This is a genomic window from Haloactinospora alba (genome assembly GCF_006717075.1).
Taxonomy (GTDB): domain Bacteria; phylum Actinomycetota; class Actinomycetes; order Streptosporangiales; family Streptosporangiaceae; genus Haloactinospora; species Haloactinospora alba.
Window position 1 is genome coordinate 3,068,383 of record NZ_VFQC01000001.1, and the last position, 57,671, is coordinate 3,126,053.

General features: G+C 67.5%; 52 protein-coding genes (1 of these 52 running past the window's edge). 20 read left to right on the forward strand and 32 right to left on the reverse strand.

Annotated features, from left to right (window positions below; all coding sequences use genetic code 11):
* Nucleotides 1–25: 25 nt before the first annotated feature.
* The 4 genes from FHX37_RS13775 to FHX37_RS13790 form a co-directional block, all read right to left on the reverse strand.
* Nucleotides 26–427, reverse strand: coding sequence for a hypothetical protein (locus tag FHX37_RS13775; RefSeq protein WP_141924281.1), 402 nt, complete (start codon nt 425–427; stop codon nt 26–28).
* 372 nt (nt 428–799) lie between these two features.
* Complete coding sequence (locus tag FHX37_RS13780) at nt 800–1,132, reverse strand: hypothetical protein (protein WP_141924282.1); 333 nt, start codon at nt 1,130–1,132, stop codon at nt 800–802.
* A 100-nt stretch (nt 1,133–1,232) separates the two neighbouring features.
* Nucleotides 1,233–1,772, reverse strand: coding sequence for a hypothetical protein (locus FHX37_RS13785; RefSeq protein ID WP_141924283.1), 540 nt, complete (start codon nt 1,770–1,772; stop codon nt 1,233–1,235).
* Nucleotides 1,773–2,238: 466 nt separating this feature from the next.
* Complete coding sequence (locus FHX37_RS13790; RefSeq protein WP_141924284.1) at nt 2,239–2,514, reverse strand: DUF7683 domain-containing protein; 276 nt, start codon at nt 2,512–2,514, stop codon at nt 2,239–2,241.
* 1,118 nt (nt 2,515–3,632) lie between these two features.
* On the opposite strand from FHX37_RS13790, the gene FHX37_RS13795 reads away from it, so the two are divergent.
* The 4 genes from FHX37_RS13795 (at nt 3,633) to FHX37_RS13810 (ending at nt 10,134) form a co-directional block, all read left to right on the forward strand.
* Nucleotides 3,633–4,514, forward strand: a complete 882-nt coding sequence (locus FHX37_RS13795; RefSeq protein ID WP_246062400.1) for a diacylglycerol/lipid kinase family protein — start codon at nt 3,633–3,635, stop codon at nt 4,512–4,514.
* Nucleotides 4,515–4,971: 457 nt separating this feature from the next.
* A complete protein-coding gene (locus FHX37_RS13800; protein WP_141924286.1) occupies nt 4,972–7,230 on the forward strand; it encodes a tetratricopeptide repeat protein in 2,259 nt (752 codons plus the stop codon).
* 228 nt (nt 7,231–7,458) lie between these two features.
* Nucleotides 7,459–7,740 carry a tetratricopeptide repeat protein gene (locus tag FHX37_RS13805; protein WP_170181585.1) on the forward strand — a complete coding sequence of 94 codons (282 nt, stop codon included), beginning with the start codon at nt 7,459–7,461 and terminating at the stop codon, nt 7,738–7,740.
* Nucleotides 7,741–7,983: 243 nt separating this feature from the next.
* A complete protein-coding gene (locus FHX37_RS13810; RefSeq protein ID WP_141924288.1) occupies nt 7,984–10,134 on the forward strand; it encodes a tetratricopeptide repeat protein in 2,151 nt (716 codons plus the stop codon).
* Nucleotides 10,135–10,147: 13 nt separating this feature from the next.
* On the opposite strand, the gene FHX37_RS13815 is transcribed toward FHX37_RS13810, so the two are convergent.
* Entirely contained in the window at nt 10,148–10,672 is a 525-nt protein-coding gene (locus FHX37_RS13815; protein WP_141924289.1) for a hypothetical protein, read from the reverse strand.
* A 137-nt stretch (nt 10,673–10,809) separates the two neighbouring features.
* Nucleotides 10,810–11,178 (reverse strand): hypothetical protein, encoded by a 369-nt coding sequence (locus tag FHX37_RS13820; protein WP_141924290.1) that lies wholly within the window; start codon nt 11,176–11,178, stop codon nt 10,810–10,812.
* Nucleotides 11,179–11,347: 169 nt separating this feature from the next.
* Between FHX37_RS13820 and FHX37_RS13825 the strand changes: the two genes are divergently transcribed.
* Both FHX37_RS13825 and FHX37_RS13830 read left to right on the forward strand, forming a co-directional pair.
* Complete coding sequence (locus FHX37_RS13825) at nt 11,348–12,205, forward strand: helix-turn-helix domain-containing protein (RefSeq protein ID WP_141924291.1); 858 nt, start codon at nt 11,348–11,350, stop codon at nt 12,203–12,205.
* Nucleotides 12,206–12,212: 7 nt separating this feature from the next.
* Nucleotides 12,213–12,395 (forward strand): DUF397 domain-containing protein, encoded by a 183-nt coding sequence (locus tag FHX37_RS13830; RefSeq protein WP_141924292.1) that lies wholly within the window; start codon nt 12,213–12,215, stop codon nt 12,393–12,395.
* Here the strand turns inward: FHX37_RS13830 and FHX37_RS13835 are convergent.
* The 12 genes from FHX37_RS13835 to FHX37_RS13895 all read right to left on the reverse strand — a co-directional run bounded on the left by FHX37_RS13835 (nt 12,392) and on the right by FHX37_RS13895 (nt 30,013).
* The gene (locus FHX37_RS13835) at nt 12,392–13,147 is read right to left on the reverse strand and encodes a hypothetical protein (RefSeq protein ID WP_141924293.1); all 756 of its coding nucleotides are present in this window, start codon (nt 13,145–13,147) and stop codon (nt 12,392–12,394) included. The two genes, FHX37_RS13830 and FHX37_RS13835, sit on opposite strands and share 4 nt — an antisense overlap.
* A gap of 61 nt (nt 13,148–13,208) precedes the next feature.
* Complete coding sequence (locus FHX37_RS13840) at nt 13,209–14,369, reverse strand: C40 family peptidase (protein ID WP_141924294.1); 1,161 nt, start codon at nt 14,367–14,369, stop codon at nt 13,209–13,211.
* A gap of 59 nt (nt 14,370–14,428) precedes the next feature.
* Nucleotides 14,429–15,094 carry a hypothetical protein gene (locus tag FHX37_RS13845; protein WP_141924295.1) on the reverse strand — a complete coding sequence of 222 codons (666 nt, stop codon included), beginning with the start codon at nt 15,092–15,094 and terminating at the stop codon, nt 14,429–14,431.
* Nucleotides 15,095–15,201: 107 nt separating this feature from the next.
* Nucleotides 15,202–16,293 carry a hypothetical protein gene (locus tag FHX37_RS23985; RefSeq protein WP_342777615.1) on the reverse strand — a complete coding sequence of 364 codons (1,092 nt, stop codon included), beginning with the start codon at nt 16,291–16,293 and terminating at the stop codon, nt 15,202–15,204.
* 1,454 nt (nt 16,294–17,747) lie between these two features.
* Nucleotides 17,748–20,297: an ATP-binding protein gene (locus tag FHX37_RS13860; protein ID WP_141924296.1), complete on the reverse strand. Its 2,550-nt coding sequence runs from the start codon at nt 20,295–20,297 to the stop codon at nt 17,748–17,750.
* 216 nt (nt 20,298–20,513) lie between these two features.
* Nucleotides 20,514–24,065, reverse strand: coding sequence for a conjugal transfer protein (locus tag FHX37_RS13865; protein WP_141924297.1), 3,552 nt, complete (start codon nt 24,063–24,065; stop codon nt 20,514–20,516).
* Nucleotides 24,066–24,077: 12 nt separating this feature from the next.
* The gene (locus FHX37_RS13870; protein ID WP_141924298.1) at nt 24,078–24,380 is read right to left on the reverse strand and encodes a hypothetical protein; all 303 of its coding nucleotides are present in this window, start codon (nt 24,378–24,380) and stop codon (nt 24,078–24,080) included.
* A 94-nt stretch (nt 24,381–24,474) separates the two neighbouring features.
* Entirely contained in the window at nt 24,475–25,425 is a 951-nt protein-coding gene (locus FHX37_RS13875; RefSeq protein ID WP_141924299.1) for a conjugal transfer protein, read from the reverse strand.
* Between the two features lie 458 nt (nt 25,426–25,883).
* A complete protein-coding gene (locus FHX37_RS13880) occupies nt 25,884–27,089 on the reverse strand; it encodes a hypothetical protein (protein ID WP_141924300.1) in 1,206 nt (401 codons plus the stop codon).
* A gap of 503 nt (nt 27,090–27,592) precedes the next feature.
* Nucleotides 27,593–27,841, reverse strand: coding sequence for a hypothetical protein (locus FHX37_RS23255; RefSeq protein ID WP_211351828.1), 249 nt, complete (start codon nt 27,839–27,841; stop codon nt 27,593–27,595).
* A gap of 457 nt (nt 27,842–28,298) precedes the next feature.
* Complete coding sequence (locus tag FHX37_RS13890; protein WP_211351829.1) at nt 28,299–29,180, reverse strand: alpha/beta hydrolase fold domain-containing protein; 882 nt, start codon at nt 29,178–29,180, stop codon at nt 28,299–28,301.
* Nucleotides 29,181–29,419: 239 nt separating this feature from the next.
* The gene (locus FHX37_RS13895; RefSeq protein WP_141924302.1) at nt 29,420–30,013 is read right to left on the reverse strand and encodes a TetR/AcrR family transcriptional regulator; all 594 of its coding nucleotides are present in this window, start codon (nt 30,011–30,013) and stop codon (nt 29,420–29,422) included.
* 179 nt (nt 30,014–30,192) lie between these two features.
* On the opposite strand from FHX37_RS13895, the gene FHX37_RS13900 reads away from it, so the two are divergent.
* The gene (locus FHX37_RS13900) at nt 30,193–31,047 is read left to right on the forward strand and encodes an NAD(P)H-binding protein (RefSeq protein WP_141924303.1); all 855 of its coding nucleotides are present in this window, start codon (nt 30,193–30,195) and stop codon (nt 31,045–31,047) included.
* Between the two features lie 114 nt (nt 31,048–31,161).
* Here the strand turns inward: FHX37_RS13900 and ychF are convergent, their stop codons facing one another.
* A complete protein-coding gene (ychF, locus tag FHX37_RS13905; protein ID WP_141924304.1) occupies nt 31,162–32,256 on the reverse strand; it encodes a redox-regulated ATPase YchF in 1,095 nt (364 codons plus the stop codon).
* Between the two features lie 359 nt (nt 32,257–32,615).
* Between ychF and FHX37_RS13910 the strand changes: the two genes are divergently transcribed.
* Nucleotides 32,616–33,575, forward strand: a complete 960-nt coding sequence (locus FHX37_RS13910; protein ID WP_141924305.1) for an FkbM family methyltransferase — start codon at nt 32,616–32,618, stop codon at nt 33,573–33,575.
* Nucleotides 33,576–33,797: 222 nt separating this feature from the next.
* Here FHX37_RS13910 and FHX37_RS13915 read toward each other — a convergent pair whose 3' ends face one another.
* The gene (locus FHX37_RS13915) at nt 33,798–34,193 is read right to left on the reverse strand and encodes a DUF6221 family protein (RefSeq protein WP_141924306.1); all 396 of its coding nucleotides are present in this window, start codon (nt 34,191–34,193) and stop codon (nt 33,798–33,800) included.
* A 334-nt stretch (nt 34,194–34,527) separates the two neighbouring features.
* Here FHX37_RS13915 and FHX37_RS13920 point away from each other — a divergent pair, with 334 nt between their 5' ends.
* The 4 genes from FHX37_RS13920 to FHX37_RS13935 all read left to right on the forward strand — a co-directional run bounded on the left by FHX37_RS13920 (nt 34,528) and on the right by FHX37_RS13935 (nt 37,774).
* Nucleotides 34,528–36,099 carry a Hint domain-containing protein gene (locus tag FHX37_RS13920; RefSeq protein ID WP_141924307.1) on the forward strand — a complete coding sequence of 524 codons (1,572 nt, stop codon included), beginning with the start codon at nt 34,528–34,530 and terminating at the stop codon, nt 36,097–36,099.
* Nucleotides 36,080–36,550, forward strand: coding sequence for a hypothetical protein (locus FHX37_RS13925; RefSeq protein WP_141924308.1), 471 nt, complete (start codon nt 36,080–36,082; stop codon nt 36,548–36,550). Before FHX37_RS13920 ends, FHX37_RS13925 begins: the two co-directional genes overlap by 20 nt.
* Before the next feature lie 225 nt (nt 36,551–36,775).
* The gene (locus FHX37_RS13930; protein WP_141924309.1) at nt 36,776–37,255 is read left to right on the forward strand and encodes a hypothetical protein; all 480 of its coding nucleotides are present in this window, start codon (nt 36,776–36,778) and stop codon (nt 37,253–37,255) included.
* A gap of 117 nt (nt 37,256–37,372) precedes the next feature.
* Complete coding sequence (locus tag FHX37_RS13935; RefSeq protein ID WP_141924310.1) at nt 37,373–37,774, forward strand: hypothetical protein; 402 nt, start codon at nt 37,373–37,375, stop codon at nt 37,772–37,774.
* A 428-nt stretch (nt 37,775–38,202) separates the two neighbouring features.
* On the opposite strand, the gene FHX37_RS13940 is transcribed toward FHX37_RS13935, so the two are convergent.
* Nucleotides 38,203–38,721 (reverse strand): DinB family protein, encoded by a 519-nt coding sequence (locus tag FHX37_RS13940; protein ID WP_141924311.1) that lies wholly within the window; start codon nt 38,719–38,721, stop codon nt 38,203–38,205.
* 147 nt (nt 38,722–38,868) lie between these two features.
* Between FHX37_RS13940 and FHX37_RS13945 the strand changes: the two genes are divergently transcribed.
* Entirely contained in the window at nt 38,869–40,191 is a 1,323-nt protein-coding gene (locus FHX37_RS13945) for a DNA recombination protein RmuC (RefSeq protein WP_141924312.1), read from the forward strand.
* A gap of 44 nt (nt 40,192–40,235) precedes the next feature.
* Nucleotides 40,236–40,760: a DUF6542 domain-containing protein gene (locus FHX37_RS13950; protein ID WP_141924313.1), complete on the forward strand. Its 525-nt coding sequence runs from the start codon at nt 40,236–40,238 to the stop codon at nt 40,758–40,760.
* A 7-nt stretch (nt 40,761–40,767) separates the two neighbouring features.
* On the opposite strand, the gene FHX37_RS23890 is transcribed toward FHX37_RS13950, so the two are convergent.
* The 4 genes from FHX37_RS23890 to FHX37_RS13970 all read right to left on the reverse strand — a co-directional run bounded on the left by FHX37_RS23890 (nt 40,768) and on the right by FHX37_RS13970 (nt 43,498).
* Nucleotides 40,768–41,097 carry an exodeoxyribonuclease VII small subunit gene (locus FHX37_RS23890; protein WP_141924314.1) on the reverse strand — a complete coding sequence of 110 codons (330 nt, stop codon included), beginning with the start codon at nt 41,095–41,097 and terminating at the stop codon, nt 40,768–40,770.
* The gene (gene xseA, locus FHX37_RS13960; RefSeq protein ID WP_141924315.1) at nt 41,084–42,349 is read right to left on the reverse strand and encodes an exodeoxyribonuclease VII large subunit; all 1,266 of its coding nucleotides are present in this window, start codon (nt 42,347–42,349) and stop codon (nt 41,084–41,086) included. Before xseA ends, FHX37_RS23890 begins: the two co-directional genes overlap by 14 nt.
* A 92-nt stretch (nt 42,350–42,441) precedes the next feature.
* Nucleotides 42,442–42,567 (reverse strand): hypothetical protein, encoded by a 126-nt coding sequence (locus FHX37_RS23895; protein ID WP_281288298.1) that lies wholly within the window; start codon nt 42,565–42,567, stop codon nt 42,442–42,444.
* 211 nt (nt 42,568–42,778) lie between these two features.
* Nucleotides 42,779–43,498, reverse strand: a complete 720-nt coding sequence (locus FHX37_RS13970) for a hypothetical protein (protein WP_141924316.1) — start codon at nt 43,496–43,498, stop codon at nt 42,779–42,781.
* A gap of 309 nt (nt 43,499–43,807) precedes the next feature.
* Between FHX37_RS13970 and FHX37_RS13975 the strand changes: the two genes are divergently transcribed.
* Complete coding sequence (locus tag FHX37_RS13975; RefSeq protein WP_141924317.1) at nt 43,808–44,782, forward strand: 4-hydroxy-3-methylbut-2-enyl diphosphate reductase; 975 nt, start codon at nt 43,808–43,810, stop codon at nt 44,780–44,782.
* A 39-nt stretch (nt 44,783–44,821) separates the two neighbouring features.
* Here FHX37_RS13975 and FHX37_RS13980 read toward each other — a convergent pair whose 3' ends face one another.
* Nucleotides 44,822–45,460, reverse strand: coding sequence for a TetR/AcrR family transcriptional regulator (locus tag FHX37_RS13980; protein WP_246062285.1), 639 nt, complete (start codon nt 45,458–45,460; stop codon nt 44,822–44,824).
* Between the two features lie 170 nt (nt 45,461–45,630).
* Here FHX37_RS13980 and glpX point away from each other — a divergent pair, with 170 nt between their 5' ends.
* Both glpX and FHX37_RS13990 read left to right on the forward strand, forming a co-directional pair.
* Nucleotides 45,631–46,656, forward strand: coding sequence for a class II fructose-bisphosphatase (glpX, locus tag FHX37_RS13985; RefSeq protein ID WP_141924318.1), 1,026 nt, complete (start codon nt 45,631–45,633; stop codon nt 46,654–46,656).
* A gap of 349 nt (nt 46,657–47,005) precedes the next feature.
* Complete coding sequence (locus tag FHX37_RS13990) at nt 47,006–48,550, forward strand: DUF3352 domain-containing protein (RefSeq protein ID WP_141924319.1); 1,545 nt, start codon at nt 47,006–47,008, stop codon at nt 48,548–48,550.
* Between the two features lie 78 nt (nt 48,551–48,628).
* Here FHX37_RS13990 and FHX37_RS13995 read toward each other — a convergent pair whose 3' ends face one another.
* Nucleotides 48,629–49,462, reverse strand: coding sequence for an ABC transporter permease (locus FHX37_RS13995; protein WP_141924320.1), 834 nt, complete (start codon nt 49,460–49,462; stop codon nt 48,629–48,631).
* Nucleotides 49,459–50,394, reverse strand: coding sequence for an ABC transporter ATP-binding protein (locus tag FHX37_RS14000; RefSeq protein ID WP_211351832.1), 936 nt, complete (start codon nt 50,392–50,394; stop codon nt 49,459–49,461). The genes FHX37_RS13995 and FHX37_RS14000 overlap by 4 nt, the downstream gene beginning before the upstream one ends.
* A 307-nt stretch (nt 50,395–50,701) precedes the next feature.
* On the opposite strand from FHX37_RS14000, the gene FHX37_RS14005 reads away from it, so the two are divergent.
* From FHX37_RS14005 to FHX37_RS14015, 3 genes are all read left to right on the forward strand, one after another.
* Nucleotides 50,702–51,292 (forward strand): DUF1707 SHOCT-like domain-containing protein, encoded by a 591-nt coding sequence (locus tag FHX37_RS14005; protein ID WP_246062286.1) that lies wholly within the window; start codon nt 50,702–50,704, stop codon nt 51,290–51,292.
* Nucleotides 51,293–51,430: 138 nt separating this feature from the next.
* Nucleotides 51,431–52,819 carry a class II fumarate hydratase gene (locus tag FHX37_RS14010; RefSeq protein ID WP_141924321.1) on the forward strand — a complete coding sequence of 463 codons (1,389 nt, stop codon included), beginning with the start codon at nt 51,431–51,433 and terminating at the stop codon, nt 52,817–52,819.
* A gap of 201 nt (nt 52,820–53,020) precedes the next feature.
* Nucleotides 53,021–54,697: a serine/threonine-protein kinase gene (locus FHX37_RS14015; RefSeq protein ID WP_141924322.1), complete on the forward strand. Its 1,677-nt coding sequence runs from the start codon at nt 53,021–53,023 to the stop codon at nt 54,695–54,697.
* 57 nt (nt 54,698–54,754) lie between these two features.
* On the opposite strand, the gene FHX37_RS14020 is transcribed toward FHX37_RS14015, so the two are convergent.
* The 4 genes in view from FHX37_RS14020 to FHX37_RS14035 are tightly spaced (each overlapping or abutting the next) and all read right to left on the reverse strand, a layout consistent with a single transcriptional unit that may run on beyond the window.
* Nucleotides 54,755–55,273, reverse strand: coding sequence for a M50 family metallopeptidase (locus FHX37_RS14020; protein ID WP_170181586.1), 519 nt, complete (start codon nt 55,271–55,273; stop codon nt 54,755–54,757).
* Nucleotides 55,266–56,717 (reverse strand): hypothetical protein, encoded by a 1,452-nt coding sequence (locus FHX37_RS14025; RefSeq protein WP_141924324.1) that lies wholly within the window; start codon nt 56,715–56,717, stop codon nt 55,266–55,268. The genes FHX37_RS14020 and FHX37_RS14025 overlap by 8 nt, the downstream gene beginning before the upstream one ends.
* Nucleotides 56,714–56,974, reverse strand: a complete 261-nt coding sequence (locus FHX37_RS14030; RefSeq protein WP_141924325.1) for a hypothetical protein — start codon at nt 56,972–56,974, stop codon at nt 56,714–56,716. Before FHX37_RS14030 ends, FHX37_RS14025 begins: the two co-directional genes overlap by 4 nt.
* Nucleotides 56,971–57,671: the 3' portion of an ABC transporter ATP-binding protein gene (locus tag FHX37_RS14035; protein WP_141924326.1), read on the reverse strand. Its footprint extends 94 nt past the window's final position; the window shows 701 of its 795 coding nt (coding positions 95–795); its start codon lies off the right edge, out of view; its stop codon occupies nt 56,971–56,973. The genes FHX37_RS14030 and FHX37_RS14035 overlap by 4 nt, the downstream gene beginning before the upstream one ends.

Genomic DNA, 57,671 nt, shown 5'->3' on the forward strand with positions numbered 1-57,671 from the left:
CTATCACCGTGCATCACAGGACCGCCTAGCCTTCGCGCGCCACCACTCGCCGGGCTGCCCTAGCGAGCGCGTTCCTGGTCCTGGAGGACGGGACGCTTTCACTCACACTGTTTCCGCACCACCGCCTCGAGTAGAAGAGTCCCGACGGCCGCTCTTCCTTCGTTCCCTCGCGGTAGTCGTTGTCGGCCTCCATCACCAGTCGTGGGTTTTCCGTCACGAGAGCGGTGGACACGAACAGCTCCGATCCGACCTCGTCGCCCCCTGTACGCAGGTGGGAAGGCGTAGGGAGGGTAACTTCGACACCGATAGAGCCGTATAGGGCACCAGTGTGTTCCACGAGCGTCGCCAACACGTCTTTGCTCCAGAGCGCCAGTTCTTTCTCGCTTTTGCGTTCAGCCTTACTTGGGACATCTCCGGGAGATCCCATTCCTCTTGCATGTAGGGAGACAGCGAGCGGGTGGCCTCGACGGTGGAACCCGGCAGGTACTCGACGATGACGGTTCCGAACCTCCGGTGCCGGTACGCGGCCCTGATCGGGCGTCCCGCGCCACTCGGGTAACGCGTGGTTCCTTCTTCACGCCCATCGCTCGTCTCGAGGACGAAGGTCTTGTCGACAAGGTCACTCGGAGACGTGAACGTCTTCGGCCAGGGAACCACCTGCGTTCTGCCGGTGTACTCGCATCGGAACTCGCTCATCAGTTCACACATGCGGTGGAAACACGTGTGTTCGGGCCGGAGGGAGTAGATGGCCAAGGTCAGGTGTGGCGGGTCCGGGTAGAACTCCTTCATAGCTCTTAGGCTACGAAGAAAATATATGGATGTCTTCCAGTGCGTTCTCAGCTGCTCCAGCTGTTTTGCTATCCATGCGCATCCGCTCTAGCGCATGGGTGACGACGTCCTTTTCGATATTTCCATACATACGGGCTATGTGTCCCATGCCGGTGACGGCACATGTCCTCACTTCCCCCGCATCATGATCCATCAAGCCGAGGCATGTGTCTTGGAGCCACTTCCAGTCTCCGTCATGGAACACCAGTCCGATCAAGACCGAGCATACTTCACCCGCATCTCCACTCATTTGCGCGCGAGCAAGGTCTTCCCTTTCAAAGCGCTCGGGTTCTTCGTATCGCATGGGTTTTCTCCCAAAAAATCAGTTCCTTAGCGCTGAGATGAGTGTAAATCGAACTTTCCATTATATTCCAAGATGCATCCAACTCCTCACCCCGAACCAACTACATCCCCTCACATTCCTGTTCATTTTTTATACGCTGCTCCTCACGGTAAAACCGCCTCAGATCGTCGTGCCTCGCATCAACTATGCCGAGGTAATGCTCATCCGAATGAACAATCTCAGGATAACCCCATCTGGCTGAGTCGTCAGGGCGAAACCCCCATCTTTCCCCAATCTCCTCACGCCTCCGCTCAACCTCACCTGAGGGATCAAAGAACGAAGCGAACTCCCAATGAGCAGGAATACGGGAGTCGACCACCCTGAACAGTTTAATGGGATTCCAATCCGGTCCACCAGAGGAATCCCTTATAAGAATATCTATCCTCCCTTCGTGCATCTGCATGGCATAAACAGTATAGCTCTTCCCCACCTCTACAGAAAATTTGGTGTGCAGAGTACCATAAAAATCAACATCCTCCAAAGGAAGATGAGATGCATCATTTCCCACGCATTGAACAATCATAAAAACCACTAAGTTTCCGAAGGATTTGAAGGGAGATATATATGGCGAAGCGAAAATTACATGCATGCGCAGCTCCACCTATACTACGGCATCGACATCCTCACCTCCATTCACCCGACCCGCAGGGATCAATTTGCTGCCGCACGCAGCAGATAAGCCATCTCATCCTGGAGAGAACTCTCTCCTGTGACCGATGCCGGTGATGCGCACCCCTCTCCAGATCCTTAGGACTGTCACTGCGGATATCCGGGGTACCACCGGATCAATGCCGACATGGGTCGTGTCAAGGCTGAGGTTGGCGTCGCACATTCCCGCTACGGCGCCCAGCCGGCGGAATCCCCAGTGCGCTTAGCAGCGACAGTCGTAGCCACAACCGTTTTCCACGCGCCCTGCCGCACCCGGGGTGCCATGGCCAAGCTCAAACAACGCTGGCGGGACTTCTGCCACACCACACTCGGTCCCATCCGAATCAGAGCCTCGTTCGAGCTTCCTCCTTCTCAACAACGCATGAAAATTTTCTTGCCAGGAAAAATCTCCAAGGCAATCAAGAATATTTTCTATATGCCCTGTGGTCTATATGACTATTCAATTCATAATCTAGATGATCCTCTCTTTCGAATCCAGCCAATTCTTCTGCTTCACCCAACGCTTCTCCTTCAAGATCATAAGGAAGCGCAAGAGTACTATCGTATGGATCTATATCATCTATATATTCAGCGATTTTCCAAGCAGAATCCTCACTGATAGGTATTTCCCAAGAAACGAAACTACTTTTTTTATCAAATGCACACACAAACCAGGTGACTTTGTATTCTCTCATTGAGGCGGTCTCCTTTTTGGATCCACTGCTTCTGCTTGGCATCTATAAATATCAATTTCCAGTGAAGGAATAATTTATCTATATTTCCATCATGGATCACCAAATATACTTAAAACAATACGCCTACGGGTTCCACACATACTCCTCCATGTTATCTTTATCGCGGAAATGATAAAAATTCATCCAATGCTCATAATAACCGATTCCAGACAATCTTAATCCGAAGTGCCATTCGGGATCAACAAATAATATACAATTATTTTCAAACTCAAATTCCACACATTTTACTATAGCTTCTTTTTGCTTGATTCTGAATCTGTCACATAACGGACCTTGCTGCACCTGTAAGACGGAAGGGAATCTAGAAAAAACTGGTTTCCAATTGGAGACACCCCAAACTCGAACCCCTCTCGATCTATTTCCTCTGGGATTGATATTCCATTTGTTACCTCCATTTTTACTTGCCCATGGTTCCCAAATGAACTTACTCTCAAAAACCCTCCTTGTCCGTAAATGAATATTTCGGACTCCCAGGGACAAAATTCTGATATTTCATCACCTCTATCTATATAACCGGGAAGATATATTTCATAAAAATCCGAGTTTTCCAAAAAGGAAAATATGTCCCTAAAGACTCGTCCTAAAACAACTAACTTTTCGTTGGTTTTGTTATATTCATTCCTTTAGGCATTCTCGTTCCAGTTTCAAGCAAAGTCGGAAACTCTCCATCCCCGGAGTGGGAGACCCACCCGCATGCGGCGGGGTGCGTTCGCGTCCGGCCCGGAGGCGAGGACAGCGAACAGCCACCGCCCCGTCCCTCACGACATACACCGTCGGATACGCCCTCCCCGAGCGCGCCCGGCCCACGGGAAGATACCGCGGGCCACCCTGAAGGCGGGCGAGGAGCGTTCCGCGGCTACGAGTCCCGACACGGCGTTCTTATTTCGGTCTTACCGGCGAGACGTAACCTGATAGAGGTTGCCCTCCCCCAGACCCCTCTCACCCGGGCACAGCGATCCGAACCCGTAGGGCATCCACCCTGTCCAGAACGGAGGAGCGCCATCCTCATCATCGCCAACGCCGACGCTGGCGGTACGAAGCCCGCCCAGATCCAGGCACTGCTCGAACAGCTCGGTGACACCGCGGAGCTGACCCACTGTTCCACGTCCGAGGAACTCCACGCGGCACTGGACCGAGGACATACGACTATCGCCGTCGCCGGCGGGGACGGAAGCCTGGGCTCGGTCGTCAACGCGCTGTACCACCGTGGCGAGCTCGGTGACCGTACGGTGGGACTCATCCCCATGGGAACCGGGAACGACTTCGCCCGGAGCATGGGCATTCCCACCGACCCGGTGGAAGCCGCCGACATCCTGCACGAGGGCACCGCGCACAAGCTCGACCTACTCGTGGACGACACCGGCGATACCACGGTGAACGCCGTGCATCTCGGCATCAGTGCCGACTCCACGCAGAAGGCCTCTCGCTGGAAGCCCCTGCTGGGAGCTGCCAGTTTTCCCGTGGGAGCGATCCTCACCGGACTCACGACCAGCGGATACCGGCTGCGTGTGGAAGCCGACGGCGAGACCATCATCGACACCGACGACAGGGTGCTCATGGTCGGGCTGGCCAACGGCCGCTACATCGGCGGCGGGACGGGGGTGCTGGATCCGAAGGCGCGCCCCGGCGACGGACACATCAACCTCATGGTCTCGCGTTACCGAGGTCTTCTGGCACGGGTGACACACGCGTTCCGGCTCCACCGGGGGACCCACCCGGCGGATCCTGACGTCTACCGCCGCGAGGCGGACACGGTCACCGTGAGCGGACACCGCTACTCGGGAAGCTCCGACGGAGACCTCATGGTCGACGTCACCGCGCGCACGTGGCGCATCCTGCCGGGCGCCTGGCACTTTTTGGCCGCACCGTCCAGGATCGAGGCCCCTGCCCCGTCGTACGCACACGCTGACGTTCCCCGGGTGGAGCAAGCCTGGGAATGACCGCCCCGTCCTTGCCCCTCGGAAGGCGGCCCCGCGTGGAAAGGGGATCGCCGCCTCGTTGAGCACGCTCGGGGGGTGCCCGCGTGGTGCTTGGTTCCCGCGACGGGTGGAAGCCTGCGGGGGTTCAGCGAACCCCTCTGAGGATCGAACACGGCTCGGACGCCGCCGTGCGTTTTCGGCAAGGGGACGCCCACGGGCCCAGCAGGTACGTGGGAACCCCGAGACCGGGTAACGCGACCAGCTCCTCGCGCCCTCGGGCTCGGGCTGGCCCCGCCGCGAGGGTGGAAGACCGCGTCAGCCGCGCGGGCGAAACGGGGCTTCCCCGGGGCGGTGATGGCAGGAGGGAGCTGGCTACTGGCCGGATGCGGCCGGTTGTCGGGCAGGGAGTGATCCCACCGACCCGGCTGGGGCACACTGGAGGTTCCCCGCGACAACCGGACACGGGAGAACGACGGGCATGGCCCAGCCCTCCGCCGGGGACGGCGGCACGCACAACGCGACCGGCGACGTTCACGGTGTCGTCGTCCAGGCGCGCGACGTGTACGGGGACGTGACGGTCCGCTCCCGCGCACCGGCCTGGAGCCCGCCGCCCCGCGACTCCTGGCCCCGGATCACTGAGACCGACCCCCACCTGCTGGGGGTCCACCGCGCGAGGCCCGGCACCGAGGAGAGCGAGACCCTCCCGCCCTACGTCCCCCGCGACATGGACGCCGATCTCCACCGGCGGACACACCACGCCCGCGACAACGGCGGGTTCGTACTCATCACCGGGGACTCCACCGCAGGAAAGACCCGTACCGCGCTGGAAGCGCTACGCGCGGAACTCCCCACCTGGCCGGTACTCGTCCCACCACGCGGAGCTGAGCTGGGCACCCTGCCGAGCGAGGGCGGCTATGTCCTCTGGCTGGACGACGCGGAAGCCCACCTCGGCTCTCAGGGGCTGGAACCCACTCTGGTGGACCGCCTCACCCGTACCGGGGTGGTGGTCATGGCGACTATGCGCCAACAGTTCTACGACACCCTCAAGAACACCCCCACGAGTGCGCACGAGGGGCATCATGACCGTTTGGAACGCGACATCGGCATGCGGGTCCTCACCATGACCGAGCCCGTGGTGTTGGAACGGGTATGGAGCCCAGCGGAGCTCGACCGGGCGGAAGGCTTCGAGGACGCACGACTCGCCGAGGCCCACATACACCACGGGATATACGGCATCGCCGAGTACCTGGCCGCCGGGCCCCAGCTCCGCACCGAATGGACCAGCGCCTACCGACCCACGGCACAGGGCGGACACCCGCGCGGCCACGCCCTGGTCGCCGCCGCCGTCGACCTCGCCCGCGCCGGACTCACCACTCCGCTCCCCGGCCACGTACTGGAGGGGCTACACACCCGCTACCTCACCCGCGCCGCACCGCTGCGCCCCGAACCCCTGGCCGACGCTTGGCAGTGGGCCACCCGCCAACGCCACGGCGTCACCAGCCTCCTCCTGCCCGGCGACCTCGAGGAAACCACCTGGCGCCCCTTCGACTACCTGACCGAACACCCCCATACGGAGGGGCTTCCCCAACAGGTGTGGGATGTGGCCCTGGAGCACGCTCCGAGTGACGGGGAGCTGTTCCACGTGGGTATCGCCGCTCACGAGTTCGGCCGCGCGGACGTCTCCGAATCCGTGTGGCGGCCCCTCGTCGAGGTGGGGTACACCGACGCGATGTTCAACCTCGGGGTCCTTCTCGCGAACCAGGGCTGCCCGGAGGAGGCCGAGCACCACTACACCACCGCAGCACGGACAGGCCACGCCGATGCCATGAACAACCTCGGAAACCTCCTCAAGGGCCAGGGACGCCCCGAGGAGGCGGAGGACTGGTACACCGCCGCCGCTGCCGCGGATGACACCAACGCCATGGTCAACCTCGGCACTCTCCTCCACAGTCAGGGGCGCCGTGGGGAGGCGGAACGCTGGTGGGCAACCGCCGCACGGGCCGGGCGGGCCGACGCGATGTTCAACCTCGGGGGCCTTCTCGCGGACCAGGGACGCCTGGACGAGGCCGAAGGTCACTACACCACCGCCGCCGTAAGAGCCGGGCACGCCGACGCCATGTACAACCTCGGCGTCCTCCTTGAGGGCCAGCAGCGCCTGGACGAGGCCGAGCACCACTACACCACCGCCGCCCACGCCGGCCACACCGGCGCCATGAACAATCTCGGCACTCTCCTCAAGGAGCGGGGACGCCTCGAGGAAGCACAGCACTACTACACCACCGCAGCGCGAGCTGGGGAGAACGCCGCGATGTATAACCTCGGTGTGCTGTTCGACAGCCGGGGCCACGTCGAGGAGATGGAGTACTGGTACGCCGCGGCCGCGCGAGCGGGCCACACCAGCGCGGCGTTCAACCTCGGCGTCCTCCTCGAGGACCAGCAGCGCCTGGACGAGGCCGACCACTACACCACCGCCGCCCACGCCGGCCACACCGGCGCCATGTACAACCTCGGGTTGCTCCTCAAGAACCGCCAGCGCCCGAGCGAGGCCGAACACTGGTGGAAGCTGGCGGCAACCACAGCAGGACATCTCGGCGCAGTGAACAACCTCGGGGTGCTTCTCCACGGTCAGGAACGTGTGGCCGAAGCCCGGAAGTGGTGGCGTCTGGCGGCGGAACACGGGCACGAGAGAGCCAAACGCTGGCTCGCCGAGACGCGACGGGAACAGGACGAGGGCTGACCCGCTCGGCTCTCGGGGGCGGGAGTGAACGCGGGCAACAGGCGACGGGCGGCGGGAACTTCCCTGGAACCTCGGCGCGGCTCCCCGCGTAGCACCGGTACCGTACCGTGCGCCCACCGATGCAAAACATCAGCGCCAATGGACCGGTGCGCCTATCCCCGAGGAGAATTCCTCCAAAAACCAGCACCGATGACAATCAACGCGACACAGTGCGGTCACACACTCACCATGCACATCCCCCACAACCACTCCCCCGAACAGAGCCCCGAACCCGAAGTCGAACAGCTCTACACCGCAGCCAACGCGGGCGGCACCGACGCCATGGTCAGTCTTGGCCTCCTCCTCGGGGAGCAGGATCGCCCCACCGAAGCCGAACACTGGTGGCAGGCCGCGGCACGAGGAGGCGATCCCGCAGCGGCGTGCAATCTCGGAAACCTTCTTCACACGAGAGGACGTCCGAAAGAAGCCGAACACTGGTTGCAATTGGCGGCTGACCAAGGATACGCATAGGCAGAACACGGCCTCACAAAACCGCGCTGGGAAGCGAACGAGAGCTGACTCCGCCGTAGAAGTGGAAGACTGCTCGCTACGCGTGCTGCTACACGAAATGCGGTCCTCGAGTGGTGGTGGAGGTAAGAAGACCGTCTCCTGGCCGGATCCGGCCGGTTTTCTAACAGGGAGTGGTTCCAGAGGGTTCTCTAGGGCACACTTGGAGCTCGCCCCGCGACAACCGGACACGGGAGAGTTACCGGCATGGCGCACCAGCCCACCGGGAACGGCGGCACACACAATGAGATGGGTGACGTGTGGGGCACCGGCATCCAGATACACGACGTGTACGGAAACGTCACACTCCACACCTCGTCCCCTGGCTGGAGCCCACCGCCACGCGACTCCTGGCCCCGGATCACTGAGGCCGACCCGTACACACTCGGCGTCCACCGTGCCCGTCCGGGCTCCGAGAAGAGCGACCTCCTCCCGCCCTACGTCCCCCGCGACATGGACACCGAACTCCACCGGCGGATACGCCACGCCCGCGACAACGGCGGCGGGTTCATCCTCATCACCGGCGACTCCACCGCGGGAAAGACCCGTACCGCGCTGGAAGCACTACGCACGGAACTCCCCACCTGGCCAGTACTCATACCACCACGCAACGCGGAGCTCACCAATCTGGCGAGCAACGACAGCGAGGGCGGCTACGTCCTTTGGCTGGACGACGCGGAAGCCCACCTCGGACCCCAAAGTCTGGACCCCACCCTGGTGGACCACCTCACCCGGACGGGAGTGGTGGTCATGGCGACCATGCGCCAACAGTTCTACGACACGTTCAAGAACACCCCCACCGCAGCGAACGAGGAACGCCACGATCGCATGGAACGCGACATCGGCATGCGAGTCCTCACGATGGCTGAACAAGTAGAACTAGAGCGGGTGTGGAGTACGGAGGAGATCGATCGGACGGAAGACTTCGAGGACGCACGACTCGCTGAAGCCCACCGGCACCACGGGATATACGGCATCGCCGAGTACCTCGCCGCCGGTCCTCAGCTTCTGGAGGAATGGACCAGCGCTTACCGCGCCACCGCCCAGGGCGGCCACCCACGCGGCTACGCACTGGTCGCCGCCGCCGTGGACCTCGCCTGGGCTGGGATGACTTCTCCTGTTCCTGGCCATGTCCTAGAGAAGCTACACACCTGCTACCTCACCAACGCAGCTCCCCTCCGCCCCGAACCGCTGGCCGACGCCTGGCAGTGGGCCACCCGCCAACGCCACGGCGTCACCAGCCTCCTCCTGCCCGGTGACCTCGAGGAAACCACCTGGCGCCCCTTCGACTACCTCGTGGATCATCCCCACGAAGAAGAGATACCAGCACGGGTGTGGGAAGCCGCCCTCGAACACGCCCTCACTCAGGACGATCGTTTCACCGTCGGCGTCGCCGCATACCAGGCTGGTATTTCCGAGATCGCTGAAGCTGCGTGGCAACGCTCAGCCCATGACGGCGTCGTCGAGGCCATGTACAACCTCGGCCTCCTCCTCTACAGCCAAGGGCGTCTCACCAAAGCCGAAGGTTGGTGGACCACCGCAGCACGGACAGGCCGCATCGAGGCTATGGTCAACCTCGGCATCCTCCTCTACAGCCAAGGGCGTCTCACCAAAGCCGAACACTGGTACACCACCGCAGCACGGACAGGCGATGTCGAGGCCATGTACAACCTCGGCATCCTCCTCTACAGCCAGAGGCGCTTCCTCGAAGCCGAACACTGGTGGACCACCGCAGCACGGACAGGCCACACCGACGCTGTGGTCAACCTCGGCGTCCTTTGCGAGTACCAGAAACGCTTCGACGAAGCCGAACACTGGTACACCACCGCAGCACAAAAAGATCACACCAGCGCCCTCGTCTACCTCGGCACCCTCATCTACGGCCAAGGGCGTCTCATCGAAGCCGAAGGTTGGTGGACCACCGCAGCACACGCAGGCGATACCAACGCCATGAACAACCTCGGCGTCCTTTGCGAGTACCAGAAACGCTTCGACGAAGCCGAACACTGGCATACCGCCGCAGCACAAAAAGATCACACCAGCTCCATGGTCAACCTCGGCACCCTCATCGCTCGCCAGGGACGCTTCGAGGAGGCGAAACACTGGTGGATCACCGGAGCACACGCAGGCGAGAGCATCGCCATGAACAACCTTGGCCTCCTCTTCAACCACCACGAGAAACGTGTCGAGGAGGCCGAACGCTGGTGGCGATTGGCGGCTGACCAAGGTCATAAAGACGCTAAACGTAACCTGGCTAAGCTGCGCCGGGGACAGAAAAGGAATGGCCAATCCCCGTCGCAAGGGAGGAAGACCACGTATCTGGGGCGCGTGATACGTGGTCTTTTCCGAGGTAAGTGAGGTCAACGCGGGGCTAGCTCGTGAACCCTAGGGCGTGGGTGAGAAGCACGATCAGGGTGACGGTGCAGGTGTACGGGAGTACTTCCACGGCGGCGAAGTACACCCAGGCCTGCCCTCCCGTGCCCCGGAGCAGGCGGCACTTGAACCGTCGGTAACGACTGGGGACGCGCCGTGCGTGCCGGCGCCCGCGTGAGCGCGGGCGGGCCTCAGTTGCGGGACGGTTCTCTCGCTGGGGCGCGCACGCGGGAGCGCTCGCGGCGCTGCGGCTGATTTGAGAGTGCGCCGGAACGTGAGGTGAGAGTGCCGGGGTCTCTCGGGCAGTGTGGTGACGCATCCAGGCGGGAGCCTCGCCGTTGCGGCGCCGGTAGGCGACGCGGGGATTCCCGGAGTACGGATCGGGTTCGCTGGTGTAGTGGGGCTGCTGCTGTCGTTTCTGGGCGGGAACGCGGCTGAACCGCTGGCCGTGGCGGGCTCGCAGCACGGCACGCACCCGCTCGTTGGCGGGGGCGGGAGACCGGGTGGTTTCCGGGAGAGTCATGGTGTTTCCTGTTCCGTGTGTCGCTCCCCGGTGGAAGCGTTCGTGGTTGCCGGTGCGCGGTGGAGGGCGGGGAGAGTGGGGCCTGTGGGGCGGTAACGGAGGCTGGCCCGCCCCACAGGAGGAGTGACGACGCCGATTCAGGCGCGGTCGTGCAGGATGAGGATGTTGCGGACACGGCGTGCCACCTCTGCCGCGTCCTCGACGGGGAGGAGGCGTTCCATCTGGGGTTCTGCGATTTCGGCCCGGAACCGTTCGCCCGGCCACAGCAGCCACCACCATGGGTGAGCGCTCACCGGGTCGGGCCGCAGGATCGCCCGCTGGCCGAAGGCCCCGGAGCGCCACCCCACGAAACGGTTCGGTGGCCACGCGTCAACCACGGAGATCGACACGTCCACGTCAGCCGCCACAGTGTGCCGTTCCAGCTCCTTGGCCAGAGCGAACAGCGGATGCTGCGGTGAGTAGCGGCCGTAGACAGCGGAGTCGGGAGAAGAGGAGTGCTCATGCATACGTCACCACCTGGGTTGAGGAGGACTGGAAGCTCTTCGTGTTCAACCAGCCACCAAACATATTAATACCCTGAGGGTAAATTTCAATAGCATTTTTGCCCTCAGGGCAAATTTGTGGATGTGCTGAGCACTCTATGCTCACTAGCTAGCCGCAACCGTTGGAGGAGCTGTGCCGGACGACACCAGCCAGACAGTGCGCCACCGGCGTGTATCCGGAGAGCTGAAGAGACTCCGCGAAGAGCAAGGGCTGGGGACCGTAGAGGTGTCCCAACGAATGAACTGGGACCGGACGAAACTCAACCGCATCGAACGCGGAGACTGGAAGCGACTCAAGGAGCAGGATGTTCGAGGACTCGCCCAGCTCTACGGCGTAACCGAGGAAGCCAAGCAGGACGCGCTCGTCGCGATGGCCAAGCAAGCCAAACAGAAGGGATGGTGGGCGCGCTATTCCGACCTGCTCGGTGCAGGGACCTACATCAGCCTAGAAGCGGAAGCCTCCAAGCTGCGCTTCTATGGCGGGATGATGGTTCCGGGACTACTCCAGACCTCCGGCTACGCACGAGCCCTCATCCGAGGATCAGGTGTGGACGATGAGGCCGAAGTCAAACGGCGGCTGGAAGCCCGCCTTACCCGCCAAAAGCTCCTCGATAGCGAAGGCTCCCCTGAGATCCGAGCCATCGTCGATGAAGCTGCTCTTCGGAAACACATTGGCGGAAAGCTCACCATGCGAGAGCAGCTACTCCACCTGATGCTGCTCAATGACCAGGGGGCCGCACACATCCATGTTCTCCCTGACAGCGCCGGCGCGCACCAATCACTGACAGGCCAGTTCGCTCTTTTGGACTTCCCCTCGAAGGAGCAGGACCCCGTGGTATTCATCGACATCTCACGGGATGGCTTGTTCATGGAAGACCCTGACGATATCAGGACATATACGGTAATCTACGACAGTCTGTGCCAAGCCGCGTTCTCCCCCGAAGCATCGAACGAACACATGGCACACCTTGTCGACACGTTGGCGGAGTAATACAAAAATGACAAGCGAGCTGAACTGGAAGAAGAGCAGCTACAGCAGCGGACAAGGACAAGAGTGCGTGGAGGCAACCCAAAAAGACTCAGGCACGATAAAAATCAGAGATTCGAAAAATAAAAACGAAAGCGAATTAGAATTTAAACACAAAGAGTGGGGTAATTTTATTGGAAAAATAAAACACTAAGATGATGGAATCCATAGGTTCAAATCCAGGTCAACCCTTCTCACTATCTTTTTTATTTCGTTTTCAAATGCTTCTTTAGGAACCAAGGAATCATCATGCCCATTAGCATTGCTAGACATTTCTATCTTATATACCACCCCTCTAGTCTGAACTAGAGACAGGTATGTAACATTATCTTCTTTTTTTCCATAAAAGAAAAAAGAATTATCCGACATTTTGGACTTGCCCTTATCCTCAACAGAAGAAAAGCTCGGCTCCACTTCTTTTTTCTTTTTTCTAAAATCGTTTTTAGCAATCTCTTCAGGAGAATTTTCTCTATCACTATTTATGATTGCATTGTATGATAATTTAAAATTCCAAGGATTCAATGATTCATAATCTGGATACAGCTCCCACTTACAGTCATCAGAGACCGTCCTTCCTCCTCCTCTTTCTTCATCTTTATAGGAATCATCGGAATCTAGGCGGTTTACATTAATTTTCGATATTGATCTTATTGTAGTAGAACAAAGATCTAGCTCACCAGAATCAAGCGACGATTGCGGACTCCCAGTGGCATTGCTTGGTATTTCACCATCGCCCTCACTCTCCTGTTCATGGTTTTCAGAAAACCCGAAAACCATTTTCACCGCTCCTGCAGCCACACCCACCACCAAAAACGCAGCCATCGTTCCGCACCCGAACATCATCAGGAAGGCGCGCCAGCCGCTCACTCCTTGTTTGCTCTTGGGCGGGTTCTCACGCTCGGACATCTCGTTTCCTTGTTCTAAGATTCTGCGAGAGTAATAGCGCCAACTTGTCAGGGTCGTTTCCCTACTTGTCCAGTTGCGCCTTCACGTCGGGGTGTTCCAGCGGGCGGGTGAAGCCCACGATGTCGGATCGCCCGGGAGCGTCGTATTCCGCCGTCGCTATGGGACCGCAGTTGCTGCAGCGGGCTTCGACCATGAGGCCGTCGCCCACCACCATTCCAACGTGCCCGGGGCCATCGGGTTCGTTGGATCTGGACACGTCGAAGAACACGAAATCACCGGGTTGCTCGTTCCCCGGCTCGACCTCCGGACCGAATTTCCACTGATCCTGGGAGATCCTCGGTATGGAGACCCCGATGCTCTGGTAAGCCTTCATCAACAGGCCGGAACAGTCGAACGCGGCGGGACCGGTCGCACCATAGACATAGGGTTTCCCGCGCTGGTCGAGCGCCCAGTCCACGACGGCCTGCGACGCATCGTCCGGAGCCTGGCCGATCGGTTCGCCCTCCTGGTTGAATTCGCACGCAACAGCGGCCTGGGTTGCCGAACTGGTGTCGAAGTCACCGTCGGCGTACTGGTTCGCCCAGTCCATCACGTCGTCCACGTACCACCAGGCGTGGTTGTAGCCGTAGATGGCCTCCCGCATATTGTCCTCGGCACCGTGCGCGATCAGATAATCGGCGGCGGACGGAATGGCGTCGGCCGGGTCGTAGACGCTCACTGTGCCATCGTCGTTGCCGTCCTGCCCGTAGCCTTCCTCGGGGCGCTCGTCGGCGTCCATGACGGGCTCTCCGCCCCAGCTGTTCCCCGCCGCGGAACCGTCCTTGGCGCCGAACTGCATCGGTCCGGCGGCACCCCAGTCGTTGTGTCCCTCGGTGATCCCGGGACCGTCCCACCGGCCGTGTTTGCTCTCCACCTGGCCCACCCCGGCGAGGATGTTCCACGGGATACCCTTCTCCTCGCCGGTCTCCCGGTAGATCTCGAGGTAGTTCTCCGGAATGGAGTCCTCGGCGTAGCCGCTGCTGTCCGCCTGTTCCACGTTCCCGTCCGGGGTGCACTGCAGCCCTCCGGCGGCGTTGAACGCGCCCGGGTTCATGGTCGCCACCGGAATCACGATGACGGCCAGGGCGACGATCCCGGCCACGAGCACCCCCACGCCGACAGCCAGACGCGTGGCGAAGGAGCCCTGGTCCGAGGGAACATCGGTGCTGAAGAGGGAGATCATTCCGTCACCTGTGGCGATAGCTCGGGGGTGTCGCGTTCACGACGGGATGTGCTCGGGGGTCACTGTTGGCTTCCCAGGTTTCCGGCGTCGGCGGGCTGGAAGTCGTACACCTTCCACTCGCCACTTTCCCGCTGCACTGTCACGGCGAACTCGCCGAGGTCCTCGTCCGCACCGTCCTCGCCCTCGACGATCGACTGGGCGGTGACAGTGAAAACGATCGACTCGTCTCCGAAGCTGCGGATGGTTTCCACGTTGGCCCGCCCCTCGGCCACGGCCTCCTTCTCGGCCATCTCCTGCCACAGCGCGCCCGCACCGGAGCTTTCCTGGAGGGTCTCGGCGTACTCGTCGGTGGCGAGTTCCTCCATGGAGGAGTAGTACTCCTCGGGGGAACCGGAGTAGTCGATGGTGCCGTAGGCTTCGGCGAACCCCTGGGCGGTGGCCGCCGCCGCCTTGAACTCCCCCTCCTCGAACGGGAGCCACGCGAGGACGTCCATGTCGTCTATGTCCGTGGTGGGGATCGGGCTCGGCGGGCTGGTGGCGGGTTCTCCTCCCCTGCCTCCGTCGTCGCTGGAGTCTCGCTGCGCGTCGTCGGAGCGCTGCTGCTCCTCCTCGTCCCCGTCGCCGCTGAAGCCACCCATGCTGAGGTAGATCCCGAACACGACGAGTACCGCGACGACAGCGCCGAAAACGAGCCGCTGCTGTCCGTCAGAGAGGGGTTTGGGCATCGCTGGATGTTCCTAGGTCACGTTCGGGGCGGTCAGTGCGAGCGGTGGCCCGGCCGTGACGACGCTGAGACGCACCACCCACGGCCGGGTAAGACCGGTGGAGGGCATCAGTCCTCGTCCCTGAGCCAGAACGGGATGTCGCGGCGCCGGTCGTTGCGGCGCTGCCCCTCGGAACCGGTCCAGAAGGGGCTGGTCGGGGCGTCGTTGTTCCTCTTGGACGAGCCGGTGATCCAGTTCCCGCCGTCTCCCCCGCTCTTCTGCGGCGGAGGCGGTGCCGGGCGCTGGTTCCGGGGCGGCTGCGTCTTGTCGCGTTTGGTGCGGGAGCCGCCCCAGCGCGAGCCCTTGTTGACGTTGCCCTGTGGCGGGGTGGCGGAGCGGCCCTTGAAGATGCCCTGGCCGCTGTTGGGGTCCACGCGTTCCGCACCCGAGGCGGCTCCCCCGCCGCCGCCAGCGCTGCCACCATTGCCGCTGTTACCGCTGTCGGAGGTTCCCCGCTGGCCGCTTCCGGCTCCGGTGCCGAAGATGGAGGCCCAGCCGGTGTCCCCGGTTCCGGTGTAGCCGCCGGCCGGGCGCGGCGGGATGGGGCCGCCGTCTCCCCCACCGCCGCTGCCAGGGGCGTTACCCGATGGGCCTGGTGTCCCCAGCCCACCGGAAGCCGCTTCGCTGAGACGGGGTGCTTCGGAGGTGCTGCGGCGGGTGGAGGTGTCCGAGGCGGCCGCCCCGGGATCGCCGTCGCCGCCGTTGTTCTTCCCCAGGTTCAGGGACGGGGCGCTGCGTCCCCGCGCCCTGCCGTAACCGGCGCTGCCACGGACACGGGTTCCGTCCCGTCCCGGAGCTCCCTCGGCCTCTCCCGTTTCCACTCCCGAGGTGCCCTGAGAGGTACCGTCTGCCGCTTCTCCGGACGCCGCACCGGCGGCAGCGCCACCACCGGCGGCAGGCACCGAGCCCGCGGCCGCAGCCAGCTGCGGGGAACGTTTGAGGCCCCACTTCTGCGCCCGCGCGTAGGCGACCGGGGGAAGCGCGTTGGCGCTCTTGCTCAGCACGCTGCTGTTCACTGTGTCGCTCACCATGCGCGAGGTGAAGGTGTTGGCGTTGACCGACGAGAAGAGATGCGCGAACGGCTTGCGGTAGATAAAGAGAGCCAGAGTGAAGAGAGCCAACAGGATCATCTGCAGCCCCCACCCGAGATTGGTCGCCATGACGAGGCCGTAGCACATGACTAACAACGCTATTAGCAATACAATAAATATTTGCTTGAGGAGCAAACCGAAGAGCATTTCAAACCAGCGAAGAAGCACTGTCCTTCCATATCCGGGATGAACGCCAACAAGAAGAAATATCGGAGAGAAAAGGAACAGTATTAGGAATCCGATTTTCAGGACTATCAAAGCAACAGACCCCGCAAGTATCAACCCACCTGCAAAAATAGAAGAGAAAAGCGCGAGAGAGGCCACGCCGAGCCGACTCTCCTGTTGACTCCCCTCGAACAAGGGATAAACACCGGGGTATGATTCCTGTATACTATCAGAGATATCCTGATACTGGCTTTGTTTTTGGTCAATAACTTCTTGGGCTTCTAGTTCACCTTCCGCTATTTGCTGCTGCTCAGTACGACTTATTGCCTGCGCTTCGATCAAATCAACGGAGTGCAGGGCCGCAGCACTCTCAGCGACATCGCCACTGCCAAAGACGCCGGCAACCCAAGGCTGACAGACGAGTCCGCTCCACAGCATATTCGAATTCTTACGAACCGCGAAGTCGCTTTCGGACTCCCAATCGGCCTGCTGTACTTCTTCCGCCCCTGCGGGACATGAAGCCGAGCCGCCGGGTACAGAGACATTCGACAAAGCAGAATTTACGAGCTGGTTTCCGGAGTTTACAACGCTTCCAGCCATGGACAGTATCTGTCCTGGATTTACTAGTATCCAGAGCCCAAGGGCAGTCGCCATCACCATCCAGATAGCGCTTTCAAGGGTCAAAGTAACACGTTTGCGTATGAGGCCATACCATCCCAACCAAACTGCACCTAGGATTATCACCGTTGGCAGAAGAGGCTGCCAAATACCATAACGGAGCTGGTTGATGACATCCTCAACCATACTGTTAAAACTCGACAGGAGACCATCAGAGGTGGCAGCTTGATAAACAGTGATGGTCGACTGGTTTATAGTTTTGGAAAGATCCCATGCCGTATTGCTTAAGGTCGCCGTCGCGCTCGACCCCATCTTGTCAATACAAGAATCTTTGATGACGTGCCACTGCTGACCCGAAGTCCCGTATTGTCCGTAAATACTCGCATCAGGTGGCAGCCCATCGTTCGGTCCGTTCTCAATGGCTGACTGCGACTTCGGCGGCACCAACAATCCATCGGAGCCGCTATCAGCCATCTCCGGCTGCGGCGCGGGCTGGCCGTCGCATACGGGGTCTCCCTGGGCGCTTTGGCTGCCCAGGGGCACCAGTAGGAACGCGAGTGCCACCAACGCCAGGGTGACGGCCCGCCGCATTCCCCGTGGGCGGGCTGGTGTGCGCGCTCGGGTACGCCGGTTGTCCCGGCTCGATCGACGTCCGCTGGGGGGTTGTCGTTCCTCCTGGTCACCGGCCGGTTGCGCACCGTTCGTGCTGGTGGTCGCACTCGCCCCGCGCATGCCCTCGCTCACTGCAGATCTCCCGCACCCGTATCCGCCGTGCTGCCCATCGTGCCGGTGCCGACCAGGGCGCCGCCGTTGGCGCCCTGGAACCTGTCGTCGTCTCCGTCGCCGCCGTCGTCGTCCGGACGCTGCCTGGTGGGGTTGGTGTCCAGCCACCGCAGCAGCTCCTCGGACACCAGGTCCACCCCGACCCGGCCGGCGCGCCCGTCCAGGTCGCGGAACACGCACTCGCCGTTGCCGAGGTTGCGCAACATCCCTTGGTGCTCCTCGGTGGGTTCGATCCCTAACAACGCCATGACGCTCTCCACCTCGACCCGTTCGCTGGAGCGGAACGCGAACACGCTGCTGAGGCAGTTCGTCACCTGTTCGTTCAGCAGGTCGCCCGCGTTCTGGCTGACCAGGATCATGCTGGTGTTGCGGGAGCGGCCCATCCGGCTGACCTCCGGGACGAGCTTCGCCCCCTCGGGGGTGGAGGTGACCGCCCACGCCTCGTCCAGGAAGATCGCCTTGGGGAGGTGGCGGTCCAGCCCGTTCATCAGCCGGCGGGCGAACTGGCTCACCAGGTACAGCAGGGCCACGCTCAACCGCTGCTCGTAGGAGTAGTCCTCCCGCGAGATGGCCGAGTCCGGCAGGGTGAGCCCGCCCAGGGTGAACACGGTGGTCCACCCCTCCGTCTCGATCTGGTGCTCCCCCTGGGGGTCGAAGCACAGGCTGGCCAGCCGCATCTCCGACATGGACTGCAGCACCGCCCCCAGGTTGCGGGAGGCGGGGTCGGTGGAGTCCTCCAGGTAGCGCACCACCTTGGCGAGGCTGGGCTGGGGCTGGTTGGCGACCGCCGCCACCGCCTGGATCATGGCCGACTCGCGTTCCTCGCTCATCCGCGGCAGCAGCAGCCGCAGCGTCTCGGTCGCCATGGTCTTCTTCGACGGAAGGTCGTCGCCGAACCCGAACGGGTCCAGCAGCCCCGGCTCGGCCGAACCCAGCGACATGATGCGGGCTTTGCGGCCGTAGCTCTGCAGCAGTTTCACCAGCGACTCGGCGTCGCCCTTGGGGTCGATCGCCGCGACCGTGACCCCGCGCAGCGCGAGCTGGTGGATCAGCAGCAGCGCCAGCGTGGTCTTCCCGCCGCCGGGCTCACCGGTGATGGCGATGGCGGTGGGGCGGTTGCGGGCGGCGGCCACCATCGGGTCGAAGTGGACGATGGAGCGGGCGCGGCCCAGGGTCTCGCCGATGTAGGGGCCGGTCCAGCCGCCGGTGTCGGGGTCGGCGCGGTCCCCCAGGTCGACGGTGGCGGTGGGCATGCCGCCGGCGATGGTGCGCAGCGGCTGGCGCTGGGCGTAGGCGTTCAGCCGGATCCGGTCGCCCGGAAGCGACTCCAGGAACAGGGCGAACTGGTCCCCGGTGGAGTTGGTGACGTCGATGCCGATGTCGCGGTAGTGCTCCACCACCGCCTCCACCCGCTGGTTCAGCATGTCCTCGGTGGGCGCGGACACCATCAGCCGGTGCCAGCCGTACACGAACGGGAGGCGCTCCTTGGTGATGCCGTGCTCCAGCATCCGGGCGGCGTCGATCTGCTCCGCCAGCGCGATGGGAGCCTCGGCGCCGGCCTCGCGGATGTGGGCATCCATGTCGCGGGCGTGGGCGAGTTTGCGGGACACGTCCTTGCTGGCCTTCGCCGGCGGGATGAGTTTCATCCGCAGCGACAGTTCCACCGGGAACGGCAGCGCGTCGGCGTAGTGCAGCCACGGTTCCCCGTCGGGGAACGGCATCAGGTCCGGGAAGCGGGAGAACGACAGGTAGGCGACGTAGGTGTTGCCGGCGGGTTGTTCCAGTCGCAACATGGAACGCCCGTTGTGGATGGTGCCGTCCACGAGCTGTTCGATCTCGCCCTTGCCCCAGGTGCGGCGGCCCGCGGCCGACGGTCGGGGCTCCTCGATGGTGCCGGTGACGGCGTGGCGCAGCAGCCAGGCGACCTCGGAGGAGTGGGCGTGGCGGGCCCGCAGTGAGCTGGCCGCCAGCGCCCGGCCCAGGCGCTGGGCCTGTTCGGTCCAGTGGGCGAGCTCCTTGTCGTCCACCGCGTCGTCCTGCACCCCCAGCACGTTCTCGGTGCGCTGGTAGGCCGCCAGCAGCTGCGCGAACACGCCCTGGGAGAGCTGGCCGCGCACGCCGCCGCGCTGGCCCAGCCGCACCCCCAGGTAGACCTCCTTCGTCCAGAAGTCCTTGGCCCACACGTGGCGGTACATCTCCTCGAGGTACTCGTACCAGCCGGGACCGGAGTCGGAGGTGTCGTCGAGTTTCGTGGCCCAGGCGGCGGCCGGGTAGGTGCGGTGGGCGATCCGCAGGTGTACCTCGGCGTCCTCCATCCGGATGGCGGCGAGCGCGATGGTGATGTTGGTGGCCAGCGCCTCGCGTTCGTCCGGGGTGGTGAACTCGTAGGAGACGGTGGGCAGCCGGAAGTAGGCCCACGCTTCGGCGTCGCTGAGCAGAACGCGGTCGTCGAAGTAGCGCACCGGCAGCCGGCTCGCTCCGCGGGCTGCCGTGGACCTACCGAGCATTGTTCCCCCTGGCTTGTTGCCGGTCGTGGTGGAAGGCGCCCGTGCCCGCCGGCGGTGGCGGGAGGGCTGTCGTTTCACAGGGTCGCGGCGCGGGTCGTCCCCGCCACGTACCGGTTGCGGTTCCCGTGTGGGCGCTCGCTCCGCCGGCGCGGGCGGTTGGGCCGCGGCACGGGGCGGGGGGCGCGTGGCACCGGCCGCGGGCGGTGCGGCTGGCGGTCATGGTTGCTCCCCCGGGGCGAAGCCGTGCGCCAGCACGCCGCCGAGCTGGGCGTGGGCGCGCCGGGTGCTGGACCGCAGCGCGTGCACGTTCACCTGGTCGCGGGTACCGAAGTGGTCGTCCCACGGCACGCGGACGATGGCGCGGCACTGGCCGCGCGCCACCCGTTCCGCCTCGTCCACGTCGGAGAGGCTGCGTTTGCTCACCCCGTTGATGACGACGACGGAGTGGGACCGCAGGTGGGTGTAGCCGTGGCCGTCCAGCCACTCGAACGTCATCGCCACCGCCCGGGCGGCGTCGGCGCTGGCGGGTACCACCAGCACCAGCCCGTCCACGGCGGGCAGGGCGCGGGCGACGCCGGTGGCGGCCGGGTCCAGCATGGTGAAGCCGTAGAACCGGCCCAGTAGCGTTCCCAGTTCGGTGTAGTCGCGGTCGTCGAGGGTGCGGGCGTAGGGGTCGTCCAGGGTGGCGACCACCTCCAGGCCGGTGTTGGTGCGGGAGGTGTAGTCGCGCATCGCCGTGTAGCTGGAGACGGTGCTGGTGTTGGCCAGCAGCGAGGTGAGGGTTTCCGGTGTCTCGGTCTCGACGCGCCGCGACATGCCGTACGTGCCGGGGTTGAGGTCCACGGCCGCCACGCGCTCGTCCCGGTAGGTCGCCAGGGTGTGGCCGAGCATCAGTGTGGTGACGGTCTGGCCCGCACCGCCGGTGCAGCCCAGCACGATGACGCGTTTCGGGCCGTCGATGGGTGTGCGGAGGCGTTCCACGTCGGCGTCGGGCAGTTCCGTCACCGTGCGGGCGGTGGAGCCGCCGCCGGTGACCACGCGGGCCAGCCGCCGCCACCCGCGGCTGGGGGTGGTGTCGGTGCTGTCGGCCGCGGCGCTGGAGTCGGAGCCGGATTCGGACGAGGCGGGGTCGGCGGGAGCCGACTGGCTCGGGGTTCCGGCCAGGCGCTGCTGTTCGCCGGTGTCGTGGGACAGCTCCGGCGGGCCGGTGCCGCGCTGCGACGCGGCGGAACGCTGGGCGGCGGGTGTGGTGGAGCGCCGCGGGGCGGCGTCGGGTTCTGGGTCGTCGCCGGGTACGGGTTGGCCGAACAGCTGGCTCAGCCGGCGGGCGTTCTGCGCCACCCGGTGGAAGACCCCGTCGTCTCCGGGCTGGTTGGTCCACACGGTCTGGCCGGAGGGGCCGGGCGGGGAGCCCACCGCCGTCGGGGTGGGGGCGTGCGGCTCCGGTTCCCCACCGGTTTCGGTGGTCCTGGCGGCCTCGGCCGACTCGGGCTCGGCCGGCTCGGGGCTGACCGGATCGGGTTCGGCCGGGCCGTTCTCGGACACGGCGTGGGCCGGTTCGGCGTCGGCGGGACCCTCGCCGGTGGTGCCGCTGGTGCTGCGGCCCCCGGAAGCTCCGGCGTCGCCGGCCTCGGGGGCGGGGGCGGTGTCACCGGTGCCGGCGGGCGACGGTGCCGGGTTGGCGCGCAGGGTGCGCGACAGCCGGGCGCTGCGCAGGCCCGGGTGGGCGCCGGCATCGTCACCGTTGGGGGCCTCGGCCCGCGGGTGGGAGGTTTCCTCCGCCCGCTCCCCGGGGGACGCGTTCGGTGGCTCCGGTGGCAGGGTGTCATCCCCGGCTGGCCCGGCCGGTTCGCGGGCGGGGCTGTCCCCGCCGTCCGGCTGCGGGGTGTGCTCGGCGGCGTCCTCCGGTCGGAAGGCGGCCCGCTCCGGGCTGGGCGCGGGAGCGGCCTCGGGTTCCGCGTGCTGGCGGCGGACGCCCAGCGCGGCGCTCTCGGCCGCCCGCAGGTCGGCCTCCGTGCGGCGCTGCGCGTCCCGCGGGCGGGCCAGCCCCTCCTGTTCCCCGGTGTCGTGGTCCACCTCCAGCGGGAGTTTGCTCCCGTCCGCGCCGGGTGGTGGCGCGGGCGCGGAGTCGGTGAACCACCCCGCTGCGGTGGTGGCGCCCTCGGAGGGTTCGGCGAAGCGCGGCGGGGCGGGTGGTGGAGCGCCGCCCGCGTTGGCGTAACGGTCCAGTACGGCCATGTGCTCCGCGTGCTCGTCCGACCGCCCGTCGTCGGGCTGGTGGCCGTCGCCCTCCTGGCCCGCGCTGTCACCGGGAGAGGTGGCCAGCGCCCGCGCGGTCACGGCCAGGCCCTCCTGCTCGCCGGTGTCGTGGTCCACCTCCAGCGAGGGTTTGCCCTCGTCCGCTTCCTCCGGTCGCGGCTCCGGTTCCCCCTCGGGGGCGGGGCCCGCATCGGCCTCGGGCAGGTCCCACGGGGCCGCGTGCGGTCGGGGCCGCTGCTGGTGGGAGGCGGGCGTCTCGGGCTCGTCCGGCTCCGGTCGCGCCGCGGCGGGCGGCGCCGTGGCGGTCGCCTGAGCCGGTTGGGCGGGGCGGGCGGGTTCCGGCTCCGCCTCCCCGGCGGTCTCCGGCTGCGGGGAGGCGGCACCGGGCGGTGCGGCCGGCGTGGCGGACGCGGCCGGGGCGTCCTGTCCGTGCTTCCGCTCCCGGGCCACCCGCATCCCCTGGCTGCGGCCGCGCAGCCGCCGCCGGGGGCCGGAACCGCTGTCGCCGGCGATCCCCTCGGCCGAGGCGCCGTCGGCGGCGCGGCGGGCGTCCACCCGGTCGTGGGCGGTGTTGACCTCCCGGTGCCGGGCGTGCTGCTGGGTGGACCGCGCCACGGGCTGGGACGGGGATTCCTGCGGTTCGGGGGCGGCCATGATCTCCTCGGCGCGACGGCGGGCCGTCGTGCCGGTGTCCACCACCGGTTGGGCTGGGGCCGGTTCGGCGAACGCGTCCGTCTCGGCCTGGGCGTGGTGGGCTTCGGCGAGTGAGGGCGCGTCGTCCTTGCTCCGGGCCGGGCCGAGGTCGGTGCGTTCGGCGGCGGGCACGGACGCCGCGTGCTGCTCCCCGGACTCCGGCGGCGGCGTTTTCGGCAGGGCGAAACCGAAGTAGTTGAGGATCTTGCGGCCCAGGCCGCGCTGGTCCCGGGGCTGGTGCTCCGGCTGGGGCTCCGGTTCCGGTTCGGGCTCCGGTCCGGGCTCCGGCTCCCGGGCAGGGGTGGGTTCCTGTTCGGCTGCGGGCTCGCTACTCACCTCGGCCGGCTCCTCTTCCGTCGCTGTCTCGGTTGAGGGGAGACGTTCCTCGGTGGGGGCGGCGCGCAGCCGTTGCTTACCCGACCCGGGGGTGGGAAGCGGGCCGGCGGCGGGGTCGCGGTGCCACACCCGCACGGTGAGTGTCACGCGGGAGGGTTCGCGTTCGGGGGACATGCGGGTGTACACCCGCGCCTCGGTCAGGAAACGGCCCTGGGAGACCAGTAGTTCGGTCAGCCGTTTGCCCTCGATGACGGGGCGGGTGGCGAGGAAGGTGATGATGCCGGGCGGGACCAGCCAGACCACGTGGAAGGGGGAGCGCCACGGGAACCCGACCAGGTTCAGCAGCAGGATCCACCCGAAGAACACACCCAGGAACACACCGAGCGTGACGACGGGAAGCGGCTGCGGAAGCCGGAAGTCGTAGAGCTTGTAGAGCCGCTTCTCGATACGCCAGATGTTGGTGTACGTGGGCAGGTCCACGTCCCCGGCCTCCTACTCGGTCTCCACGCCCATTGCGCGCGCGATGGCCCTGGCCGTGACTTCGATGATCCCTGGAACGTAGAAGACGATCCCGATAAAGATCGCGAGAATGATGAACTGGGCGAAACGGGTGATCTCCCTGGTGAACAGGAAGAAGATCGCGACGACCGACACGATCACCAGGAAGAGCGGGCCGAAGAATCCCCGCAGGAAATCGGCCAGTCCCGAGGTGTCCGGTGCGTCCTGGGAGTTCGCGGCGATCGGGGCCGCGACGTCGGCGGCGGTCTGCGCGACGCTGATGACAAGGGGGTGCATGTCAGCGTTCGCCCTCCCGCACGCGTGGTCTGTCCTGCATCGTCGGTTGCCTTTCGTTACGTGCGCCCCGCTGGGGTGCGTCCGGCGGTGACCCTCAGTCGCCGAAACCGCGCGGGGCTCCCTGGATGTCGCGTACGTACCAGTCGTTGTCCGTGCGTACCACGTCCACCTGGTAGGTCTGGGTGAGCGTGGCCGGGTCGTCCTCCTCGCTCCCGGCGAGCCGCCACACCACGCTGGCGGTGGTCTCGCGCACGTCGCCGCCGTCCCCGGCGGGGACGGTGAGCTCGTCGAGGCTGACGAACTCGAGGGAACCGCCGGGAAGCTCGGTGACCTCGGCACCGCGCTCGGTGTAGCGGGAGAGGTGCTCCGGGGTCTGGGCGTAGGCCTCGAAGAAGTCGGTGAGGAACGGTTCCAGCTCCTCGTGGGCGTCGCTGTCCGTGTCCGTCTGGGGCGCCTCGGGCAGGTCCGCCTTGTCGGGGGCGGCCAGCAGGGCGGGCTGGCCGGAGACCACCAGTGAGGTGGCGTCCTCGGCGTAGACGGGGACGTCCAGGCTCATCGGCTCGCCGTTGACGTGGGCGCTGAGGGTGACGACGGCGTTGTGGTCGTCACTGGCGTCCACCGCGATCACCTCGACGTCCTCGCCGGTGAGATTGGTGTTGGACAGGTCGAAGGAGTCCGCCTCGCCCTCCGGGACGAACTCGGACAGTTTCTCGGCGCGGTCGTCGGCGGAATCGCCGCCGGCGTTGAGGTAGGCGTCGGCGAACCGGGCGGCGAAGGCGGTCGCGGCCGTGGTGGGGAACGACGGCTCGTCGTCCGTGGCGTCCTCCTCCTGCTGGGGCGGTTGCGCCAGCCCGTCGCGGATGGGCATCCAGATGCCGTTGGCGATGACGACGAGGAGGAACGCCCACAGGATGGCGCGGCCGACCCACACCCACCAGCGTCCGCCGGCGCCCGCCCGGGGGTGGCGGACCGGTTCGTCGGGGCCGCCGTCGCCGGCGTCGGCCTCGCCGGACCCGTCTCGCCGCGCGGTGGCCTTGCGGACCATTACGCCTCCCTGTACTGCGGCACGGCCGTGCCTGGTTCTCGGGGACTCTCGGGGTTGCCGTCCTGCCCTTGTTTACCCCATACCTATGGTGCGGCATGCGTGGGTTCTCCGCCGCCCATACTCGTGCGTGTTTCTATCCCAACCGCACGATGTACCCCGGATGTCGGTTGGTCAATGCCGGTTGACGTGCCCGTGTCCCCGCGCGTCGCCGGGGACGATCCTGTCAGCTGGACAGTTGCGGTCCGACCGGAAACAACGAATTCACTGGACAGATAGGCGGAACGGCGCACGGAACCGGGGCGTGGCACCGGAAACACGGCGCTGTGGTGTCCGCCGGGTGAGCAGAGCAACACGCCGGCACCGGGCTGAGCCGGCCGATTCCCGCTTTTCCGCCCGTCCCGGAACCCGGGGTATCGGGGCGGGCGGATCCCCTGGTGCCGGCCGCCAGCGGGGGCGGTTCAGCCGGCGTTTCGCCGGATCAGCTCGCAGAAGTCGGCACCGCCGGTGACCGTGACGCTTCCGCTCTCCCGGTCGAGGCCCACCCGCACCGGTTCCAGCCAGGGCGTGTGGCCGGGTTCCAGCACCTGCCGCTGCCCGAGGCGCTCGTAGTCGCGCGGGCGCCACCAGTACACCTGGCTCGTGATGGGTTTGTCGCCCTGCACCATCTCGGCGGCTATCCGCTGCATGACCTCCGTCGCCACGACGGGTTCGGTGGTGAGCAGCGGGTGGACCAGCACCAGCTCGGGAAGCGGGAGCGCCACCAGCGCCCCCTGCGAGGCGGACTCCGCATCGAGGTAGCGGCCCAGAACGTGGACGTGCGAGGCCATGTAGCGGTGCTGGCCGCCCAGGTGGATCAGGGGCACGCCGTGCGGGTCGCGGGTGGTGACCTCGAACGGTTCCTCGGTGGAGTGCTGCAGGGCGAGCCGGAACAGGTCCGCGTCCGACACGTCCCGTCCCCGCACCGCGTCCCGCTCCAGCAGCTGGGTGTGCTCAGGATAGTCGACAGCGAGCGTCTCGGCGACGTCGGGGGCGAGTTCGCGGCTGACCACGGTCTCCCGCGCCTCCGGCCCCAGCATGCTCTGCGGGTGGACGCGCACCCGCAACCGGTCGAGGACCCCGTCCAGGTCCGTCGTTCGCCTCTCGGCACGGTTGCCCGCGGCCAGCCGTTCCCGCGCGAACTCCGCGGCCAGCCGCTCCCGCTCCTGGGGTGCCTCCTCCGCGCGGCGGCGGAAGTCGCCGATGTCGGCTTCCAGCCGGCGGTCGCCGGTGAGCGGAACGAGCACGGTGTCGGGTTCGGCGAACCGCACGGCCGCGCCCTGGTGGGCGAACGCCTCGGTGAGGGCGCGCGCCGCCGCGTCGTCCTCCGGCAGCGGGTAGTGGGTTCCGATGCGCACTCCGCTGCTCCGGAAGGACCGCATCATCCCGCGCACGACCCCGGCGGCGAAGTCGGGCAGGTCGTCGCGCGGGGTGGCGCGTGCGTGCTGGAACGCGTCACCGAGGTCCATGGGAGCGATGTCCTGGTGGACATCCAGCCGCAGGTGGGTGGGCGGCTGGACCTCCGCCGGGATCTCCGCGTCGCGCAGCGCGGTGAGCAGGGCGGCGGCGAACGGCTGGTCCGCCGGCGCCATGTGTGAGACGTCCGGGATGTCGCGCTCCTCGGGCACTGCTGTCCTCTCCGAAGGGGGGGCGGTCGGTGGTCGCCCGTGGGACGCCGCCGCCACCGGGGCGGTTCCCGCGCGGACGGAACGCCTCCCGGCCGGACCCGCCGTCAGACCCTGTCCGCCGGACGCTGGTGACGCCTCCGGCCAGGCGCGCTGCGGGTGGCCGGCCGTGTGCGGCGGAGCGAGGCCGGCGGCACGTGGTTACGGAGAGCCGCACGACGCCATCGAGGGCATGAAGGGCCTCGCCTTCGGCTTCTGACTCCGACATGCCCTGCCTCTGAGTCAAAGCCGACGGTCTCACCGCCACCCCCGGTGACCGTGACTCGTACGTTCGGCAGGCAGACTTGCCCCGATCCGCGTGCGGTCCTCCATACAGCGGAAGCCGCGGGTCGCGCCAGACGCAGCCGGGCGTGGATCAACGGGCGAACTCACCGACACGCACGGGCGGCGGCTTTTCCGGCAACAACGCCCCATCGCGAGCATCGTCTCCAACGCCGTCGACCGGCTCAGGCTCGCACGGCCGTCGCCAGGAACCGTTCGACGTCCTTCGGCGTCCGCAGCCGGTGGAATCTCAGGTCGGCGTGCTGCGGATCGGACATCGCCGCCTCGTAGCGCTTCCGGACCCGGTCGTACGAGGTCCAGACCCACCACAGGATCGACTCCTCGCCGCGCCAGAACAGCAGGCCGCGCCAGTTCTCCCGGTTGCCGCTCCACAGCTCCTCGCGCGTCACGACCCGACGGACCGTACGCCGCACCGACCGCGCCACCACGCGCCACCACGCGCCACCGCGGCGGGTCGAGCCACACCACGGTGTCGGCCCGCTCCCACACCAGAGTGCCGATCTTACTCCGGTAGTTGCCGTCGACCACCCAGGCGTCCGCGGCCGTCACGCGCCCGACGCGCTCGCTCAGTTCCTCGGCCGTGGCCGGCGACCAGCCGGGGCCCCAGTGCAGCGCGTCGAGCTCGATGTGGGGCACGTCGAGAGAGTCGGCCAGCCGCCGCGACAGCGTCGACTTGCCCGAGCCGGAGCACCCCACCACCGAAATCCGTCTCATGGTGCGGCGCTCCTTTCGGGTGACGGTTCAGGCCGGGCCCCACACGCTGAAGCGGAACTCCACCGCGTTTCGGCGCATAGAGCCATCTGATAGTCGACAATGACAGCGTGGTACGAGGACCGCATCTGTGCCTGACGCGATCACATCGCCCCGGAGCTACCGCACCCGAAGGGCGTCGACGATTCGCTGCGCGTCCTGCTTCCCTCGTGCGGTGGGAAGCAAGGCGTACACATGCACCTCACCGTCGGCCTCGTGGAAGTCGACGTCCACGCCTGCGCTTCTGGCGGCATCATGCAAGAGATGCGCGTCAGGATTGAGGATGTCGCGCGTGCCGGTGAAGATGGAGATCGGGCCCATCCCCTCGAAGTCACCGTACAGCGGACTCACCGACGGATCCGTGGCAGGAAGGTCTGCGCGCCACAATTCACCGAAGTACTCGCCGCCTGGTCGTCTCAGCCACGGATCGCGTGGCTGAACGTCGTCGATTCGGGGATTGCTCCACGTGAGATCCGCTGCAGGCGACAACAGCACCGTGCGAGCCAGGGTTGTGCCCGCATCGCGCAGCCGCATCGTTGCGGAGAGGGCGATCTGACCACCGGCGGAATCGCCGAAGAGGCGCGTCCCGACGTCACGGTCCATGCTGTCCTGCACGAGTGAGGCCACACCGCGGACGACATGCTCAGCCGTTCCCCGCGGAACAAGCGGATAGATCGGCACCGTGACGGTGGTACCGGCCTCTGCTGCGATCCGGGCGGCGAGCTGCCAATGCCGCGCGGCGATCTCATTGACCCAACCGCCCCCATGCACGAACACGGTCCGGCCTCGTGGCGCACTTCGCCGAGGGACGATCGAGTAGACGGGCCACCCCTCGATGTCTTCCCGTGTGATGGAGACATCGTCGCGCAACCGCTGTGGCGGAGCGAAGGGAAGCGGACGAACCATGCGCCCCGCCGCGTGTCGCTGAGCAGCTTCCTTGCTCCGAAAGATTTTGTTCCGTCCCGTCAATGTCAGGACGACAGGGACAAGTTTCTGCGGCACCGCGACCACTGTCCGACCCGCCCTCCCAACATCAGGTTCGCGCAACCTCAGGAATCACCCTACTCGCGAGGGGTCTGTCGAAATAGCCCCACCACGTGATCTTGGCCCGGTCCGTAGGATCCGGCAGGCACCCGATGCGGATTCAGTCCGCACTCTCCGGTCCGTCCACGGCGGCCTCACACGTTGAACTTGAAGCCGACCGCGTCGCCGCGGCGGGAAGCCTCTGCTCCGCGGCGAGACTAGACCGACGGCTGCGCCGATCGACAGATCCCGCCGAGAACAAACGCGGTCCGGCGGTCGTAGTCCGCCCGGGATGGTCGGCCGCCGTGCTTGAGGGCAAGAGCGTTGTCGAAGGCCAGCGCCTGAAAGTCGCCCGGCGTGAATCCGTGGGCCAGGACGCCAGCGGCATGACCGTCTGCGGCCAAGTCGTCGTGGAAGGCTCCTGCGACGTGGCACAGGGCCATGAGCTGCTCGGAGTCAGGGAACTCCTGCAGCAGGACGTCGTTGACCGCCGGCAGTCGGTACTGGAGATCCCGAATCGCACCGACGTAGTAGCAGATTCGTTCTCGGACCCCAGCGACAGAACGTGCATGATCGATGACGCTCCTCAGCTCTGCCGCGACGACGTCGTCGATGACGGCGTCGATCAATCCGACCCTTCCCCCGAATCTGTTGAAGATGGTCGCCTTGCTCACGTGGGCGGCCGCAGCGACCTCCTCGAGCGGCACAGAGAGGCTCCGCTCTCGGAACACCTGCACCGCAGCGGCACAGATCCGGTCGACATTGCGGCGGGCATCGGTGCGAAGCGTTGACGAGGACCGGGTACTGGTCACAGCCGCCCTCCTTCCCCGACAAGAAAACTTGACCCTATAGGTCAATTTCCTGCACGATGGTACCCGACATGAAGTTGACCTCATAAGTCAATTTTTGCGCACCGGATCCCTCCGTGCGGCCCGCCCCACTCTCCCAGCAGAGCAGGCCCCAAGGGCCGCCTCGGCGAAAGGACGCCATCATGATCATCGTGACCGGAGCGACAGGCACCCTCAACGGGGCCACGGTCGATCACCTCCTGAAGCGGGTCCCTCCAGCCCGCGTCGGCGTCAGCGTCCGCGACCCCGAACGCGCGAAGCACCTGGCCGACCAAGGAGTCCGCGTGCGGCAGGGAAGCTACGACGAACCCGCGGCTCTGCGCCACTCGTTCGCCGACGCCGAGCAGGTGCTTCTGGTCTCTTCCAGCGACGCCACTGCCGACGTCGTCGCGCAGCACCGGACGGCGATCGATGCTGCCGTCGCCGCCGGGGCGCGGCGGATCCTGTACACCAGCGCCCACGGGACCGGATTCGACACTCCCTATCCGCCACTCGCCATCCACGCGGCCACTGAGGATCACCTCGCAGCTTCAGGCGTCGCATGGACAGTGCTGCGCAACGGCTTCTACGGAGACCTCGGGCAACTGCTCGGCCCGTGGCAGGCGACGGGAGTGATCGCCAAACCCGCCGACGGCCCGTTCTCCTGGGTCGATCGGCGTGATGCCGCGGAGGCTGCCGCGGCGATCCTCGCCAGCGACTCCCCGTTCGACGGCCCCGTCGATCTGACGCTGCCCTCACCGGTCACCCTCGCGGACTTCGCCTCGGCGGCATCCGAGCTCACCGGTCGCCACGTCGATCGCATCGTTGTCGACGACGAGAAGTGGGTTGCTGATGAGATGGCGAACGGCGTTCCGGAGGCGGCCGCACGCTTCACTCTCTCGATGTTCCAGGCGACACGGACCGGCCATTTCGCACGATCCGATTCCAAGCTCTCCCGGCTCCTCGGGCGGGAGCCGCGCAGTGTTGCCGATCAGCTGGCAGATCAGATCGCCGGTTGAATCGCCCGCCCCGGCTATGCCCGGCTCTCCCCGGGGCGATCCCGGACACCGTCCGGTGCGACCTCACCACAGTAACAGCCGGCGTCGGACCCCAGAGGCTGGCCCGGAACGCGACTACACGTTGAACCTGAACTCCACGACGTCGCCGTCCTGCATGACGTACTCCTTGCCCTCCATGCGGACCCGGCCGTTGGCGCGGGCGGTCTGCATGCTCCCGGCCGCCATCAGCTCGTCGTAGGACACGATCTCGGCCTTGATGAAGCCGCGCTGGAAGTCGGAGTGGATGGCGCCGGCCGCCTCCGGAGCGGTGGCGCCCTTCGGGATCGTCCACGCGCGGGTTTCCTTCGGACCGGCGGTCAGATAGGTCTGCAGCCCCAGCGTGTCGAAGCCGACCCGGGCGAGCTGGGCCAGGCCGCTCTCCGTCTGGCCCATCGACTCCATCAGCTCGGCCGCCTCGTCCTCGTCCAGCTCCGCCAGTTCCGCCTCGATCTTGGCGTCCAGGAAGATCGCCTCGTTGGGGGCGACCAGCTCGGAGAGCTTGGCCCGCACGTCGGGGTTGGCGAGCTCGTCGGACTCCACGTTGAACACGTACAGGAACGGTTTCGCGGTCAGGAGGTTGAGCTCACGGACCAACCCGAGGTCGATGCCGGCCGCGGCGGCACCGGTGGACAGGCTCTGACCCTCGTTCAGCACCCGCTGGGCCGCCTGGGCGGCCGCCAGTGTCTCCTGGGCCTTCTTGTCCTTGGCGTTGCGCTTGGACTCCTTCTCCAACCGCGGCAGCGCCTTCTCCAGAGTCTGCAGGTCGGCGAGGATCAACTCGGTGTTGATGGTCTCGATGTCGCGGGCCGGTTCGATACCGCCGGCCACGTGGGTGACGTCGGCGTCGTTGAACCCGCGGATGACCTGGCAGATCGCGTCCGCCTCCCGGATGTTGGCGAGGAACTGGTTGCCCAGCCCCTCCCCCTCGGAGGCGCCGCTGACGATCCCGGCGATGTCCACGAAGTCCACCGTGGCGGGGATGGTCTTGGCGGAGTCGAACATCTCCGCCAGAGCGGGCAGGCGGGAGTCGGGGACCCCCACCACTCCGACATTGGGCTCAATGGTCGCGAACGGGTAGTTCGCGGCGAGCGCCTCGTTCTGGGTCAGCGCGTTAAACAGTGTGGACTTACCGACGTTCGGCAGACCAACGATCCCGATTGACAGACTCACGGGAGACAAGTCTAGGTGCGCTGACCACAGGCTCAGGACGGTCGACTCCGGAGCAGCTCGCACCATCCCCAATGAGTCGGGCGAAACAGCGACATCTCGGGCGCGTCAGTGGACATTCCGGTGACGTGCGGGCGACCTTTGTGTGAAACGACCTGCGAACCCGAAGCCACAAGGAGTATGTTCGGATTTCGGCCCCCGGGAGTCGATGATCGCGCGCCACCCGCCGAAATCCCGGCACGGCCACCGCCGAGCCGCCCGGCCCACACGCCGGCGCCAGCCGCACGAGCCTTTCCGAGCCCGCGGCACGACACCACAATCCAGGTCACTGTTGGGGGGAATGTCCAGTGGTAACCGGCCAGATGCGGGCTTTCGTCCGCCGCTACCCCGCCGTCCGCCACGCGACCCGGCAACTGCGCATCCGGCTCCCGCAGGGTCTGGGAGGGGTCAGCCGCGACCGCCGCCCACCGCGACAGCGCAGTTTCTCCCTGCGGCTGCCACGCCGCGCGGGATCTCCGACCGCCGGACCGGACACGCTTCAGGTGTCCGCACCGGGCGGTTTCTGGATGGCCAAGAAACTCCAGCGCGGCGGATTGGCCAACTACGAACCCGAGACACTGGCGTGTTTCCTGGCCGCCCTGGAGCACGCCCGCTCCGGTGCCGTACTGGACATCGGGTCGAACGTGGGGGTGTACAGCACGCTCGCGGCGGCGCGCAGCCAGCGCCCCACCTACGCCTTCGAACCGACCCCCGCGATCGCCGCGGCCGCCCGCGCGGTGGCCGTGCGCAACAACCTGCCGGTGCGGGTGGTGGAACTGGCACTGAGCAGCCACAGCGGCACCGGGCCGCTGTTCCTGTCGGCGACGAGCGACGCCTCGAACTCCCTGGCCCGCGGGTTCCGTCCGGGGGTGGGGCGGCTCCCGGTCCGGTTGGAGACCCTGTCGCACTGGCAGGAGGCCGAAGGGGTCTGCCCGTCAATCCTCAAGCTCGACACGGAGACGACCGAACCGGACGTGATCGCGGGCGGACTGGAGGTGCTGCGCCGGTTCCGGCCCTGGGTGTTCTGCGAGGTCCTACCCGGCTGGGGTGTGGAGGAACGGCTGATGGCGCTACTGGAGCCGCTCGAGTACCGGTGGTACCAGCTGTGCGGCCATCCCCCCTACCGGCCGCGCCCCACCATCACCGGCAACAGCCCGGACCCCACCCAGCGCATGTGGTTGTTCGCCCCCACCACCCTGCCGGAAGGAGTGTGGGACACCGCCCGCGCGTGGCGCCGCGCCATCGACGCGTGCACCCCGCTCGCGGGACAGACCGCCGAGTAGAACCGAGCGGAACAGCACCGACGGTCCGGTGCAGCAAGACCCCGCCACGCCACCCGCGTCCACACCACCTGCCCGCCGCGGTGGCCCGGACCAGCCACGGGGCAACCGGACCCGCCCGCGCGAGACGCACCAGGTCGGGCGACGTTCCCACCGTCGGGCTGACACGACCGGAACCCGGAGTCAGCGACGCGTAAGGGAACAGCACGCCCGGGACGCGTGGGGTCACGGCGCCCACTCCTCCCGGTAGCCCGGGCGCTGTGAGTACCGGGCGGCGATTTTGCGCAGCCTCGCGACGTTGCCCGTCCTCTCGCACTCGGCGAGCACCCCGCGAGCCTGCTCGATCATACTCAGCACCTCGTCCAGGAGGGACGCGGACTCCTTCCGGTTCCAGTCGGATCTTCTCTGGTTCGACTTGGCGCGCAGCAGATCCTGCGTGAGGTCCTCGTCCTGCTGGATCCGGTCTCCGTACTCCCGCTCCGCGTCCTCGATCCGCTGGTCGATCTCCTCGGAAGCCGAGGCCGAGTCCATGAGCGAGGACAGTAACGCCCACGCCTGATGTTCCTCGAGGTCGAGCTGCTCACGCAGAAACGCGGCGAGCTCTCCCGTGTCCCCGCTCACGACCGAACCTCCCCGTACGCGTCCACGACATTCCTGACCTTCCGAGGGCTTCCCAACACAGTCCGCGCCTCCTCCCCGGGATCCGCGACCCGGCCAGTACCTCATCCCCTTCCCCGCCCGGGACCGGGCCGCACCGATCATCCCACCGCCGGGGTTCTCCCTGCCCTCGAACCACGGTACGTGTCCACCTGACATCCCGTAGTGGCGCGGCCGTTCGTCCGGCACATGAGACCACGACGCAGGGATATTGGCCGGATGTGGCCATACCCGGTTACACAACGGACGCGCTCCGGTAGTTTTGTTCTGTTTTTACCCCTCGCGTGACCGTTGTGTGGTGAGTCGTTTGCGTTGGGTGTGGCGGGCGGAGAGTGGCGCTTCTCTGGTGGAGTACGCCGCTCTGGTGGCGCTGGCATCGGCACTGGTGGTGGCGCTCATTTCGGCCGGGTTGACGACCCGAGTGGGTGCGGCCGTGGAGGAGGGGCTGTGCCTGCTGTACGGCGAGGACGGCTGTGCGGTCGAGGCCGGCGGAAACGACTCTGACGGGAGCGACTCCGGCGAAGGTGACTCCGGGGAGGATCAGGACTCGCAGGACGGTGACCCCAATGAGGGTTCCGGCGGCTCCGGGGGGAACGACTCCGAGGAGGGCTCGGGCGGGGACGCCGGGGAGGACTCTGGCGGGGATGGCTCCGGTGAGGGCCAGGACTCCGGGGATGGGGATGACTCGTCCGAGGGTGAGCAGGTGGCCTACGACCCCGAGCTGACCCAGGAGTTCGAGGACGCTCAGGAGGAGGTCTCTGAGGCCGAGGATGAGTACGAGTCGGCCAAGGAGGACATGGAGGACCTCCTGACCGAGGACCTGCCCCAGCTGTTGGGCGAGCTGATCGGGATCGAGGACGCCCGCAAGTGCTTCATGGAAGGCGACATCGAGGGGTGCCTGTGGACACTGGCCAGCGCGATCCCGTGGAGCAAGGCGGGCAAGTTCGTCTCCAAGATTCCCGCGATCGTCAAGCTGGGCAAGAAGTGGAACAAGCTTCGTAAGAAGAAGGACACCCGCGAGGACGCGCTGGAGGACAAGAACGACAAGCTGGACGAGGCCCAGGAGGCCTGCCAGGTCGGGGATGGCGGCGGTGGGCGGAACAGTTTCGTGGCCGGCACCCCGGTGCTGTTGGCTGACGGGAGCCGTGTCGCCATCGAGGATGTCGAGGCCGGCGACGAGGTCGTGGCCGCTGCCCCCGGGCAGCGCACCACCGGGGCCCGCACAGTGCGGGCGACCATCACCGGTACCGGCAGTAAGGATCTGGTGTCGGTGGCGGTGTTCACCCCCGGCGGGGTGCAGCGGGTCACCGCGACCGGTGGCCACCGGTTCTGGCAGGCCGGTGCCGGCGCCTGGAGCCCCGCCGCGGAGCTGGAGCCCGGCGACCGGCTGCGCGGCCCGGACGGCAGGAGCCATGCGGTGGCTTTCACCCGCGGCTACACCCAGCACCAAACGGTCCACAACCTCACCGTCACCGGACTGCACACCTACTACGTCGGCGCCGGAAACGGACCATCCCTCCTCGTCCACAACGATAATGGCGCTCCCGAAGGGTGCAATGTCCCGCCCCAGCTGAACACCAGCGGTAAGCAGTTCGGAAAGAAGATCGGAAAACACGCTCAAGATTATGGACTTGATCCGAGCAGCAGCAAGGACAGAGAGTGGATAAAAAATCATATCGAAGATATATCCAAGAACCCGGAAGAAGTACGGAAAGGAAATTGGAACCCCGAAGGCGGAGGAGCAAGCGATAACATTTTCTTCCGAAAAGGAAATGATGTGGTTGTCACAAAAAACGATGGCACCTTCGTCACGGTCCTGAAAGACGGAACAAATAATGGATGGTTCAAAGATGCATCTCAGTACAAGTGATGCATACAACCTGATAAAACAAAAAAAGATCACGAATATTTTTCTCATCCGCTATGTTCACGAAGGAAACATCACAGACGATGAAGGACCGATAGAAATACACTTCGAATGTGGCCTCGCCTTGCTCTTTGAGTGCGGCAGTGACGGCGAAGAGATGACCATGAAAAAAGGAGAATGGGTGGACCCGTTCTCCGGAGAGCAGTCCGAGGAAAACATCGAATTCATAAGAGAAAACGGAAAATGGGAGAAAATGGCACAAGAACAGACCGGCACCCAAACCCCGATCCCCGAAAAAAGGGTGAATGAATTATATTTTTATGAGACAAAAACAGGAAAGACGACCGGAGTCTCTCTGGACATCGGGAACAAAAAATTCTGCATAAAAGCAGAGTTCGACGAGCTCAAAATATACAATGAAACAAACAAGGGGGAGGGCCAAGTCCACGGGTGAGGACCAGGGACAGTGGAGCGACGACAACCAGGCAGCAGAGTTCTTTAAGGAAAATTTTGACATCGAGGGAACCAAACCCAAGGAGGTGGAGCTGCCCCAGGGGATGGGGGAAGCCATAAAGCCCGACGGAAGCGCCGTGAACGCAACCCACGCAAAAATAATAAAGAAGAGGGACGGAACCATCAGGACCGCGTACCCGATTGTGAAGCAATTATTGTGTTCGACATGGCAATCAGCGTCCCGACCGAATCCTACATAGAAGGTGAGGTGCATTTCTCCGAGGAGGGGTACGAGGAGATGGTCATGGAGGCATGCGAATACCTGGAGAACACCGACTGCGGGCTCCGTGTCCGAGGGTTCGGCGAGGACTGGCCGGTCGACGTCGGATACGACCTCTCCACCGTGATGGAGGAGCTCCCCGATCTCATCGAATCGATCCGGGCCACCGGTTCCGGAGAGATCGATTTCTACGCCCAGGGAATGGAGAGGACGCTTAGCTTCTCCACCAACGGCGAGGAGGTCGAGATCACCTGCGCGTCAACAACATCGTGGAGACCGGACCCCAGGACGGAAAAAATGGGGACATCCGAACTGGACCGCATGCTCGTGTCCCTCGCTGTGAACTTCGGCAGGTCCGTCGAGTTCATATCCCCTCCCCTGTCCGAGCGCGAACCGTTCGCCTCCTGGAAGAACGGCGTTGTCTGACCGGCGCCTTCCAGCGGGCCCTCCCTTCCCACGGGACCTCGGGAAGGGATCACATCCACGTTTCAGCTGCGGTGGTGCGGCTACCCGGTCACGACGGCGCATTGGGAGCGGTTTCCCGTGGTTGGGATAGAGACCCTTCTGAAGACGGCGAAGGGCGGATTCGTCGACGTGTTCTCCCCGTCCCCTCCCCCGCCGGACGGGTGCTACCTCGAGGGCGCACTCGGCATCAGGGACCACAAGGGAAAGTTCCTGGGCGAGGAGTACTGGGACGACATAGAGCCCGTGTGGTGGGAGTTCATTGACGCCGTCCTGCGGTTCGCAAGCACCGGGACCTCAACGATGGACTTCCCGGACATGCCGGTGTCGCTGCGCCTGCGTTCCCACGGGAACGGGTTTCTGCGCTGTGACGTCGAACCGTGGGGCGCGGGGAGGACGCACTCCCGGAAATTCCGCGAGGGTGAGTTCATCGGGGCGGTGGTTCGCGAGGGGAGCCCGCGATACGCCGACTGTGTGAGCTGAACGGGGCCAACGCCCACTCCCACGAGCACGCTCTGGAGAAGCTGGAAGAGACAAAAGCCCTCGCCGACGGACGGAACGGCACGTGACCCCGCGAGAGCGCACCTCCCGACGAGCGGGACACGGTGAATCCCGGCCGCGTGGACACCGCAGGAGCCCCGGCTCCCACGGAGATACCTTAATTTCTTGGTATGCCCAGCTTCTCTCTCGTGGCTATGCCGAGCGCTTCGTACCAGCCCCGGTCCCCCGTTCCTCGCCCCGGGAGGAGCAACGCGAGTGGCGGCCTCCAGAGCACCCCGAGGTGACAGTGATATCGCCCTCCCCCACACCCCGCTACTACCGGCCCGACTTGTTCCGCTGACACCCGGTGGGGTCAGGGGTGGTACGGGAACGGGCCGGACCCTGTACGGTCCCGGCCCGACGGGGTCGGGTCACTCCCCCACCGCTCCATCGGCCAGTTCCCGCACCACGTCCAACTGGCCCATGTGTCGGGCGTACTCCTGCAGCACGTGCAGCAGGATCCACACCAGTTCCGGTGCCTCCTCGGTGAACCGCCCTCCCGTGCGCGCCGGCTCGTGCAACCCGGCCGCGGCGACGACCTCCCGGGAGCGCGCGCACTCGGACACGAACCGGTCCCGCACGTCAGCCACCGTCGCAGAGGCCGGCACGTGCCACCGTCCGGTTTCGGGGTGCTCCTCACCCCACACCGGGTCGACGTCCTCCCCCAGATAGCCCCACCGGAACCACCGCCGTTCCACGAACGCCAGGTGCTCCACCAGCTCCACCGGCGCCCATCCCGAGGGAAGGCGGCTGGTGCGCAGCTCCTCCTCGGACATTCCGTCCAGCTTCCGCAGCACGGTGTCCCGGTAGTAGTCGAGGTAGCGCGCGAGGAGGTCGCGCGTGTCCACCGGACCGCCGGCGGGTTCGGGGTATGTGGCGTAGCTCGTCATGTCCGGAGCCTAGCCGTCCCCACCGACGCCGGAGGGCGGCGGTCTCCCCGGCACTGCCGGAAGGCGCGCGGGTGAGGCTGGCCACCTCCGGCGCCACGCGCGTGGCGCGGGCCGCGACAGCCCGCACGGTTGGGATCATGGTCGGCCATGGAAGGCCTGAGTCTGATTCTGGTGCTGCTCGTGGGAATCGCGGTCGGGATGCTCGTGGGGTGGCTCCTCGCCCAGCGCAAAGCGGCCGAGCACCGCGCGCACGCCCAGGCGGCGGAGGAACGCGCCACCTACATCGAGGAACAGCTCGGCGACCGGTTCCGCGCCCTGTCCGCCGAAGCCCTCGACAGCACGAGCCAACGGTTCCTGGACCTGGCCGAGGGCCGGCTGCAGGCGGTCGGCGCGCGGGCCGGCCAGGACATGGAGCAACGCCGCCAGGCAGTCGAACAGCTCATCACCCCGCTGACCGAGACACTGAACCGGGTGGAGGGCCAGCTGCGCGAGGCCGACGCGGGCCGCCGCGCCGCCCACGCCGAACTCGCCAAACAGGTCGACTACGTGCGGGAGGGGTCGCAGCGGCTGGCCGAACAGACCCAGTCGCTGGTGAACGCCCTGCGCCGACCGGAGGCGCGCGGCCGGTGGGGAGAGCTGCAGCTGCGCCGGGTCGCCGAACTCGCCGGAATGAGCGCCTACTGCGACTTCGACGAGCAGGTGAGCGCGCGCACCGGGGAGGGCGGCACGCAGCGGCCGGACATGGTGGTGCGGCTGGCGGGCGGCAAGAGCATCGTGGTGGACGCCAAGGTGTCCCTGGCCGCCTACCTGGAGGCGGCCGACACCGACGACGCCGACCTGCGCGCGCAGCGCCTCGCCGCACACGCCAAACACCTGCGCGCCCACGTGGACCAGCTCGCCGCCAAGTCCTACTGGGCGGCGTTCCCGGCGGCGCCGGAGTTCGTGGTGCTGTTCATCCCGGGTGAGGCGTTCCTCGCCCCCGCGCTGGAGCACGACACCCAGCTGCTGGAGTACGCCATGGAGCGCCGCGTGCACATCGCGACCCCCACGACCCTGGTGTCGCTGCTGCGCACCGCCCAGTACGCGTGGCAGCAGGAGGCGCTCAGCGAGAACGCGCGCGCGGTGTTCGACCTGGGCAAGGAGCTGCACAGCCGGCTGGCGAAGCTCGGCGGCCACATGGACGGGCTGGGCAAGCTGCTGTCCCGGACGGTTTCGGCCTACAACCAGACCGTGGGATCGCTGGAGAGCCGGGTGCTGGTGAGCGCCCGCCGGTTCGGCGAACTGGGGCTGGTGGAGGAGGAGTTGGAGGCTCCGCGGGGTGTTGACGAACAGGCCCGGTCGCTGTCGGCGACCGAGTTCAGCGAGTGGGACCGGCCGGACCGGGACGGACGGGACACGGCGGGCGCCGGGGCGGAGACCACCGGTTCGCGCGACACGGCCCCGGACCTTTCACCGGAACACTCCGGCTGACTACAGTGTGCTTCCGACTCCGCGTTACCCGAGGGGGTACGGCAATGGCGGCGCGTAACCCGGAGGTTCCGGCACGGTCCAGAACGCCGGTCGCCACCCGGCAGCGCAACAGCCGCGGCACCGCGCGCGGCCCGGCCCCGGCGGCCCCGCGGGCGCGCCTCACCGCGCGCGGGGCGGTCCTGGCCCTCACCGCCACCAGTTTCCTGGCCGTTGTCGCCGCCGGGATGTCCGGCAATCCCCTCGCGAGCGAGATCGCGTTCCCGGCGGCGTGCGCGCTGGCGGTGCTGCTGGTGCGCGACGGTGACCTGCTGCCGCTGGCGGCCAGCCCGCCACTGGCGTTCGGGGTGGCGACCCTGGCCGCGCACACGGTGCTGAACCTGAACAGCGACAGTGTCGCCTCCGGTGTCGCGGTGGGAGTCACCACCACCCTCGCGGCGACCGCACCGGCGCTGTTCCTCGGCACCGCGCTGGTGCTGGTGGTGGCCCTGGTGCGGGGGATGCCCGGGGAGGTGCGCGAGCTCAACGACGCGTTCCACGGGCGCCGCCCCCGCGCGCGCCGAGGCGGGTGAACCGGCGTCAGAACGGGGTCTGGGTGGTGTTGTCGGCCTCCTGACCCTCCTCCTGTTCGGACATGGCGGCCGCGAGTTTGGCACGGGCCCCCTCCAGCCAACGCTCGCAGGTGGCGGCGAGCCGTTCCCCCCGCTCCCACAGCTGGAGGGACTCCTGCAGCGTCAACCCGCCGGACTCCAGGCGGCGCACCACCGAGTCCAGCTCGTCGCGGGCCTGCTCGTAGCTGAGTTCCTCCTCGGCCGCGCCGGGGGTGGTGTCCGCCTCACCCCCGGCGCCCCCTTCCCGTTCGGGGGTGTCGGCGGTGGTGTCCTCGGCGGTGTTCTCACTGTTGGGCATCGTCATCCTCCCGTGTGGTGCTGGGGACGCTGTCGGTGGCGTCCGGGTCCGTCTCGCCCGCTGTGGCGGTCATTCCGTCCGTGGCGAACCGCAGCCGCAGCTCCTCGCCGCTGGTGACCTCACTGGCCGAACGGACCACGGCGCCATCGCCACGCTGCACGATCGCGTAGCCGCGCGCGAGTGTCGTCGCCGGGGAGAGAGCGTGCAGCCGCGCCCGCGTGTGGGTGAGGCCCTCTCCCGCGCGGTCCAGGGAGGTGGTGACGCAGCGGCGGGCGCGGTCGCGCAGCCCGGTGACCTGTTCGGTGAGCCGGTCGATCTCCCGCATCGGGCTGGCGAGGACCGGCCGGGAGCGGACCCCGGCGAGCCAGGAGCGTTCGCGTTCGATGCCGCCCTGCAGCACCCGGCGGCCGCGGTCGCGCAGCTGGTGGATGAGCTGGAGCTGTTCGCGCACGTCCGGGACGGTCCGTTTCGCCGCGTCGGTGGGGGTGGAGGCGCGGACGTCGGCGACCAGGTCCAGCAGCGGGCTGTCCTGCTCGTGGCCGATCGCGCTCACCACGGGGGTGCGGCTGGCGGAGACGGCGCGGATCAGGGCCTCGTCGGAGAACGGCAGCAGGTCCTCCAGTGAGCCGCCGCCGCGCGCTATGACGATCACGTCGACCTCGGGGGTGTCGTCCAGCTCCTTCAGGGCCTGCAGCACCTCGCCCACGGCGCGGTCGCCCTGCACGGCGACCTCGCGCGTCTCGAAGCGGACGGCGGGCCAGCGGCGCTCACCGTTCTGCAGCACGTCGCGTTCGGCGGCGGAGTCGCGGCCGCAGACCAGCCCGACCGTGCCCGGCAGGAACGGCAGCTGGCGTTTGCGTTCCTCGGCGAACAGCCCCTCGGCGGCCAGGGTCTTGCGCAACTGTTCCAACCGGGCCAGCAGCTCGCCCAGCCCGACGTGGCGTATCTCCAGCGCCAGCAGGGAGAACGTGCCGCGTGCGACGTAGAAGTCGGGTTTGGCGTACACCACCACGCGCGCCCCGGCCTCCGGGACGGGTGACACCGCGTCCAGCACCCGCACGGGGCAGACGATGCGCGCGGACACGTTGGCCACCGGGTCGCGCAGGGTGATGAACACGGTGTTGCCGCGCCGGTTCAGCTCGGCGATCTGTCCCTCGACCCAGATCCGGCCGAGCTTGCCGACCCACGCGCCGACGGCCTCCATGACGACCCGTACCGGTTGCGGCGCCTCCGCGGAGCTTTCAAGTCCCATGGCCGCGAGCGTAGACCACGGCGGGGACGTTTCCCGCGCCTTCGGCCCGGTGGGTCGGGCCGCGGGCACGCCTGGCGGGGTTCCGGGCCGCGTCAGAGCTGGCCCTGCACGTGGGCGGAGTCAGCTACGGGGTCGGAAGCGCGCGGTGGCGCCTTCTCCTGACGCCAGCGGCGCAGGAACACCACCAGCAGCACCGCGCTGACCAGACCCGGCCCCATGTGCACTGGCAGTACGCCCGCGAGAGAGGGGCCGCCCCGGTCATCGGCGTAGCGGCGGGGTGCCCCGCCGCGCCGACCCAGGGCTCACACTACGTGTGTACGCCCACATGATGCCGGACAACGACGCTCGGGCGCGCGATGCTGCGGACGCCGCGTGGTCGCCACGTGCACCCGATGTGCGCCCGAGCGACGTTTGAAAGGCCGCAGATGCCTACTGGCCTTCATTCTGCAGTTTCGCGATGCGGTTGTCATACATCTTGACGAACTCGGGGCGTTCCTCGTGGGCGAGCTCGTAGGCGCGCAGGTCCCGGACCTGCTCGATGGTGAGCTTGCGCAGCCGGCCCCGCACGGACGGCAGGGTCGCCTCCTCGTAGTTGGGCACCGGCAGCTCCTCCAGGGCGGGGGCGGCACGCTTGCGGGCGCTCTCCATCGCCTCGTCGCTGGCGGCCTGGGTGGTGGCCTCGGCGCCGCCGAGCTCGGCGGCGAGGTCCTCCCGCTGCTCCGGCTCGAGTTCCGAGACGGCAGCGGCGGGAGTGCTCTCCCGGGCCGGCTCCGCGCTGGTTTCCGCGTCGGACGTTTCCGTCCGGGATATTCCGGTGCCGGCGGTACTGGGCGCCTCGTCGGTACCGGAGGTCTCGTCCCGGTCGGTGGCGCTCCCGCGCTGGGGAGCGGCGGTTTCGGTCGCGGCGGCGGACGCGGCGCCCGCGGCGACCGGTTGGGCCTGGCGGGGGGCGGCTTCCGGCTCCTCGGCCGGTTCGGGGACCGGCTCGGAGGCCTGTGCTACCTCCGGCTCGGCCGCGCCCTCCCGGGCCTCGGACTCGGGTGCGGTGGTGGTGTCGTCGGCACCGGGCTGGCCGGACACATCCGGTTTGCGCCCGAAGATTCCTTTGACCACGGTGACGAACTTGGTGGCGAGCGACGTGTTCGGCATGGGACTGGGGGCTCCTGATTTTTCTCGACAGGGCAAACGTGGTGGGGCGCCCCGAGAGGCAGCGAGAAAGGCACCATGTCCCACGGGACGCGAACCGCTACCACTGCGTTATCGGACTACACGGGACCTCCAGAATAGGGGAACCGAGGTCGCCAGCGGCGCGCGGAACGCGCACGATTTCCCTACAGTCCTCGGAAAACGCGTCCGCGCTGTTACAGCATCGTCATGGAGGTGAGACAAGCACGGCGTTTCGGGTGTGTCTGGTCACAGCGGAACGCGTTGTGCCCTATGGCCCATAGGATTGGGGGTATGACTGCGACGAATCGCCGCCGTGTCCTACTCGCCCAGCCCCGCGGCTACTGCGCCGGGGTGGATCGCGCTGTTGTCACGGTCGAGAAGGCCCTGGAGCAGTACGGCGCACCCGTCTACGTACGCAAGCAGATCGTGCACAACACGCACGTTGTGAGTTCCCTGGAGAAACGCGGCGCGATCTTCGTCGAGGACACCAGTGAGGTCCCCGAGGGCGCCATCGTCGTCTTCTCCGCGCACGGGGTGTCCCCCCAGGTGCACGAGGAGGCGCAGCGGCGGCAGTTGAAGACGGTCGACGCCACCTGCCCCCTGGTGACCAAGGTGCACAAGGAGGCGCAGCGCTTCGCCAACCAGGACCGCGACATCATCCTCATCGGGCACACCGGCCACGAGGAGGTCGAGGGCACCAGCGGACACGCCCCCGAGAACATCCAGGTGGTGGAGAGCCCCGAGGAGGTGGACCAGGTCGAGGTCCGCGACCCGGACAACGTCTCCTGGCTGTCCCAGACCACCCTGTCGGTGGACGAGACCAACCAGACCGTGCACGCCCTGCGGGAGAAGTTCCCCAACCTCCTGGACCCGCCCAGCGACGACATCTGCTACGCCACCTCCAACCGCCAGGACGCGGTGAAGGAGATGGCCGCCCAGTGCGACCTGGTGCTGGTGGTCGGGTCGGACAACTCGTCCAACTCGGTCCGGCTCGTGGAGGTGGCCCTGGACGCCGGAGCCAGCACCGCCCACCTGATCGACAACGCGTCGATGCTGCAGGAGGAGTGGCTGTCCGACGTGGCGACCGTGGGCGTCACCAGCGGCGCCTCCGTTCCGGACACGCTGGTGACCGAACTCCTGGAGCGGCTGGCCGGACTGGGCTTCGACTCGGTCGAGGACGTGCGCACCGCCGAGGAGAACCTGACCTTCTCCCTGCCGAAGGAACTGCGCAAGGACCTGCGGGCCGAGCAGGCCCAGCAGTCCTGACCGCCCCGGCCGCGCCGCGGTGCTCGGGAACGGCGGTCCTCACTCGGTGGACGCCCCGTCGGTGTCGGGTGAGGCGCGGCGCGGTTCGAGCTGGGAGAGCAGGCCGGTGATGTCGTCGGCCAGTTTGCGGGCGCTGGCGCCGTCCCGGCGCACCACCTCGGACACGGCGACCAGCATGGCGCCGCTGACCACCATCAGCAGGGCCTCGTCCACCGGCTCCTCGGCCTTGCGGAACAGGGCCACGTTGCGGTCGGTCCACTCGCGCAGCCGGGTCCGCAGCTGGGACTCGAAACCGGGTGGCCCGTCACCGCTGAAGAACAGCAGCGTGGTGTCGCGCTCCTCGATGCATCCCTCCAGGTAGGCGCGCGCCGCCGCGTACATGAGCTGGGTGGGGTCGGTCTCCCCCCGGGCGCGGGCCTGGGCCGCCACGCGGTGGGTACGTTCCTGCTGGCGCTGCTGGAACTCCTCGTACAGCGCCATGTAGAGCTCGGCCTTGCCGCTGAAGTGGTGGTAGAGGCTTCCGACGCTGGCTCCCGCCTCGGCGACGACCTCGCTCACTCCCGCTCTCGCGAACCCTGTCGTGCAGAACACACGCGCCGCGGCGCTGAGCAGGGCGCTGCGGGTCTCCGCGCCCCGGTTCGACCCCCGTGTCGGTTTGTGCACATTCTCCGCAGTCACGTCCGAATACCGTCCCAATCGCTGTGGCTCGCCGGTCAGCCCGCCTCGGCACGAAGCTGGGCCAGTTGAATAGGCTAGTCCCACGCCGCCGCTCCTCGTGGGCGGCGTGCGCTGACCGCGTTTCCCGTCCCGGCAGGTGTTGGTGCCGGAGTGAAGCTGAGAGGCCGCGCATGACCGAGCACACGAGCGGGGAGCACCACAGCTCCGAGGTGCCCGACCGTAACCTCGCGCTGGAACTGGTCCGGGTGACCGAGGCCGCGGCGCTGGCCGCGGCCCGGTGGGTCGGCAAGGGGAACAAGAACGGTGCCGACGGGGTCGCGGTGCGCGGGATGCGGCACCTGATCAGCACCGTGTCCATGCACGGGACCGTCGTCATCGGCGAGGGCGAGAAGGACAACGCGCCCATGCTGTACAACGGCGAGGAGGTCGGCAACGGCGGCGGGTCGGAGTGCGACGTCGCCGTGGACCCGATCGACGGCACCCGGCTGACCGCGATGGGGATGCCGAACGCGCTCTCGGTGATCGCGGTGAGCCCGCGCCACTCCATGTTCGACCCCTCCGCCGTGTTCTACATGGAGAAGCTCGCCGCCGGCCCGGAGGCCGCCGATGTGGTGGACATCACCGCTCCGGTCGCGGACAACATCCAGGCGGTGGCGCGCGCCAAGGGCGGTACCGCCCAGGACGTCACCGTGGTCATCCTGGACCGGCCCCGCCACGAGGAGATCGTGCGCGAGGTGCGCGCGGCGGGGGCGCGGATCAAGTTCATCACCGACGGGGACGTCGCCGGCGCCATCATGGCCGCCCGTGCCGGCACGGGCGTGGACCTGCTGCTGGGGGTCGGCGGAACCCCGGAGGGGATCATCACCGCCTGCGCCATGAAGTGCCTCGGCGGGACGATCCAAGGCCGATTGTGGCCAACGGACGACGCGGAGCGCGAGGCCGCGAAACGGGCCGGGGTCGACCCGCAGCAGGTGCTGACCACGAACGACCTGGTCGGTTCCGAGGACGTGTTCTTCGCCGCCACCGGCATCACGGAGGGGGAACTGGTGGGCGGCGTGCGTTACGAGCCCGACGGTGTGATGACGGACTCCCTGGTCATGCGGGGCCGCAGCGGTACGGTTCGCTCGGTGCGCAGCGAGCACCAGTTGACGAAGCTGGCCGGCTACAGCGGGATCGACTTCGCCTCGGCGAACTGACGCGCGGAGCGACCGCGCCGGCACCACCGTCCCCACCCGCGGTGAAGAGCGTATTATACCCGTTCAACCGGGGTAACGCACGCGCGGTGCCGGCGCCGGGCACCGGATTCGGACAGATCACACGTGTCAGCGTTGGTACCTTACGAGGCGACACGCATCTTCCGGAGGTCCGATGTCCTATCCCGATCCCCCCAACCAGCCGTCCTGGATGCCGCCGGGTCCCAACCCCGGCGGTCAGCCGTCCGGTGGGCAGCAGCCCCCCAGCGGCTACCCGCCCGGTGGTCCGCCACCCGGTGGGCCTCCGCCACCCGGCGGGCCTCCGCCGCCCGGCGGTCCGCCCCAACAGCCGATGGGAGGAGCCCCCTACCCGCAGCAACCGCCGCAGGGCAAGCCGCGGAAGAAGCGGATCTGGATGATCCCCGTGGCCGCCGGTGTGGGCGTCGCCCTCATGGCGACCACCGTGTGGGCCTCGTCCTCGGTCTTCAGCGACCTGTTCGGCGGGCCGCAGCCGGAGTCGGCGCTGCCCAGCTCGTCGATCGCGTTCACCAAGCTCGACCTGAAGCCGTCCGGCAACCAGCTCGCCGACTACGCGTCGTTCGTCGAGAAGCTGCCCAAGGAGCTGCGCGACGAGATCGACCCGGAGGCCGACCCGGCGAAGGAGATCATCGAGGACGAGTACGACTACCTCGACTACGAGGAGGACGTGGAACCGTGGCTGGGGCAGCGGTTCGGCATGTCCGTGTGGGAGCCCGACAACGACAGCGCTGACCAGGGTGAGGGCTTCGCCACGGTGGTGGCGATCGCCATCGAGGACCAGGACGCCGCCGAGGAGGCGCTCAGCGAGGTCAAGGACAACGAGGACGACGTCTACTACGACGTCCGCGAGGACTTCGCGCTCCTCGCCCCGAACGAGGCCACGTTCTCCGACCTGGACGACCAGGTGGAATCCGACGGCACCCTGGAGGAGAACTCCGCGTTCTCCGAGGACATGGGCAACGTCGGGGACAACAGCGTCGCCGCGGCGTGGGCCGACCTGGAGGGCATCTCCGGCCTCATGGAGGACTCGGGCGGCTCCATGGACTACTCCGACGAGTACGGCTACGACGACGACTACGGCTCCGGTTACGAGGAGGACCCCCTCCCCGACCCCACGGAGAGCCTCGACGAGCTCAAGGGCCGCATGGCCGTCGGAGTGACGATCAACAGCGACAGCCTCGAGCTGCGCGGCGACGTCACCAACCTCAGCGTCAACGGCTCCTCCCCCTCGGACTACCCCACCCCCGAGCCGGGACTGGACTCGCTGGGCAAGCTCCCCGACGACACGGTGCTCGCTGTCGGCGGCAACGGGCTGGACGAGTTCGCGAAGAAGGCGTGGGAGGAGAACTCCGACAGCATCGATGACGTCGACGCCATCGAGCGGGGCTTCGACGAGGAGTTCGGGGAACCGCTCCCCGACGCGTTCTCCAGCATCCTCGGGAGCAAGACCGCCCTGGGCTTCACCGACCTGGGAGGTGCGCTCACCGGCCCCGGTTCCGGTGGCATGCCGTCCTTCCAGCTGCGGGCGGTGGGAGCCGACTCCGACCTGCTGGAGAAGGTCGTCGAGGTGATGGAGGAGGACTCCTACGGCTCCGCGCCGGGTGTGAACGAGGACGGCGACGCCGTCGTCGTCTCCTCCGGCACGACCAGTTCCGGCAAGCTCGCCGATGACCCGCTGTACGAGCGGGCCATGGGCGGCATGGACGACGCCGGGATCGGCGCCTACATGGACCTGGAACAGCCCATGAAGGAGGCCGGCGAATCCTCCCCCGAGGAGTTCGGCGCCCTGGGTGCCGGCGTGGGCTACGACGAGGACAAAGTGTCGCTCACCATGCGGTGGGCGCCCAACGGCGGCTAATCGTCGGTACGGCCCGCCCGTGCGGGCCGCGGTTTCGGGCGGTGCCCCACCGGGGCACCGCCCGACGTGTGCCGACGGTCAGTCGATGAGCCTGCGGCGCATCTGGAACACCGCCAGGCACCACATCACGGCCACGAACACCAGCAGCACGGCGACGTGCCCGAGGTCGGCGGCCGGCTCCATGCCGAAGGCGGCGTCCCGGACGAGCTCCACACAGTGGTACAGCGGGTTGACCTTCGCCAGCACCTGCGCCCAGGCCGGCAGGGTGTCCACCGGGAAGAACGTCCCCGCGATCAGGAACAGCGGCGTGATCAGGCCGGAGATGATGTAGTCCATCGTCTTGATGGACGGCACCAGCGCCGACATCCAGATCCCCGCCAGCGCGAACCCGAACCCGGTGAGACAGGCGATGAGCGGCACGAACAGCATGGTGGGAGCGGGCGGCAGGCCGAACGCCATGGCCACCAGCAGCGGGGCGCAGCCGTACACGCCGGCTTTCAGCGCGATCCAGCTCGCCTCCGCGGTGACGAGCTCGCGCAGGTCCACCGGGGTCGCCAGCATCCCGTCGTAGGTGTGCTGGAACACCCGCCGTACGTACGTGTCGATCAGCCCCGGGAACATGGAGGTGAACAGCACCGACATGGCCACGATGCCGGTACCGATGAACTCGATGTAGGTGTAGCCCGCGACCGCCCCGACCAGGGACCCCAGCCCGAACCCGAACGCCAGCAGGAAGATGAGCGGTTCGACGAGGGCGGCGAAGGTGGTCGGTTGCCAGCTGCGCCGGTACAGCGCCCACTCCCGGGCGAGCACGGCGGCGATGGGAGCGAGTTCGAACCGCCCCGGCGGCACGGCGGCCTGCCGGGGGCGGGCGGTCTCGGTCGTCTCCGTTCGGTCAGCAAGCCCGGTCAATCGACACGCTCCCCGGTCAGTGTCACGAATACGTCCTCAAGGTTGCTGGGGCGGGTGTGGCCCCGCCCCAGGGTGTCGCGCAGCGACTCCGGCATGGTCTCGGCACGCAGCACCGACAGTGTCGCCCCGGTGCGCCGGGTCGTCATCCCCGCCTCCCGCGCGAGGCGTTCGGTCGTGTCCGCACCGGAGTGGCCGGTGTGGAACTCCTCCACGGTGGTTCCCGCGTAGTCGGCGATCAGTTCCTCCGGGGTACCGCGGGTGACGACCCTCCCGGCGGCCATGAGCGCGGCCTCGTCGGAGAGCCGTTGGGCCTCCTCGATGTAGTGGGTGGACATCAGCACGGTGACGTTGTCGCCGCGGAGCTCGCTGACGAGGCTCCACAGCTCCTGGCGGACCTGCGGGTCCAGCCCCACCGTGGGCTCGTCCAGCAGCACGAGGCTGGGGTTGTGCACCAGGCCGCGGGCGATGAGCAGGCGGCGGCGCATCCCGCCGGACAGCTTGTCCGCGCGGGTGTGGCGACGGTCGGAGAGGTGGGCGATGGCCAGCGCGCGGTCGACGGCCGCCGCGCGGTGGGAACGCGGAACCCGGTACAGGTGGGTGAACACCTGCAGGTTCTCGGCGACGGTGAGCTCCTCGTCGAGGTTGTCGTTCTGGGGTACCACTCCCATCCGGGCACGGGCGCGCTTGGCCGCGCGGGGAACGGGGTTGCCGAGCACGGTGATGCTCCCGGAGTCGGCACGGCTCTGCGCGGTGAGCATCCGCATGAGGGTGGACTTTCCCGCGCCGTTGGGGCCGAGGAGTCCCAGGACCATGCCGGCGGACACGTCCAGGTCGAGGTGGTCGACCGCGGTGAGGGAGCCGAACCGTTTCACCACGTCGCGCAGGGACAGCGCCGGCGGGTCATCGGGCGCGCCTGTGACAGATGAAGCCATGGGATCACCGTAGGTGTGCGGACGGGTCCGTCTCCACTGGTTTTCCCTCCGGCGGGTGCCGGGCACACGGGCGGTGGCCGGACGCGGCCGGACTGCGCGGGGGCGACGCGCGCGTCCATCGGACAGGGCCCAGGTCCTGTTTTTCGGACGCTGTTCGTCGCGAGCGGCGTCTCCAGTGCCGCCCGGCAAGGCCGAGGAGGGAGGCGGAGCGGACCCTCTGTCGACCGACGAGAACGCCGCCGGGCGGTGTGCTGGGGCGGCGCGCAGCAGGACAAGCGTCCGAAAAACAGGACCTAGCCTGGGACGCGTGAGCGAACCTGTCCCTCCCGCGCGGATGCGGGCCTCGCACGCCGACCGGGAACGTGTCGTGGCGACGCTGCGTGAGGCGGCCGTGGACGGCCGGCTGGAGATGTCCGAATTCGTCGAGCGGTGCGAACGCGTCTACGAGGCCCGGACGTTGGGGGAACTGCCGGAGTTCACCCGGGACCTGGTGGAGGAGGACGCGCAACCGGTCCAGGTGCGCGAGGCTCCGGTGGCGGCGCTGGGCACCACGGTCACGCGTTCGGGCCGGTGGGTGGTGCGGCCCGAGGAGTACGTCCTGGCGCTGTTCGGCACGGCGGAGCTGGATCTGCGGGACGCGCTGCTGGCGCGCGAGCACGTCCGGATGACCGCGACCAGCGTGTTCGGCCGGATCCGCGTCCACGTCCCCGAGGGGGTGGAGGTGCGGGTCCGCGGTTGGTCGTTCCTCGGGCAGCGCGGCGTCTCCGGCCGGCGCGGACGGCCGCGCGACGGCCCGGTCCTGGAGCTGCGGGGGTTCTGCGTACTGGGTTCGCTTCTGGTGCGCACCCCGAAACGGCGGTGGTGGCTGCCGTGGCGCGGGCGGCGGGCGCTGGAGTGAGGCCCGGACCCGGCGCCGGACGACCACCGGGAAACCGTGACGTGGGATGGTGCACAGCACACGCGGCGGGACCGCGGGCACCGCTCACCGGCACGTCTGGCAAGGTTGAGCACAGGTTTCTGTGGAGGTGTGTTCTTAATGAGTGAGTTTCGCGTCGAGCACGACTCGATGGGTGAGGTCCAGGTGCCCGCTGAGGCCAAGTGGCGGGCGCAGACCCAACGCGCGGTGCAGAACTTCCCGATCTCCGGGCAGGGGCTGGAGAACGCCCACATCGCCGCGCTGGGACAGATCAAGGCCGCGGCCGCCGCTGTCAACGCCGAGCTGGGAGTGATCCCGGCCGACATGGGCGAGGCGATCCGGGGCGCCGCCCTGGAGGTGGCCGAGGGTTCCTGGGACGGTGAGTTCCCCGTCGACGTGTTCCAGACCGGCTCGGGCACATCCAGCAACATGAACACGAACGAGGTCGTGGCGACGCTGGCGACGGAGAAGCTCGGCCAGTCGGTGCACCCGAACGACCACGTGAACGCGTCGCAGTCCTCCAACGACGTGTTCCCCTCCTCCATCCACATCGCCGCCGTCTCGTTGCTGGTCAACGAGCTGATTCCGGCGTTGGAGCACCTGGAGGGGGAACTGACGCGCAAGTCGGTGGAGTTCGGCAGCGTCGTGAAGAGCGGCCGCACCCACCTGATGGACGCCACACCGGTGACGCTGGGCCAGGAGTTCGCCGGTTACGCCGCCCAGGTGCGCCAGGGTGTCGACCGGGTGCGGGCGAGCCTGCCGCGCGTGTCCGAACTGCCGCTGGGCGGCACCGCCGTCGGCACGGGAGTGAACACCCCGGAGGGGTTCGCCGGGCGGGTGATCAGCGAGATCTCGCGCAACACCGGCCTGCCGCTCAGTGAGGCCGACGACCACTTCGCCGCCCAGGGCGCCCGGGACGGGCTGGTCGAGCTGTCCGGGCAGCTGCGCGCCATCGCCACGAGCTACGCGAAGATCGCCAACGACATCCGGTGGATGGGCTCCGGCCCGCGCACCGGGCTGGCCGAGATCGCCCTCCCGGACCTGCAGCCCGGATCCTCGATCATGCCCGGCAAGGTCAACCCGGTGCTGTGCGAGGCGATGCTGCAGGTGTCCTCCCAGGTGGTGGGCAACGACGCCGCCGTGGCGTTCGGCGGTTCCTCCGGGAACTTCGAACTGAACGTGCAGCTTCCGGTGATCGGCCGCAACGTGCTGGAGTCCGTCCGGCTACTGTCCAACGTCTCCCGCGTGTTCGCCGACCGCTGTGTGGCCGGGATCACCGCCAACGAGGAGCAGTGCCGCGAGTACGCGGAGTCCTCGCCCTCCATCGTCACCCCGCTCAACCGCTACATCGGCTACGAGGAGGCCGCCAAGGTCGCCAAGCAGGCGCTGGCCGAGCGCACCACCATCCGCCAGGTGGTGCACGACCGCGGTTACATCTCGGCGGGCTACCTCACGGAGAAGCAGCTCGACGAGGCCCTCGACGTGCTCACCATGACCAACTCGAGGTAGGCCCCGTCCGACGGGCACCCGTCCGGCGGTGGATGGAGTCCCCGCTCCGCCCGCCGCCGTTCCCCTTTCCCGGGGCGGTATGGTGAGCGCCGTGTGCGGCGCCGGTTCGGCGTCGTCCCGGTATCCTTAGTAACCTTCCGGTCCAGGATCCACCGACCCCTTGTGGAGCTGTGCCTCCCCCCGACCCGAAAGGCCACCGAGATGACGTCCAGTTCGGACACCCGCGTCGTTTCCGGCCGGTACCAGCTGCACCGTGAACTCGGCCGTGGCGGCATGGGGATCGTCTGGCAGGCGTGGGACCCGGAGCTGGAACGCGACGTCGCCATCAAAGAGGTCCTGGTCCCGGAGGAGCTCTCCGACGAGGAACGTGAGGAGATGCACTCCCGCACCCGGCGCGAGGCCCGTTCCGCCGCCCGGCTCACCCACCCGTCGATCATCACCATCCACGACGTGTTCGACTTCGACGGCCACCCGTGGATCGTGATGGAGCTGGTCACCGGACGCGCGCTGGACCGGATCCTCAAGGAGGACGGCCCGCTGCCGCCGGAGCGCCTCTCCACGGTGGCCTCGGCGCTGGTGGGGGCGTTGTCGCTCGCGCACTCCAAGGGCGTGATCCACCGGGACATCAAACCGGGCAACGTCATGATCTCCCAGGACGACCGGGTGCTCCTCACCGACTTCGGCATCGCCACCATCGACGGCGAGACCGCCATCACCCGCACCGGGTCGCTCATCGGCTCCCCCGAGTACATGGCGCCGGAGCGGCTGGAGCAGGAGAACTCCGAGGCCCCCTCGGACATGTGGAGCCTGGGCGCGACGCTGTACGCCGCCTGTGAGGGGCAGTCGCCGTTCAAACGCGAGACCGTCACGGCGGCGATCTCGGCGGTGCTGTCCGCGCCCGTGCCGCAGCCGCAGCGGGCCGGGGCCCTCACCCCGGTCCTGATGGGGATGCTGGAGCGCGACACCAACCGGCGGCTCGGGGCGGCGCGGGCCAGCCAGATGCTGGCGGCCGGCACCCCCACGGTCGGCCAGGCCCCGCCCACCGGCCCCACCGCCGCCATGGGCACCCCGCCGGGAGGGTCGGCACCGCCGGGGCAGCCGCCGGGCCCCTACCCGGGGCCGTACGGTCCGCCTCCCACCGGGCCGACCGCGGCGCAGCCACCGCAGTACGCCCCGCCGTCGGGACCGCAGGTGCCGCCCACCCACCAGAACGGCGGCGCCCCGCCGCCCAACAGCGGCCCGCAGCCCAGCGGCGGGGGCTCGTCCCGGCCCACCGGCCGGGGCGGGAAGCGCACACTCCTCGTCACCGCGGCCGCCGCCGCGGCGCTGCTGCTGCTCGCGGGCGCCGGGGTGGTGTGGTTCACGACCCGGCCGCTGGACGCGGAGTACCAGCTACTGGTCAGCGACGAGTTCTCGGTGGAGTACCCGACGGACTGGCGCACCGAGCAGAACGAGGACAGCGACAGCAGCTGGCGGGTGTCGCACAACGACAGCAAGGAGGAGACCTACTTCTACGTGTCGTGGTACACCCCGGAGGACGACACGACCGATCCGGAGCGTCTCCTGGAGAACGAGACCGAGCCCTCGGCCAAGAAGGACTACTCCCAGTACACACGCGAGCGGCTGGAGACGGTGGACGACCAGTACTACCCCGACGCGTGGAACGTCGCGGAGTGGTCCTACGAGTACGTCGACAAGGACGAGTTCGACGAGCACCCGGAGCGGTTCGTCACCCGCATGCAGATCAACCCGGGCGGGGACGAGGAGGAGCAGTACTGGATACGCTGGAACCTGCCGCGGGAGAAGCGCTCGGACTACCAGAACATCATCGAGCACACCCAGCACTCGCTGCGCCCCTACGTGGACGGGACGATGTAGCACCGGCCGGGTCAGCGGCGGGGAACGCGCGCGGCGGGCCCCGTCCCCGCCCTGGTGTCACCGGGTGAGCGCGCGCAGCAGGGTGCGGGTGTCGCCCACCGGGAACAGCAACGAGACCGGGTGGCCGAGGGCGACGATCCCGGTCCACACCACCGCGGCCGCCGGAACACCGCCCGCGGCCGCCCCGAGGGCCGTTCCCAGCGTCCACACCACCGCGGGGGCGAGGGGACCCGCCAGCACCACGGCGACCTCACGCCGGGTGTCAGCGAGGGGAGGCCGACACACGCCCGCCCCGGTGGCGTCCACGCGGAACACCGCGGGGGTCGCGGGCGCGAGCACACGGAGGGCGGCGACGTGGCCCGCCTCGTGTACGAGGACACTGGCCAGCAACAGCAGCAGCGAAACCGTCAGCACGGTCGGCAGGAGCCATCCGAGCAGCGCCGACACGGCGGCCAGCGCCCCCGCCGGTAGCCACACCGGTGCGGTAGCGGTGAGCAGAGCACGCGCGGTACTCCCGAGAGCCGCGCCCGGCCGCGGGGACAGCACCACGGCCGCCGTCATCCTGGCCCTAGACATGCTGGGGAGCGGTGCGTACGGCCCGTGCCACGGCGACATAGCAGCCGAACAGCAGCGCGCCCCCGGCCAGCGCCGTGAGCGCTCCGCCGACGTCCGCCTGCCGCCCCAGCCACACGGTCGCGGCGTACAGCGCCGAGGCCGTGGCGATGGACAGGCCCACGCTCAGCGGCTGTTCGGCGTTGTAGGGCACCACCACGCCGGCGACCATCGCCGCCGCCCACGCCGGAAGCGCCTGGGCGACCACCGCCGGCGCGCCCTCCCACGGAAGTAACCCCGTTCCCGCCGCGGCAGCCACGCCGGGGAGTGTGAGGAGTGTCGCCAGCGCCAGGGTGACCGCCGCCTTCGGGACCACCCACGCCAGGGGGCGCGCCAGCAGGTGGGTGGTGATCCAGTGGGTGGGCCGCGTGTGACCGTAGGACTGCACGCACGCCAGGAAGTACGGCACGAACACCACGGACACCAGCAGCGACAGGTACTCGTAACGGGTCACCCACCACAGCCCCAGGAACGCGACGACGGCCACCGAGGTGAACAGCACCGCCGCCGCGTACTGCGGCGCGCGTACGAGCACCACCAGCTCGAACCAGGCTCGCGCGGCCGACTGGCCGCCGGGTACTCCGAACCCGGTGAGGAAGCGGGACGGCCGCGCCGCGGGCTCCTCGGGCAGGCGTGCCGCGCCCGCGAGGAACACCGCCAACGCCCCGACGCACCACACCACCAGCAGGACCCACCCCAGCACGCTGCCGGCGGCGGCGCCGGCGAGCGCCCGGTGGGGCAACCACCCCGCATCGAGGCGGGACAGTTCCAGAAGCGAGGGCGAGAGCGCCACCGCCAGCCCCGTCACCGCCGCACCGGTCAGCGCGTGGTGCTGGGGCACCCGCATGCCCTGCAGCGCGAGCACCACCACGGCGAACACCAGCGCCAGCAGGGGCAGCAGCCCTGTGACGAGCAGCAGTGCCGCGAGGACGACGAACACCACGGGAGAACCCGAGGCGTCCGCGAGAAGCACCACCGCCGGACCGGTCACCGTGGCAGTCAGTACCAGGGCGAGCACCAGCGGAGGCACTGCTCCGGTCACCGCCGTGACCACCCGCGGCACCGGCAGCAGCTGCAACAGGTCGGCGAGGTGGGAACGGCGCGGGGTGACGAGCTGGAACAGCACCGTCGCCGCTCCGGCCACCGCCCACACCAGACCGGCCATCGTGTGGCGCAGCTGGGCCAGTACCGGGGAGGGGACGCTTTCCGGACCCAGCCGGGGGAGCGCCGTGGCTATGGCGACGCTTCCCGCGGTCGCCGCGAGCAGGGCCGCTCCCGCGCCCAGGGTGAGTGTCCGGGGGGAGATCCCCATGGAGCGGGTGGAGTCGCGTACCCACAGCCGCACCGACATCGCCGTCGCGTGCGCCGCCGCGCGTCCCGCCGGCGGGGCGGTTCGCCGCGTCCTCATCGGCGCGCGCCGCGGAGCACACCGACGACCAGGCCGGTCACCATACCGACCGCGACGACGCCGGCGATCCCGAGGAAGTTCGGCTGGAGCACGAAGAAGAAACCGTCGTCGGCGGAGTCGATACCGCCGCGCCACAGTCCCGGAACCGCGTACACGCTCTCCTGGGACATCCCGATCCCGAAGGTGACAACCCCCAGTACGATCGCGACCAGAACAGCGGCGACAGCGCCGGCCATGGTCGAGCGTACAGCCGTCAATGTCTCTCATCCCCTTCTCGCAAGACCGCGGTGAGGGCGTCGGCGCGGCGCGCCTGCTCGCCCTCCCGGTCGGTGGCCGCCAGGAACACGTCCTCGAGGGTCGCCGCCCCGTGGTCCTGCCGTAGCTGGTACGGCTCGCCCTGCGCCGCGATGGAGCCGGAGTGCAGGATGGTGACCCGGTGGCAGTCCCGCTGGGCGCGCAGCATGTCGTGGGTGGCCAGCAGTACGGCTCCGCCGCTGTCGGCGTAGGAGCCGACGAGGCGGCGCAGGGTCACCGCGGCCTCCGGGTCCAGGCCCCGGAACGGTTCGTCCAGTACCAGCAGCGGGGGGCGGTGCATGGTGGCCGCCACCACCTGGAGTTTGCGCTTCATCCCGTGGGAGTACTCGTGGATCTGGCGATCCAGCTCGCCGGCGAGTCCGAACGCCTCGGCCAGCTCCCGTGCCGACCGGGCGTCGTCCCGGCCCCGCATGCGGTCGTGGAACCGCAGGTACTCGCCACCGGTGAGCGAGGCGGGGAGCGGCAGGTCGTCGGGGGCCATTCCGAGCAGGGCGCGCGACACCTTGTCGTGCACCGGCACCCCCGCGATCACTGCCGCTCCCGCGTCCGCGGCGAGCAGTCCGGTCACGAGATGGAGGCAGGTGGTCTTCCCGGAGCCGTTGGGACCCAACAGACCGTGGACCTCTCCCTCCGCCACGG

Coding starts and splice junctions, on each gene's coding strand:
- FHX37_RS13775 (WP_141924281.1), bottom strand. CDS start 427: ATGGGATCTCCCGGAGATGTCCCAAGTAAGGCTGAACGCAAAAGCGAG.
- FHX37_RS13780 (WP_141924282.1), bottom strand. CDS start 1,132: ATGCGATACGAAGAACCCGAGCGCTTTGAAAGGGAAGACCTTGCTCGC.
- FHX37_RS13790 (WP_141924284.1), bottom strand. CDS start 2,514: ATGAGAGAATACAAAGTCACCTGGTTTGTGTGTGCATTTGATAAAAAA.
- FHX37_RS13800 (WP_141924286.1), top strand. CDS start 4,972: ATGGCCCAGCCCTCCGCCGGGGACGGCGGCACGCACAACGCGACCGGC.
- FHX37_RS13805 (WP_170181585.1), top strand. CDS start 7,459: ATGCACATCCCCCACAACCACTCCCCCGAACAGAGCCCCGAACCCGAA.
- FHX37_RS13810 (WP_141924288.1), top strand. CDS start 7,984: ATGGCGCACCAGCCCACCGGGAACGGCGGCACACACAATGAGATGGGT.
- FHX37_RS13815 (WP_141924289.1), bottom strand. CDS start 10,672: ATGACTCTCCCGGAAACCACCCGGTCTCCCGCCCCCGCCAACGAGCGG.
- FHX37_RS13820 (WP_141924290.1), bottom strand. CDS start 11,178: ATGCATGAGCACTCCTCTTCTCCCGACTCCGCTGTCTACGGCCGCTAC.
- FHX37_RS13830 (WP_141924292.1), top strand. CDS start 12,213: ATGACAAGCGAGCTGAACTGGAAGAAGAGCAGCTACAGCAGCGGACAA.
- FHX37_RS13835 (WP_141924293.1), bottom strand. CDS start 13,147: ATGTCCGAGCGTGAGAACCCGCCCAAGAGCAAACAAGGAGTGAGCGGC.
- FHX37_RS13840 (WP_141924294.1), bottom strand. CDS start 14,369: ATGATCTCCCTCTTCAGCACCGATGTTCCCTCGGACCAGGGCTCCTTC.
- FHX37_RS13845 (WP_141924295.1), bottom strand. CDS start 15,094: ATGCCCAAACCCCTCTCTGACGGACAGCAGCGGCTCGTTTTCGGCGCT.
- FHX37_RS23985 (WP_342777615.1), bottom strand. CDS start 16,293: ATGGCGACCAATCTCGGGTGGGGGCTGCAGATGATCCTGTTGGCTCTC.
- FHX37_RS13860 (WP_141924296.1), bottom strand. CDS start 20,297: ATGCTCGGTAGGTCCACGGCAGCCCGCGGAGCGAGCCGGCTGCCGGTG.
- FHX37_RS13870 (WP_141924298.1), bottom strand. CDS start 24,380: ATGCACCCCCTTGTCATCAGCGTCGCGCAGACCGCCGCCGACGTCGCG.
- FHX37_RS13875 (WP_141924299.1), bottom strand. CDS start 25,425: ATGGTCCGCAAGGCCACCGCGCGGCGAGACGGGTCCGGCGAGGCCGAC.
- FHX37_RS13900 (WP_141924303.1), top strand. CDS start 30,193: ATGATCATCGTGACCGGAGCGACAGGCACCCTCAACGGGGCCACGGTC.
- FHX37_RS13910 (WP_141924305.1), top strand. CDS start 32,616: ATGCGGGCTTTCGTCCGCCGCTACCCCGCCGTCCGCCACGCGACCCGG.
- FHX37_RS13925 (WP_141924308.1), top strand. CDS start 36,080: ATGCATCTCAGTACAAGTGATGCATACAACCTGATAAAACAAAAAAAG.
- FHX37_RS13930 (WP_141924309.1), top strand. CDS start 36,776: ATGGCAATCAGCGTCCCGACCGAATCCTACATAGAAGGTGAGGTGCAT.
- FHX37_RS13940 (WP_141924311.1), bottom strand. CDS start 38,721: ATGACGAGCTACGCCACATACCCCGAACCCGCCGGCGGTCCGGTGGAC.
- FHX37_RS13945 (WP_141924312.1), top strand. CDS start 38,869: ATGGAAGGCCTGAGTCTGATTCTGGTGCTGCTCGTGGGAATCGCGGTC.
- FHX37_RS13950 (WP_141924313.1), top strand. CDS start 40,236: ATGGCGGCGCGTAACCCGGAGGTTCCGGCACGGTCCAGAACGCCGGTC.
- FHX37_RS23890 (WP_141924314.1), bottom strand. CDS start 41,097: ATGCCCAACAGTGAGAACACCGCCGAGGACACCACCGCCGACACCCCC.
- xseA (WP_141924315.1), bottom strand. CDS start 42,349: ATGGGACTTGAAAGCTCCGCGGAGGCGCCGCAACCGGTACGGGTCGTC.
- FHX37_RS23895 (WP_281288298.1), bottom strand. CDS start 42,567: ATGGGGCCGGGTCTGGTCAGCGCGGTGCTGCTGGTGGTGTTCCTGCGC.
- FHX37_RS13970 (WP_141924316.1), bottom strand. CDS start 43,498: ATGCCGAACACGTCGCTCGCCACCAAGTTCGTCACCGTGGTCAAAGGA.
- FHX37_RS13975 (WP_141924317.1), top strand. CDS start 43,808: ATGACTGCGACGAATCGCCGCCGTGTCCTACTCGCCCAGCCCCGCGGC.
- glpX (WP_141924318.1), top strand. CDS start 45,631: ATGACCGAGCACACGAGCGGGGAGCACCACAGCTCCGAGGTGCCCGAC.
- FHX37_RS13990 (WP_141924319.1), top strand. CDS start 47,006: ATGGGAGGAGCCCCCTACCCGCAGCAACCGCCGCAGGGCAAGCCGCGG.
- FHX37_RS14000 (WP_211351832.1), bottom strand. CDS start 50,394: ATGGCTTCATCTGTCACAGGCGCGCCCGATGACCCGCCGGCGCTGTCC.
- FHX37_RS14010 (WP_141924321.1), top strand. CDS start 51,431: ATGAGTGAGTTTCGCGTCGAGCACGACTCGATGGGTGAGGTCCAGGTG.
- FHX37_RS14015 (WP_141924322.1), top strand. CDS start 53,021: ATGACGTCCAGTTCGGACACCCGCGTCGTTTCCGGCCGGTACCAGCTG.
- FHX37_RS14020 (WP_170181586.1), bottom strand. CDS start 55,273: ATGTCTAGGGCCAGGATGACGGCGGCCGTGGTGCTGTCCCCGCGGCCG.
- FHX37_RS14025 (WP_141924324.1), bottom strand. CDS start 56,717: ATGAGGACGCGGCGAACCGCCCCGCCGGCGGGACGCGCGGCGGCGCAC.